The organism is Pseudomonas sp. E102 (assembly GCF_052660185.1).
The window spans coordinates 1,430,344-1,487,396 of record NZ_CP084025.1 but is presented as its reverse complement, the minus strand read 5'-3'; the positions used below and the strand labels follow the sequence as shown (position 1 = coordinate 1,487,396).

Below are 57,053 nucleotides of genomic sequence, written 5' to 3'. Positions count from 1 at the left end.
TCAAGCTGGCCGGAGCCCACCGCGATCTTGCTGATGATCGTCTTCACCTTCATCGGCGCCGCCGCCAGCTACCGCTCCGGGTCGCACATGGCTGTGGACATGGTCACCAGCCGCCTGCCCCAGCACTGGCAAAACGTGGCTTCGGTGTTCACCCAGTTGATGATGGCAGCGGTGTGCATTTTCATGACCATCTGGGGTGCCAAGCTGTGCATGACCACTTGGAACCAGTTCATGAGCGCCATCCCTACCCTGCGAGTCGGCATCACTTACATGCCGATCCCGATCGGTGGGTTCCTGACCCTGATTTTTGTCCTGGAAAAACTCTTGCTGGGTGATCAAAGCCAGCGTCGGGTCGTGCAGTTCGACCTGGTAGAAGAAAACGAAGGTGCCGCTTAATGGACGCTCTGATTCTGCTGGGCAGTTTTTTGGTATTGATCCTGATCGGCATGCCGGTCGCCTACGCGCTGGGCGCCGCCGCCCTGATCGGGGCATGGTGGATCGACATTCCGTTCCAGGCCATGATGATTCAGATCACGGGCGGCGTGAACAAATTCTCGCTGCTGGCCATTCCGTTCTTCGTCCTGGCCGGCGCGATCATGGCCGAGGGCGGCATGTCTCGCCGGCTGGTGGCCTTCGCCAGCGTGCTCGTAGGTTTCGTCCGTGGTGGCCTGTCCCTGGTCAACCTCGTGGCCTCGAGTTTCTTTGGCGCGATCTCCGGTTCCTCGGTGGCTGACACCGCCTCGGTCGGTTCGGTACTGATCCCGGAAATGACACGCAGGGGCTATCCGCGTGATTACGCCACCGCCGTCACCGTCAGTGGTTCGGTACAAGCGCTGCTGACACCGCCAAGCCACAACGCAGTGCTGTACTCTCTCGCCGCTGGCGGCACCGTCTCCATTGGTTCGCTGTTCATGGCCGGCATCGTCCCCGGCATCATGATGAACCTCTGCCTGATGGCGCTGTGCCTGGTCTTCGCGAAAAAGCGCAATTACCCCAAGGGCGAGGTTATTCCGCTCAAAGAAGCGCTGAAGATTTGCAAGGAAGCCATGTGGGGCATGATGACGTTGTTCATCATCCTGGGCGGCATTCTCTCGGGTGTGTTCACTGCCACTGAATCGGCCGCCATCGCCGTGGTGTGGGCGTTCTTCGTGACCATGTGCATCTATCGCGACTACAAGTGGAGCGAGTTGCCGAAACTGATGCACCGTACGGTGCGCACCATTTCCATTGTGATGATCCTGATCGGCTTCGCCGCCAGCTTCGGCTACATCATGACGCTGATGGAAATCCCGGCGAAGATCACCACCGCGTTCCTGACGCTGTCGGATAACCGCTACGTGATCCTGATGTGCATCAACGTGATGTTGCTGCTGTTGGGCACCGTGATGGACATGGCACCGCTGATCCTGATCCTCACGCCAATCCTGATGCCAGTCATCGTCGGCATCGGCGTGGACCCGGTGCAGTTCGGCATGATCATGCTGGTGAACCTGGGTATCGGCCTGATCACGCCGCCGGTGGGCGCGGTGCTGTTCGTCGGCTCCGCCATCGGCAAGGTCAGCATCGAAAGCACCGTCAAGGCCCTGCTGCCGTTCTACGGCATGCTGTTCCTGGTTCTGCTGCTGGTGACGTACGTGCCCGCCATTTCGCTGTGGTTGCCACATTTGGTGTTGTAACAGAAAACAATAGGTCCCCTTGTGGCGAGGGGATTTATCCCCGCTGGGCTGCGCAGCGGCCCCAAAACCAGCCATCTCGATTTGTCTGATACACCGAGATTGAAGCCTTTAGGGCTGCTTCGCAGCCCAGCGGGGATAAATCCCCTCGCCACACTTGGGCGTATTCCCCTCCAGCTTTGCCAACCCATCAGACGCCGCCATGACACCACCACTCCTCCACCTCGAAGACGAACTGACCCGCCTCACCCTGGCCCCACACCTGGGCGCCAGCCTCGTTGAATGGACCTTGCGCAGCACCGGCGCTCCCCTCCTACGCCCACCCGCGCCACAAGCGCTGGAAAATGGCCTGCCAGGCAAGCTCGGCTGCTTCCCGTTGATCCCGTGGTCGAACCGAATCGCCCATGGCGGTTTCGATTGCCCCGGCGGCTGGCTCGCCCTGGAAGCCAACAGCCCCAACGATCCATTTCCGATCCATGGCAGTGCCTGGCAGCAACCTTGGCAAGTCGCCGAACAGAGTGCCGGGGAAGTTTTGTTGCAACTCGACTGCCAAACCCCGTTTGCCTATTGCGCCAGCTTGCGGATCCGCCTCAGTGGCGGCCAATTGCAGATGGCGCTGCACGTCACACACATGGCCGAACAGGCCGCCTGGCACGGGTTGGGTTTGCATCCGTATTTCCCGCGCACAGCCGATACCCGCCTGCAAACCCGCGCCAGCGAAGTCTGGATGTGCGACACCACGAAACTGCCAACGGAACTGAAGGATGTTCCCTCGGAGTGGGATTTCCAACACGCACGGTTACTGCCGGATACCCTCGTCGACAACGGCTTCGGTGGTTGGGATGGCCAGTGCCTGATCCAGCAACCAGACCTGGGTTATGAACTGGAATGCCGCGCCAGCGGCAGCGATTACTTCCTGCTGTACTGCCCCGTGGGGCTGGATTTTTTCTGCATCGAACCGGTAAGTCACCCGGTCAATGCCCATCACCTGCCAGGACGGCCGGGGCTGCGTCTGCTGGAGCAAGGGCAATCGGTGGCGTTGGGGTTTTCGATGCAGTGCCGAGAGTTGTAAGGCGCGCCGATCCCCGTGGCGAGGGAGCTTGCTCCCGCTCGGCTGCGAAGCAGACGCCCTGGCTCAAGACCGTATGGGCCTGCTGCGCCCGAGACGTCGGACCGGTCCAGCGGGAGCAAGCTCCCTCGCCACAAAAGCCCCCCTGACCAGATCGCTACGCCCGCACCAGCATGAACACTGCCACCCCCAGGCAAACCCCGGCAAACCCCACCTGCAACGCCCGCGCCGGTACCTTCGCGCAGAACCGTCGCCCCAGGATCATCCCGACGATACTCGCCGCAATGAACGCCGCCCCAACCCGGTCGATGCTCACCCCGGCATGAAACGCGCCGACCACGCCAATCAACGAAACCAGGCTGATGACCATCAAGGATGTGGCGACGATGCCGCGCATCTGCACGTCGGTAAGTTGCTTGAATGCCGGCACGATCAAGAAACCGCCGCCCACGCCCAGCAAACCTGAGACCATTCCCGTGACCGCGCCCAATGCCGACAGCGTGGCGGTGCAGCGCGGTGTCCAGGCCAGCCGCCCGGTCTGGCGATCGAGCATGCAATTCTTTTGGCCCCAGCTGGCCGCGCCGTGATCGCTGGGGCCCGGCTGCGAGGTTTCCCGGCGCAGCATGCGCGCCGCCACCAGCACCATCAGCAGGCTGAACAGGACCATCAGGATTTTTTCCGAAAGCTGGTGGGCGAAGTAAATGCCCACTGGCGAGAACACAGCGCCCAGCAAGGCGATTAACAGCGCCGCGCGGTAACGCACCAGGCCATGGCGCAAGCCATCGATGGCGCCCACCGCCGCCGCGCTGCCCACCGCGAACAGTGCCACCGGCGCGGCCTGGGTCATGCTCCAGCCCAGGCCCAACACCAGGGCCGGGACGGCCAGGATACCTCCGCCCGCCCCCGTCAGGCCAAGAACCAGGCCCATCACCACACCGAAAAAACTTGCCAGTAACATAGGGGTCTCTCAAGCCGCGCACGTCTGTTGTCAGGCGTGATCGCATTTGCAGGACGCGGTGGCCCTCACTTAAGCTGCGGACCATATGTCGTAAATCTTGCGCATTGCAACCGCTTCTTCTTGCACAGGTCCGCTGCCATGCCCGCGCAGATCCAAAGCTTCCTCGATCCCGCTTCAAAGACCTACACCTACGTGGTTTACGAACACGACGGCGGGCAATGCGCGGTGGTCGACCCGGTGCTCGACTACGATCCGGCATCGGGCCGCAGCGGTACCGCACAGGCTGATCGAGTGATCGCTTATGTGCGCGAACATCAATTGACGGTGCAATGGCTGTTGGAAACCCATGCCCATGCTGATCACCTGTCCGCCGCGCCTTATCTGCGCCGGGAACTGGGCGGCAAGATTGCCATCGGCGAATCCATCGGCCAGGTGCAGGACGTGTTCAAGGCCCTGTTCAACCTGGAACCACACTTCGCCGTCGACGGTTCGCAGTTCGACCACCTGTTCGCGGCCGACGAGTCCTTCCTGATCGGCAATCTCAAGGCCACCGCCCTGCACGTGCCTGGCCACACCCCGGCGGACATGGCCTACCTGATCGATGGCGACGTGATCCTGGTGGGCGACACGCTGTTCATGCCCGACGTGGGCACCGCCCGTTGCGACTTCCCGGGCGGCAATGCCCGTCAGCTTTACGCCTCGATCCGCAAGCTGTTGGCCTTCCCGGCGGGCGTGCGGCTGTATGTGTGTCATGACTATCCACCGGAGGAACGCGAGCCCCAGTGCGTAAGTACCGTGGGTGAACAACGCCAGCACAATATTCATGTCCGCGATGGGATTGATGAAGCCGCGTTCGTGGCCATGCGTACCCAGCGCGACAAGACATTAGGCATGCCAACGTTGCTGTTGCCGGCGATCCAGGTGAATGTGCGAGCCGGCCACCTGCCGCCGGCCGAGGGCAATGGCGTGACCTACCTGAAGATTCCGATCAACCAGCTCTAAGGTCGCCACCTATCCAATGTGGGAGCGAGCCTGCTCGCGATAGCGGTGGGTCTGCTTACATCAGAGCTGAATATGCCGACGCCATCGCGAGCAGGCTCGCTCCCACAGGGTTCAGCGGTGATCGCAGAACTCGACCAACAGTACAATCCGATGTGGGAGCGAGCTTGCTCGCGATGGCGGTGGGTCAGGCAACAATGAGCCGTCAGAAACCCACAACTCCCCTGTAGGAGCTGCCGAAGACTGCGATCCTTTGATTTTCAGGTACCCAAGGTCAACCCATTGGCCGGCAACGGCAACGCAGTCTTGTAGCGCACCTGCTTGAGCGCAAAGCTCGAGCGGATGTTCGCCACGCCCGGGACCTTGGTCAAAAAGTCCATCATGAACCGCTCCAGCGACTGAATGGTCGGCACCAACACACGGATCAGGTAATCAGGATCGCCGGCCATCAGGTAGCACTCCATGACCTCCGGCCGGTCGGAGATCGCTTCCTCGAAGTGCTGCAACGCCTCTTCCACCTGCTTCTCCAGGCTGACATGGATAAACACGTTGACGTGCAACCCCAGCAAGTCGGCGTCCAGCAGCGTGACCTGCTCGCGGATCACCCCCAGCTCTTCCATGGCTCGGACGCGGTTGAAGCATGGCGTCGGTGACAGATTGACCGAGCGAGCGAGATCGGCGTTGGTGATCCGGGCGTTGTCCTGAAGGCTGTTCAGAATGCCGATATCGGTGCGATCCAATTTGCGCATGAGGCAAAATTTCCTGTTTTTTATCGTTGTGCAGATTTTTTATCTGCAAATGATCTCAACAGCAAGGCAACAGAGAAAAATATTCTTCTTCGTCGAGCCTATGATTGTTGTAGGACAATTTCCCACCTACCCAGGGAAATTCGTCAGCTAGCGCGCCCACTACAAGAAATTCACAAGATCGAGCGTAGAAAGCCATGAACCCAGCGTACGAACCGCTACGCCTGCACGTCCCAGAACCCTCGGGCCGTCCCGGCTGCAAGACCGACTTTTCCTATCTGCATCTGTCCGATGCCGGCACGGTGCGCAAACCTCCCATCGACGTCGAACCCGCCGACACCGCTGACCTGGCCCGCAGCCTGATCCGCGTGCTCGATGACCAGGGCAATGCCTTGGGCGAGTGGGCTGCGGACATCCCCGTCGAGATCCTGCGCAAGGGCATGCGGGCCATGCTCAAGACGCGCATCTACGACAACCGCATGGTCGTCGCCCAGCGCCAGAAAAAAATGTCGTTCTACATGCAAAGCCTTGGCGAAGAAGCCATCGGCAGCGCCCAGGCCTTGGCATTGAACATTGACGACATGTGCTTCCCCACCTACCGCCAGCAAAGCATCCTGATGGCCCGGGAAGTGCCGCTGGTGGACCTGATCTGCCAACTGCTGTCCAACGAGCGCGACCCGCTCAAAGGCCGGCAATTGCCGATCATGTATTCGGTCAAGGACGCCGGCTTCTTCACCATTTCCGGTAACCTCGCCACGCAATTCATCCAGGGCGTGGGCTGGGGCATGGCTTCGGCGATCAAGGGCGATACCAAGATCGCCTCGGCCTGGATCGGTGACGGCGCCACCGCCGAATCGGACTTCCACACCGCCCTGACCTTCGCCCACGTCTACCGCGCCCCGGTGATTCTCAACGTGGTCAACAACCAGTGGGCGATTTCCACCTTCCAGGCCATTGCCGGCGGTGAAGCCACCACCTTCGCCGGGCGCGGCGTCGGCTGCGGCATCGCCTCCCTTCGCGTCGATGGCAACGATTTCATGGCGGTCTACGCCGCTTCGCGCTGGGCCGCCGAACGCGCCCGCCGCAACCTCGGCCCGGCGCTGATCGAATGGGTCACCTACCGCGCCGGCCCGCACTCCACTTCCGACGATCCTTCCAAATACCGCCCCGCCGATGACTGGAGCCATTTCCCGCTGGGCGATCCAATCGCCCGCCTCAAGCAGCACATGGTGAAGATCGGCCAGTGGTCCGAAGAAGAGCACGCGGCGGTCACCGCCGAACTCGAAGCCGAGGTGATCGCCGCGCAGAAAGAAGCCGAGCAGTACGGCACCCTCGCCGGCGGGCAGATTCCAAGCGCCGCGACCATGTTCGAAGACGTCTACAAAGAGATGCCGGAGCACTTGAAGCGCCAGCGTCAGCAGTTGGGGATCTGACATGAACGATCACAACAACAATATTGCGTTGGACACCGCCATGACCACTACCACCATGACCATGATCCAGGCTCTGCGCTCGGCCATGGACGTGATGCTCGAACGCGACGACAACGTCGTGGTGTTCGGCCAGGACGTGGGCTACTTCGGCGGCGTGTTCCGCTGCACCGAAGGCCTGCAGAACAAGTACGGCACTTCACGGGTGTTCGACGCACCGATTTCCGAAAGCGGCATCGTCGGCGTGGCGGTGGGCATGGGCGCCTATGGGCTGCGGCCGGTGGCCGAGATCCAGTTCGCCGACTACGTCTACCCGGCGTCGGACCAGATCATTTCCGAAGCGGCGCGCCTGCGCTATCGCTCGGCCGGCGAGTTCACCGCGCCGATGACCCTGCGCATGCCCTGCGGCGGCGGGATCTATGGCGGCCAGACCCACAGCCAGAGCATCGAGGCGATGTTCACCCAGGTCTGTGGCCTGCGCACCGTCATGCCGTCCAACCCCTACGACGCCAAGGGTCTGCTGATCGCCTCCATCGAGAACGATGACCCGGTGATCTTCCTCGAACCCAAGCGCCTGTATAACGGCCCGTTCGACGGCCACCATGACCGCCCTGTAACGCCATGGTCCAAGCATCCGCAGGCGCAAGTGCCGGACGGTTACTACACCGTGCCACTGGACGTCGCCGCCATCACCCGTCCGGGCAAGGACGTCACGGTGCTCACCTACGGCACCACGGTCTATGTCTCCCAAGTGGCGGCCGAAGAGACCGGCATCGACGCGGAAGTCATCGACCTGCGCAGCCTCTGGCCGCTGGACCTGGACACCATTGTCAAATCGGTGAAGAAAACCGGCCGTTGCGTGGTTGTCCACGAAGCCACCCGCACCTGCGGTTTCGGCGCCGAGCTGGTCTCGCTGGTGCAGGAACACTGCTTCCACCACCTGGAAGCGCCCATCGAGCGTGTCACCGGTTGGGACACCCCCTACCCGCATGCGCAGGAGTGGGCGTATTTCCCTGGGCCGTCCCGTGTGGGCGCGGCGTTGAAACGGGTCATGGAGGTCTGAATGGGCACGCACGTTATCAAGATGCCGGACATCGGCGAAGGCATCGCGGAAGTTGAGTTGTCGGTGTGGCACGTCAAGGTGGGCGACATGGTCGTCGAGGACCAGGTACTGGCCGACGTCATGACCGACAAAGCGATGGTGGATATCCCCTCGCCAGTGCATGGCCGGGTCATCGCCCTGGGTGGCGAGCCGGGTGAAGTCATGGCGGTGGGCAGCGAGCTGATCCGCATTGAAGTGGAAGGTGCGGGCAACCTGAAGGAGTCCTCGCAACCGGCTCCGGCTCCGGTTGCGGCTGCTGCTGCGCAAGCACCGAAGCCAGCGCCAGTGGCAACGCCTGAACCGGTGATGGCAAAAACCGCCGCACCCCGCTGCATCCCGCAAGCCCCCGTGGCACGTGACCCCGACGAGCGTCCACTGGCCTCGCCGGCCGTGCGCAAGCACGCATTGGACCTCGGTATCCAGCTGCGCCTGGTCCAGGGCAGCGGCCCTGCCGGGCGTATTTTGCATGAAGACCTGGAAGCCTATCTGGCCCAGGGGCCGTCGACCCAGGCCAAGGGCGGTTCGGGTTACGCCGAACGCCATGACGAGCAGCAGATCCCGGTGATCGGCATGCGCCGCAAGATTGCCCAGCGCATGCAGGAAGCAACTCAACGCGCCGCCCATTTCAGCTACGTCGAGGAAATCGACGTCACCGCGCTGGAAGAGCTGCGGGTTCACCTGAACGAAAAACACGGCGCCAGTCGCGGCAAGCTGACCTTGCTCCCCTTCCTCGTTCGCGCGTTGGTCGTGGCCCTGCGAGACTTCCCGCAGATGAACGCCCGTTATGACGACGAAGCCCAGGTCATCCATCGCTGCGGCGCAGTGCATGTCGGCGTTGCGACCCAGAGCGATGTCGGCCTGATGGTGCCCGTGGTGCGTCACGCCGAAGCCCGCAGCCTGTGGGACAGCGCGGCGGAGATCTCGCGCCTGGCCACGGCCGCCCGCAATGGCAAGGCCGGTCGCGATGAGCTGTCCGGCTCGACCATCACCCTGACCAGCCTCGGCGCGCTCGGCGGCATCGTCAGCACACCGGTGCTGAACCTGCCGGAAGTGGCGATCGTCGGCGTGAACAAGATCGTCGAGCGGCCTGTGGTGATCAAGGGGCAGATCGTGGTCCGCAAGATGATGAACCTCTCCAGTTCCTTCGATCACCGGGTGGTCGACGGCATGGACGCGGCGCAATTCATCCAGGCCCTGCGCGGCTTGCTCGAACAACCTGCCACCCTGTTTGTGGAGTAGGCGATGCAGACTTTGAACACCAAGCTATTGATCATCGGCGGCGGTCCCGGCGGCTACGTGGCGGCGATTCGCGCCGGCCAGCTGGGCATTGAAACGATCCTGGTGGAAGGCCAGGCGTTGGGCGGTACCTGCCTGAACATCGGCTGTATCCCGTCCAAGGCATTGATCCATGTGGCCGAGCAGTTTCACCAGACTCACCACCACAGCCAGGGCTCGGCCTTGGGTATCACAGTGTCGGCGCCAACCCTTGACATCGGCAAGAGCGTGGAATGGAAGGACGGCATTGTCGACCGCCTGACCACTGGTGTCGCCGCGTTGCTGAAGAAGAACAAGGTCCAGGTCATCCACGGCTGGGCCAGGGTCATCGACGGCAAGACCGTTGAGGTCGGCGACACGCGCATCCAGTGCGAGCACCTGCTGCTGGCTACCGGCTCGAAAAGCGTAGAACTGCCCATGCTGCCGATTGGAGGGCCGATCATCTCGTCCACTGAAGCCCTCGCCCCCACCTCGGTGCCCAAGCACCTGGTAGTGGTCGGCGGTGGTTATATCGGCCTGGAGCTGGGCATCGCCTATCGCAAGCTCGGCGCGCAAGTCAGCGTGGTCGAGGCCCAGGAGCGGATCCTGCCGGCCTACGACGGCGAACTGACCCAACCGGTACACGAGGCGCTCAAGCAGTTGGGCGTGAAGCTGTACCTCAAGCACAGCGTCGAAGGTTTCGATGCCCAGGGCAGCACTTTGCAGGTGCGTGATCCCAACGGCGACACGTTAAACCTGGACACTGACCGGGTGCTGGTGGCGGTTGGACGCAAACCCAACACCCAAGGCTGGAACCTTGAAGCCCTGGACCTGGCGATGAACGGCTCGGCGGTGAAGATCGACAACCATTGCCAGACCAGCATGCGCAACGTCTGGGCCATCGGCGACCTGAGCGGCGAACCGATGCTCGCCCACCGGGCCATGGCTCAGGGCGAGATGGTCGCCGAGCTGATCGCCGGTGAGCATCGCGAGTTCAACCCGACCGCCATCGCGGCGGTGTGCTTCACCGATCCGGAAGTGGTCGTAGTAGGCAAGACGCCGGACGAGGCCAAGGCTGCCGGGCTCGATTGCATCGTGTCGAGCTTCCCCTTTGCCGCCAACGGCCGGGCGATGACCTTGGAATCGAAAAGCGGTTTCGTGCGCGTCGTGGCGCGCCGGGACAATCACTTGATCGTCGGCTGGCAAGCGGTTGGCGTGGGGGTGTCGGAGCTGTCCACCGCGTTCGGCCAGTCCCTGGAAATGGGCGCGCGCCTGGAAGATATCGCCGGCACTATCCACGCCCATCCGACGCTGGGCGAAGCGGTGCAGGAAGCGGCGTTGCGGGCGTTGGGGCATGCGTTGCATTGTTAACGGCAGTTATCCCGTGGCGAGGGAGCTTGCTCCCGCTGGGCCGCGAAGCGGCCCTGAATCTGGCGACGGGTTTATTCAGTCACACCGCGTCTAACGGGTTACGACTGCTTCGCAGCCGAGCGGGAGCAAGCTCCCTCGCCACGGGGGAGTCGGCTGGAAATATCTCCTGCTCCTCATCGAGCAAGCTGCGAAACACCCCCGGAATGAAGTATTGTTGTCCCCATTCAAAACGTCAGAAGCCTTGAACCGTTTCGACGGTTGTCAGGAAATAGAGGGTGTCATGGGTAACGAGAGCATCAATTGGGACAAACTGGGCTTTGAATACATCAAGACCGACAAGCGCTACCTGTCGCATTGGCGCGATGGCGCCTGGGACGCGGGCACCCTGACCGAAGACAACGTACTGCACATCAGCGAGGGCTCCACCGCCCTGCACTACGGTCAGCAATGCTTCGAAGGCTTGAAGGCCTATCGCTGCAAGGACGGTTCGATCAACCTGTTCCGTCCGGACCAGAACGCCGCCCGCATGCAGCGCAGCTGCGCCCGCCTGCTGATGCCGCATGTCGACACCGAGCAGTTCGTAGAAGCCTGCAAGCAAGTGGTCCGCGCCAACGAGCGCTTCATCCCGCCGTACGGCACTGGCGGCGCGCTGTACCTGCGCCCGTTCGTGATCGGCGTGGGTGACAACATCGGCGTGCGCACCGCGCCCGAGTTCATCTTCTCGATCTTCTGCATCCCGGTCGGCGCCTACTTCAAGGGCGGCCTGACCCCGCACAACTTCCTGATCTCCAGCTTCGACCGTGCAGCCCCACAGGGCACCGGCGCGGCCAAGGTCGGCGGCAACTACGCCGCGAGCCTGATGCCCGGTTCCCAGGCCAAGAAGGCCAGCTTCGCCGACTGCATCTATCTGGATCCGCTGACCCATTCGAAAATCGAAGAAGTCGGCTCGGCCAACTTTTTTGGCATTACCCACGACAACAAATTCATCACCCCCAACTCCCCTTCGGTCCTGCCGGGCATCACCCGCCTGTCGCTGATCGAACTGGCGAAATCGCGCCTGGGCCTGGAAGTGATCGAAGGCGACGTGTTCATCGACAAGCTCTCGGATTTCAAGGAAGCCGGCGCCTGCGGTACCGCTGCGGTGATCACGCCGATTGGCGGCATCAGCTACAAGGACAAGCTGCACGTGTTCCACAGCGAAACCGAAGTCGGCCCGATCACTCAGAAGCTCTACAAAGAGCTGACCGGCGTGCAGACCGGCGACGTGGAAGCGCCCGCGGGTTGGATCGTCAAGGTTTGATCCAAGCCCCTCTGGTCAGCTGAATTTTTTCAGTAAAAAAGCCCACCCCTGTCATAGCAAGGGTGGGCTTTTATGCATCTGCGTTCAGTTACTCTTGCCGCAATACCGGCGATCGCCCCCAACGCTGGCGAAACCAACCGTAACCGCTTACCAGCAAGATCCCACTCAAAACCAGCGCAGCGCCAACGATAAAATTCGGCTCCAGCGGCTCATCCAGCAACCAGACGCCAAACCCGATGCCGAACAGAGGCGTCATGAACGACAGCACCCCCAATTGCGACGCCAGATACCGGCGTAGCAGGGAAAACCAGATCAGGAAGCTGGCGAAGGACACCAGCAACACCTGGAACGCCATGCTCGCAATAAGAGATGGCGTGGGGTTGATTGTCGTTTGCCCCAGCGCTGCCGACATGCCGATCAGCAGCACCCCGGCGCCCACCAACTGGTACAGCAGCGTCTGGCTGGCCGGCAGGTCCGTCAGCCGCGAACAGCGTACCGTCACGGTGGTCGCGCCCCACAGCGCGCCGGCCAGCAAGCCCATGCCATCGCCGAGCAACGAACTGCCGTTCGCCGCGCCCGAACCGCCGCTGAAGGCGACCACAATGCCGCCGAAGGCAACGGTGATGCCTAGCCATTGCGCCGGTTTGAGACGCTCGCTTGGCAACTTCCAGTGCAAACCGAGGGCGGCGAACATCGGTGCGGTGTAGAGGAAAATCACCATGTGCGAAGCCGTCGTGTGGCGCAGGCCCTCACCCACCATCACGAACTCCAGGGCGAACAACAACCCCACCAACAGGCCCGGGCGCCAACTGCCGTCGGTCAGGGACAGGCGTTTACCGCGCGCCAGCACCAACAGCCAGACCAGTACCGCGGCGATGGCCGAGCGCACCCCCAGTTGCAACATCGGCGCCATATCGGCGGCGCCGGCCTTGATCGCGACTTGCTGGAAACCCCAGATGGCACAGAGGCCGGTCATCAGGGCGATGACCTGACCATCCAGGGCACGGCGGGTGGTCATGGAAAGGTCCTCGGGCAAAAAAGAGATGAAAGGATTGTCGGCCTGACAGCTTTGCTGGATATAGTGATTACCCGACAAGCCATCCCGGTAATCCGCCATTGCGGTCGATATGCAGCCTCCAGCCCAACACTTGAAGATTCCTCCGTTCGACGCGGCGCTACCCTCGGCGATTTTCTTCCGCAGCGCCTGCATGCCGGCCCACGCCACGTATCCCCGGCACCGGCATGCCTGGGGAGAGTTCGTCTATTCCTACAGCGGTGTGATGGAAATCGAGATCGCCCAGCACCATTACCTGGCGCCCCCGCAATACGGCATCTGGCTGCCGCCGGACATGGAACACGTGGGCTTCAATCGGCATGAAGCCTGCCATTGCTCGTTGTACCTGGCGGCCGAGCTGTGCGGTGCGCTGCCAGCCGTCCCCTGCGCGCTGACCCTGAGCCCGCTGATCCGCGCGTTGCTGGAAGAACTGCGCAGCGACCCGCCGAGCCAGCCACAGACGCCCGAACAGCAGCGCTTGTTGCAAGTGCTGGTGGACAAGCTGACGCAGGCGCCCCACGTCGGCAGTTACCTGCCCTCTTCGGATGATCCGCTGCTGGGTCCGGTGTTGCGGGCCTTGGAGGCCAATCCCAGCGACCCGCGCTCCTTGCCGCAACTGGCTCGCGCCGCCAACACCACCGAGCGCACACTGATGCGCCGGGCCCAGCGGGACCTGGGCATGTCCTTGGTGGAATGGCGCCAGCGCCTGAAAGTCATCGAGGCCCTGGCCCTGCTCGAACGTGGTCAGAGCGTGGAAACCATTGGCCTGGACCTGGGCTACAGCAGCGCCTCGGCGTTCATCAGCATGTTCCGCAAAATGATGGGCACCACGCCGGATGAATATCGGCGCCGCCATATGACTGCATGAATGAGCGGCCGCCTTCGCGAGCAGGCTCGCTCCCACAGGAAATCTCGGATGGTCTTGAGTGTTGTGTTCAACGCAAGTCCATCGTGGGAGCGAGCCTGCTCGCGATGGCGGTGGGTCAGCTTGCACAAGGATTGAATGTGACGCCGTCATCGCGGGCGAGCCCGCTCCCACAGTTGATCTCGGGTGGTCTTGAGTGTTGTGTTCAGCGCAAATCCACTGTGGGAGCGAGCTTGCTCGCGATGGCGGTGGGTCAGCTTGCACAAGGATTGAATGTGACGCCGTCATCGCGGGCGAGCCCGCTCCCACAGTTGATCTCGGGTGGTCTTGAGTGTTGTGCTCAGCGCAAATCCATTGTGGGAGCGAGCCTGCTCGCGATGGCGCCAGTCGATATGGCATCGAATTCCGCATCGATCCCAAACCGCCCTGCCATTTCCTTGCGACCGCTGGCCGTCAACCCCAGCGCCCGGCTGTCCAGGTCCTGGACCAGCCATTTGCGCTTGATCGCCAGTTGCAGCAACGCCGCCCCCAAGGCACCGCCCAGGTGCGGCCGGCGCATGCTCCAGTCCAGGCATGGGCAGGCGAAACGGCGTCGTTGGGCCGTCAATGCCTGCACATCGATACCCAAGCCTTCGAACAGCGCCTCACCCGTTTCACTCAGCCGATACCCTTGGCCGTCCACCTCGACCAGCCATCCGGCTTCGAGCAAGCGGTCGTGCAGCCGCACCGCTAGGGTGCCCGCCATATGGTCGTAACAGGTGCGAGCAAACTGCAGGCGATCCGGCGTACGTGGGGTGAAGGTCGGCGCGGCGTCCTGGCCGATCACCATCAACGCCTCGAGGGCAGCGGCCACGCGTTTGTCGGCGAGGCTGTAATAACGATGACGGCCCTGCACATGCAAGCGCACCAGCGCCGACTCCTTGAGCTTCGCCAGGTGGGCGCTGGCGGTGGAGGCACTGACATCGGCGATGCTTGCCAACTCCGTGCTGGTGCGGGCGTGGCCGTCCATCAGCGCGCAGAGCATTCGAGTGCGGGCCGGTTCGGCAATGGCCGCGGCCACCTGGGACACGCCCACATCGTGTTGCTCTGCGTTCATATTTCGCTCCCGGACGAATCAAGCCATGCGTCGACTGGAGATAGTAGCAGCACTCTCCCCGCACGAACGAGGCAACCATCATGGACCCGATCACCGCCGCGACACACGCCGATCCCTACCCATATTATTCGACCCTTCGCGCCAACGGCGGGCTGGACTTCGACCCACACTTGAATATCTGGGTCGCTAGCAGCGCCGAAGCGGTGTGCGCGGTCTTGCATCATCCCGACTGCCACGTGCGCCCCGCCCACGAGCCGGTGCCGAAGGCGATTGCCGAGGGGCCTGCCGGCCGAGTGTTCGGGCGCCTGATGCGGATGAACGAAGGTGAACGACAACGCTGCCCGAGGGCGGCCATCGCGCCGAGGTTGCAGGACATCGATCCCCGCCAGGTCGAGGCGCCGGTGAAGGCGCGCTTGCTCAGACATGGCGCCGAAGGCGTGCGCCAGGCGCAGTTCAGCGGCCCGGTCAGCGTGGTGGCGCAACTGCTGGGTTTCAATCCGACGGACAGTCACCTGATCAGCGAGCTGACGGGTGATTTCGTCGCCTGCCTGTCGCCCCTGAGCCAAGCTCCACAACTGGAGGTCGCCCACCGGGCCAGCGAGCAACTGGCAAGGCTTTTCCAGGAGCGGATCGTCGCGCGAGACAGTCAGTTATTGAACGGCATCTGCCAGGGCTTCGAAGACGCCGACCCAGACAGCCGGACCGCCAACCTGATCGGCTTGCTTTCGCAAACCCATGAGGCCACCGCAGGCCTGATCGGTAACGCATTGTTGGCGTTGATCCGTGATCCCGCGCTACATCAAGTGCTCCGGGACGACCCCACGCAGATCAACTCATTATTGGCCGAAGTCCAACGTTTCGACCCAGCCGTGCAGAACACCCGACGTTTCATCGCCGCGCCCTGCGAGATCCTTGGCGCTGCGCTGTCCCAGGGAGACGCAGTCCTGGTGCTGCTAGCCGCGGCCAACCGCGACCCGCAGCTCAACCCAGCGCCCGACACCCTGCTGTTGGATCGCCCGAATCGGCGCAGTTTCAGCTTCGGCAGCGGCCGCCACGAATGTCCAGGCCAGGCCCTGGCGATGGACATCGCCCGCGCATCCCTGGAGGCAATCCTGGAACGCACGCCGTGCCTGGATCAACTGGCCTGGCACTACCGCCCCTCGACCAACGGACGGATCCCGCTGTTCAGCGACCGGTCATGAACGAAGGCGTCTCAATCGTCCCGCGTCAGGACTTCCAGCAACTCGATTTCAAAGCTGAGATTGGCGTTGGGCTTGATGTGGGCGCCCACGGACCGTTCACCGTAGGCCAGGTGCGCCGGTACCCAGAGTTTGCGCTTGCCGCCGACCTTCATGCCCATCAATCCGATATCCCAGCCCTTGATGACCCGGCCAGTGCCGATCACGCATTGGAAGGGTTTGCCGCGACTGTGGGATGAATCGAACTCTGTACCGTCTTCGAGGGTGCCGCGATATTGGGTGGTAATCAGCGCGCCTTTGACTACGCTTTTGCCGTCGCCCTCTCTTAAGTCGATGATTTGCAACTCGTCATTCATGGCGTTATTCCCGTGTGATCCAGGCGCGGGGTTTTCGCAGATATCTGCGCGACAGGCAACCTTTTGCGGCAAAGGGAACCGCAACAACCACTGTGGTTCACATGGGTATCGACCCTGCCTTTCAGATAAGGATTTTCTGATGATCGACTCACGCCCGCTCCACGGCTTCATTCCGCCTTACATCCTCAACCGCATTATCGCCCATGGCTCCGAGCAGCAGCGTTCCAGCGCCCTCGGCACCCTGACTCATGTCAAGAACCTGCGCCACAACCCAGGCCCTCCCAGCAACCCACCCGCGTCCGCCAAGCTGCCCAAGCCCGGCAAGGCCGGCCAACCACAGCGCAGCATCCACGACGCCCAGAACGGCATGGAACTGCCAGGCCAACCGGTGCGCCTGGAGGGTCAATCGCCCAGTGGCGACCCGGCGGTGGACGAAGCGTACGACGCCCTCGGCGCGACCTATGACTTTTTCTGGAGGGTGCTGGAGCGTGACTCCATCGATAACAAGGGGTTTGCCCTGGTCGGCAGCGTGCATTACGGCCAGGACTACGAAAACGCCTTTTGGAACGGCGCGCAGATGGTGTTCGGCGACGGCGATGGCGAGATCTTCCAGCGCTTCACCCGCTCCCTCGACGTCGTGGCCCACGAGTTGGCCCACGGCGTCACCGAAAGCGAAGCGGGCTTGATCTATGCCAACCAGTCCGGCGCATTGAACGAATCGATTTCCGATGTGTTCGGGGTACTGGTCAAGCAATTCGTACTGGGCCAGACCGCCGAGCAGGCCGACTGGTTGATCGGCGCGGACCTGCTCACCGACAAGATCAACGGTGATGGTTTGCGCAGCATGTCCAACCCCGGCACCGCTTACGATGACCCGCTGCTGGGCAAGGATCCCCAGCCGGCGCACATGCGCGAGTTCGTCATCACCCGCGAGGACAACGGCGGCGTGCACATCAACTCCGGCATTCCCAACCGGGCCTTTTATCTGGTGGCGACGGCGCTGGGCGGATTCGCTTGGGAAAAGGCCGGGAAAATCTGGTATGACACCTTGTGCGACAGGCAACTGGCCAACGACGCGTCCTTCAGCGCGTTTGCTCGCCTGACCATTGAGCACGCCCGCCAGCGTTTCGGCGAACGGGAAGTCAAAGCCGTCCAGGACGGCTGGGCACAGGTGGGTGTCGACCTGAACGAGGAGAACGGATGAAAACCCTGCCAGACCTTGATGACAAAGCGGTCGTAAAGCTGTCGCGCCAGGGCGGCGTGGCAGCCATCCATGCCCTGACCCGGCCCCGGGAAATCGAGTTCGCCCAATGCGACATCGACCAACGCACGCGCATCTGCTCGGTGCTGGAGGGGTGCCTGCCGCTCACCTCTTCCACCCCTGGCCGCGGCGACCAGCGTTATTTCCAGATCGAGGTGCGTTACCGGGCCAACGACCAGGACGACGAAATGGTGCTGCAAGTGCCCGAGGACCGGGCACCTGGCGAGTTGGTTCATCTGTGGGATAAAGGCGAAGTGCTTTAGTGCTTTAGCGTGTCGCCGGGACGATCTTGACGATTGCGCCGGACACGGTTTCGATCAGCAGGTACTTATCGTCGATATGCACCCATTGCTGCTCTTCTGTCGGCTGCTCGAGCTTTTTCTGCTTCCAGTCTTTCATGGCCCTGTCCGAGCGCTGGTAGTCCGCCGGGACCCGGTCGTTTTCCACCAGCCGGCGGCCATTGCTTGGCGAATGCTCCAGGGCGTCTCCGGTTTTCTCGACGGCTTGCGCGACAGGCCCAAAGGCTCCGAGGCCGGCGATCAAGACGAGGCTGGCGATGAGGGTGGGTTTGCGCATAGAAGAACTCCAATTAATTCAAGGTACTGAATCTGGGACTTCGGCGACGGCGAATCATTCCTTTTACTGTTGCTTCTGAAGGCCCCATTCCCATGTGCCGGCTATGGCATAGTGGCGAGCCTTGGCCCAACACCCACCGGACGGACCCAACATGAGCACCACCACCTCTTCTCCAGCCCTCAAGGAAATCTTCAACAACGCCCGCCTGGAACACATCGCCACCGAAATGCGCGCGGTGTACCCGGCGTTCGATGCCAAGGCGTTCCTGGACATGGCCAACGATGGGCTGGCGCAGTTGTCGGTGATGCAGCGCATGGCGCGGGTCAGCGAGTGTCTGCATACGGTCTTGCCGCTGGATTACGAATCATCGCTCGAAGTACTGCGTGCCCTGGCGCCGCGTTTGAACAGCATGTTCGTGAGCATGTTCCTGCCGCACTACGTGGCGTCGTACGGTCGGCATGCCTTCGAGGCGTCCATGGACGCGCTCAAGTATTTCACCCGGTTCGGCTCCGCGGAATTCGCCGTGCGGCATTTCCTGCGCGATGACCTGGCAGGTACTTTAGAAGTGATGCATGAATGGGCACTGGACGCCAACGAGCACGTGCGCCGCCTCGCCAGCGAAGGCAGCCGCCCGCGCCTGCCCTGGTCATTCCATCTGGAGCCGATCCAGGCCAACCCGGAACTCGCCGCCGCCATCCTCGATGCGCTCAAGGCCGACGACAGCCTGTACGTGCGCAAATCCGTCGCCAACCACCTGAACGATGTGACCAAGCAGCATCCCGACTGGGTCCTTGACCGCATCGAAGGCTGGCCGCTCCAGGAGCGCCACACCGCCTGGATCGCCCGGCATGCCCTGCGCAGCTTGATCAAGCAAGGTAACCCCCGGGCGCTGGCGGTCATCGGAGCGGGAGGTAAGGCGCAGGTCGAGGTCTCGGATCTGCAAGTGCTGCCGGCGGTGATTCGCCTGGGCGAGCAGGTCACGTTGTCGTTCAAGGTGCAATCGACTTGTCCCGAGAACCAACGCTTGGTGATCGATTATGCGATCGATTACGTAAAAGCCTCGGGCGGTACGTCGGCCAAGGTGTTTAAACTCAGGACCTTCGACCTGCCCGCCCTGGCGTGCGCCAACCTCAGCCGCTCCCAGCACATCCGCGAGCTGACCACGCGCCGACACTATGAGGGCCGGCATGCGGTACATGTGCTGATCAATGGCGAGCGGCTGGGCAGCACCGCGTTCGACATCGTCCCCTGAGCAATCGCCTCAGGCGATCGCCACGCGCGGGAATTGGCGGATGTTCTTGAGGAAATGCTCGGCCGGTTGCGGATGCCCCAGCAGATATCCTTGCAGTGAATCGCAGCCCAACTGCGTCAGGAAGTCCTGTTGTACATCGGTCTCCACCCCTTCGGCGACGATCCGCAGCCCCAGGGCCTGGCCGAGGGCGACGATGGCCGAGACGATGGCCGCGTCATCGCTGTCGTGCTCCAGGTCGCGCACGAAACCGCGATCGATCTTCAACTCGTTGGCCGGCAGGCGCTTGAGGTACATCAGGCTCGAATAGCCGGTGCCGAAGTCGTCGATGGACAGGTCCACGCCCATGTCCGACAGCTGTTGCAGCACCGTCATGCTCGCGTCCGCGTCGCTCATGGCAGTGGTCTCGGTGATTTCCAGCGTCAGGCTGTTGGCCGGCAAATGATGAGTTTCCAGCGCCTTGGCCACGCTCTGCACCAGGCCCGCATGGCAGAACTGCAAGGCCGAGAGATTCACCGCGATGCGCCAGTCGGTGTAGCCCAGCACGTACCATTCGCGCATCTGCCGGCAGGCTTCGTTGAGCACCCATTCGCCGATCGGAATGATCAACCCGGTCTTCTCCGCCAGGTCGATGAAGGTGTCGGGCATCAGCAGGCCCTGGGTTGGATGAGTCCAGCGCAGCAGCGCTTCGGCACCTACCGGACGGCCCTTCGCGGCGTCGAACTTGGGCTGGTAATGCAGGCTGAACTGCCGCTGCTCGACGGCGATGCGCAAGTCTTGCAGCAGTTGCAATTGCTTGCGGGCGTTGCTGTTCATCGAGGCGTCGAAGAAGCTGTAGCCGTTCTTGCCGGCGCCCTTGGCGTGATACATCGCCGCGTCCGCGTTCATCAACAGTTCATCGGCGCTCTGGCCGTTGCCCGGATAAAGCGAGATGCCGACACTGGCGGAGATCTGCAGGTCATGGTCGGCGACCCGGAACGTGCCGCCGATCAGTGCAACCTGCCGAGCGGCCAGGCGCAGGGCGTCGTCCGGCTCGGCCAGTTGCACCAGCAGGACGAACTCGTCGCCACCGATCCGTGCGAGGGTGTCCTGGTTGCGCAGATCCTCGCGCAGGCGCAGGGCCACGTCCCGCAGCAACAGGTCGCCCATGTGATGGCCAAACGCGTCGTTCACCGGTTTGAAGCCATCCAGGTCAATGAACATCAAGGCGAAACACCCGCCCTGTTCCTGCACGCGGTGCATGGCTTGGCCAATGCGATCGGCCAGCAAAACACGGTTGGGCAGTCCGGTCAGGGGGTCGTGCAATGCCAGTTGAGTCAGCTCCCGGTTGGCCTGGGTCAGCGACCTGGCCAACTCCGCCGTACGCGCTTCAAGGCGTGCGTCGAGGATGGAAGTCAGCAAGGTAATCGCCAGGATTGCCAGGGTGGTAATCAGCACCACATTGTCCAGCCCCTTGCCGCTCAAGCCATCCAGGGCCCCGCAGAAACTGCCTTCGCGGAATTGCGCCGCGGCCATGCCGGTGTAGTGCATGCCGACGATGGCGACGCCCATCACCACGGCGGCGCCGGCACGAGCCAGGCGTACGTGAGGCGTATTCTGGCGAAGATGAAAGGCGATCCATAACGCCGCCGCGCACGCTACGACGGCAATCAACAACGAAGCCCCGAACAGCGTCGGGTCGTAATCGATGCCCGGTTGCATCCGCAACGCGGCCATGCCGGTGTAATGCATGGCACTGATGCCAGTACCCATCACCAACGCGCCGAACGCCAAATGCCAGGCGCGCAGTTGTGGCTGGCTGACCAACCACAGCGCAAAGCCGCTGGAAAGGACGGCAATCAGCAAAGACAGCGCAGTGATCGCCAAATCGTAGCCAAGCTCCACCGGCAAGGTGAAAGCGAGCATGCCGATGAAATGCATGGACCAGATGCCCACCCCCATCGCCAACGCACCACCGGCCATCCAGAAGTGAACGGCGCGCCCCTGAGCGGTGGCGATACGCCCGGCCAGATCCAGCGCGGTGTAGGACGCCAGGATTGCAACAAACAGGGAAAACGAAACGAGAGCGGGTGAATAGCTGCCGATGAGCATGGGTTTTTTCTCGTGACCTTAAGGCCGTACTGCTTCCATGCCCGGTTGAAAGTTGGCGATTCTACACAGTCGCTACAGAAGTGCATCAAAAAGCCATCATACAAAAAATATTTGCGACGAAAGACACTGGGCTCCCCTGTAGCGGCCCTTATCCGCAGGGCGTCGTCCACCGGCCCATGTGGAATCAAGCTTGCTCGCGATGCGGTGCCCGGCACAAACAACCACCTGAGCCGGAACCGATTCGGCTAAGCTCTTCAGTTCCCCCCAGGAGCAGCCGGCATGACCCTAACGGATACCAAAGCCACAACCACCGCTTTGCTCGTGATCGACATCCAGAACGACTTCATCCCTGGCGGCCAACTGGCCGTGCCGGGTGGCGACGAAATCGTACCGCTGGTCAACCGACTCGGCCGTTCGTTCCTGAACGTCGTCTGCGCCCAGGACTGGCACCCCGCCGGGCACGCCTCGTTCGCCTCCAGCCATGAAGACAAGCAACCCTTCGACCTCATCCAGCTCCCCTACGGCGAACAAAAGCTCTGGCCCGATCACTGTGTCCAGGATACCCCGGGCGCCGCGCTGCACCCTGACCTCGACTTGCCTCATGCCCAATTGGTCATTCGCAAGGGGTGCAACCCGGCCATCGACAGTTACTCGGCCTTCATGGAAGCCGACCGCCAGACCCCGACCGGCCTGACCGGCTACTTCAAGGAACGCGGCATCGACACGGTGTACATGGTCGGATTGGCCCTGGACTTCTGCGTGATGTACTCGGCGCTGGACGCACGAATGGCTGGCTTCAACGCGATCGTCGTTCTGGACGCTTGCCGGGGCATCGATATCGACGGTTCGATGGACGCGGCCATGCGGCGCATGCAGGAGGCCGGCGTGCGGCTGATTCAATCCAGCGACATCGCCAGCCCGGCGTTTGCCGGATGACTGTTACTACCCGTATTCCCTTGTCACAGTGAGTTCCCATGCCCCGCCTCACCCGCACTCACCCGCGCCTTTCCTGGGCCACGATCATTGGCCTGGCCGCGGGTTTGTCGATTCCCGCTGACTCGGTCATCGGCAAGATCCTGATCGGCTGGAACGTCGAGGTCTGGACTTATCTGCTGTTGATGTTCTGGCTCACGGTGCGAGCCAAGGCACCGGACGTGAAGCGCATCGCCGAAATGGAAGACGAAAACGCCGGGCTCGTGTTGTTGATGGTTTGCATCGCAGCCTTGGCCAGCCTGGCGACCATCACCTTTGAACTGGCCGGCAGCCGCGACCTGCAAATGGCCGGCAAATGGCTGCACTATGGCGCGACCGCGTTGACCGTGATCGGCTCATGGTTGCTGATCGGAGTGATCTTCAGCGTTCACTACGCCCGGCTGTATTACACCTGGAACGGCAAGGAACCGGCGCTGCGTTTTGCCGAAGGCCTGGCCGCACCCAATTACTGGGATTTCCTGTACTTCTCGTTCACCATCGGCGTGGCGGTGCAGACCTCGGACGTGGGGGTTGCCACGCGGCAGTTGCGCAAGATCGTGTTGGCGCAGTCGTTGATCGGTTTTGTGTTCAATACGGCGATATTGGGGTTTTCGATCAATATTGCGGCGGGGTTGTTTGGATGATTTGAGCAGCTCCGCAGCCCAGCGGGGATAGATCCCATAAGTGCATCAACTGAATTGACCTGACAATCACGTCCATAAATCCGGTAATTGTCAGATCAGATCTGAACTTCTAATCCACCCATTGCCTTAGGGAGAATTCGCCTTTTACACTCACCCCTTCATTAAGCTCAACGTCGAAGTTTCCCTTGGCCAGCTTCCCCTCGTCATATTCATCAAACCGAATCGTTCCGCTCACCGCGGGACGTGTGTATTCATCCATACTGAAATCCATATAAACCTGTTCCGATGATGGGCCAACGTCATACGTGCCTGCACCGTTCACCACCCCCGGGGAGGGATTAATCCACATACTCTGGGGATTATTGAATCCCGACAATCCAGGTGGGTTGGTAAACGAAACTGATTCCGCTTTAAAATTAAACGTCGCAGCCATAGCGGTCATAAAACCTTGTGCTTCGGTTTTTTTTTCTGGGCTTCTTTTGTTCATGTCTGACTCCGCGAGATAGCTAATAAGTAAACACACGTCAGCAAACTAAAGCGATCTGCATGCCCGTACACCTGTCAACAATTACAGTACCGACAAACGGTTCGTCGGAATCTCTAACAGCAACATCACCCAGATGAGCGGTGGAACGAAGAATTGGGTTGGCGCCAATGGCATAAATCCCCTAGCCACAGGGACTGCATCAGGCTTCAAGGCGGCGTTGGCAGCCACAGCCTGAAGCGTGCCCCGTCCAGCGGCGAAGCCCCGACCGTCAGGGTGCCGCCTTGGGCTTGCAGGGCACGGCGGCTGATCGCCAGGCCGAGGCCGAAGCCGCCCGTGGCGCGGTCGCGGCTGCGGTCCAGGCGGTAGAACGGCTCGAAGACGCGCTCGCGCTCGCTGTCGGGAATGCCAATGCCATCGTCGTCGACCCAGATCTCACAGCCTTGATCACCCACCAGCACACCGACCTGGATGCGCTTTTCGCAATAACGCATGGCATTGCGCAACAGGTTCTGCAACGCCCGGGCGGTCAGGCGCGGGTCCAGCACGAAACGCTCCAGTGCGCCGTGCAGCAGCACGTCGATCACCACCTCCGGCGCGGCCAGGTCTTCGTCGAGGCTGCCCAGGATACTGTCGATGAACTCGTCCAGCGGCACTTCGACCCGCTCCGGCACCCGCTCCGGATTTTGCAAGCGGCTGTAGGACAGCAGTTCCAGCACCAACTCGTCCAGTTCGCGAATGTGCGCCACCAACCCTTGCAGACGCTCGCGACTGGCCGTCGGCATCTCCTCCGACAACGCCAGAGCGAGGCCAAAATCGAGCCGGGTCAAGGGCGTGCGCAGTTCATGGGACACGGCGTTTAGCAGGTCCCTCTGCTGGTTGAGCAGATTCTCGATGTCCCCGGCCATGGTGTCGAATACGTGGGCCAGGCTGCCAATGTTCGAGCGCGGCGCAATGTGCGTGCGCTCGCTCAAATGCCCCTTGCCGAAACGCTCGGCGGTGCGCTTCAGACGCTCCAGATCGCGCCAGTGCGGCCGCAACCAGAGCAGCAGGCAGCCCAGCATCGTCGCGCCGATCAGCACGTTGATGCTCCAATACAGCCAACTGACATCCGCCGGGTCGGGCGGCACGATCATCTTCACCGCCGTGCGCTCGTCCAGCGGCGCTGCCGCCAGGGTTCGCCAGCCCCAGTCACCGACGCGCACCACGTTCTCGCCACGTTTGAGACGCGCCTGTTCGGTTGCGGTGAAACCGGCGTCCTCGGTGGTCGCCAACTCGATGCGCAACGGCTCGAACTCCTTGTCCATCTGCGCCGCCAGCGCCGGCCATTGCTCGCTGGGCACGGCGCGGAACTGCTTGACCATCAACGTTTGCAGGCCACGGGAATAGTCGAGGTTGTAGGCCTGGAAACGCTCGTGGAACAGGCGGATCACCAGTTCCGGCATCAAATAGATTGCCGCGCTGTAGGAAACGATGGTGACCAGATAAAGGCGAATCAGCAGCTTCCACATCGATCAGCATTCCCACTCGGAACGGCTGAACAGATAACCCTTGCCCCACACGGTCTTGATCTTGCGCGCCTCGCCGGCGTTGTCGTCGAACTTGCGCCGCAGCTTGGAAATGGCCACATCCACCGAACGATCGGTGCCGTTGAACTCAATGCCGCGCAGCCGTTGCAGGATCTGGTCGCGGCTCAGTACTTCGCCGGAATGCCGGGCCAGCACCACCAGCAGGTTGTATTCGCCGCTGGACAGCTCGACCGCTTGGCCGCGCCAGGTCACGGTGCGTTCGGACAGGTCGATGCACAGGTTGCCCATGACGATGCGATCATTGACCGTCTGCGGCTCGGTCAGGCTACTGCGCCGCAACAACGTCCGCACTCGGGCGAGCAACACCCGTGGCTCGCAGGGTTTGGTGACATAGTCGTCGGCGCCCATCTCCAGGCCCAACACCTGGTCGTGGCTGTCGTCCCGGGCGGTGAGCATCAGGATTGGTAGAGTCGCCGAATCGGCCCGCAGCAAGCGGCAGACTTGCAAGCCGTCCAGCCCCGGCAGCATCAGATCGAGGATCACCAGGTCCGGCGGATTGACCCGCGCCCGCTCACGCACATGGTCGCCACGGTTGAGCACGCTGACGTGATAGCCGTTGCGTTCCAGGTAGCTGGCGATGAGTTCGCAGAGGGCGGCGTCGTCTTCGACGAGGAGGATGTTGGGCATGGTGTATCCAAAGGTACGAGGCGCTCAGAATCTCAAGCTGCGAAGGATATACGCCCTCATCCGCCGCTGAGCAAAACCCTTACATAATTTCACAACCATGTTCCCCACCACAAAACCCCAGCCTGGACACCTGTAATACTTGACAGTATACAAAAGTGCAGTACGGGCTCTATATAAGGAAACCAGACGCATGGCACAGCGTGCCGACTGGAGTATTCTCATTAACCTATGGAGTTCACCTATGAACAGCGCAGCCAGTAAATCTGCCTTACGTGCAACGGACGTTGACTTCACCGCCACTCTTGAGGACGGCTCCCCCTTTCGTGCCTCCGTAACCGAACTTAAAAGCTCCGTTACGCCAGGCCGCGGCGATATATGGATGGTGGTTGCCACCGAATGGGCAAACGGTCGTCCCAGAACGTTCACCATTACGTTCTCCAAAGATAGGAAAGACGCAACCAATGAACCGGTGACGGACCACGACCAACATGCAACTGTGCATTTCAATAATTATGAGGATCCGCAAAACCCGACGCTACAAAAAGCCAGGTCAGGAACGATCACTTACCATTTAAATCGCACAAGTTTAAATTTCTCAGGGTCTTTTCAAGTGAACATGGACAAAGCTGACGGCACGGGCCGCTTTCTATGCTCGGGGACATATGACACAGAGCTTAGTTAATAGAAATAGCCCCGGCGTCAAGCCGGGGCTACACATTCTACAAACTATAAAAATCTAGGTCCTGACCAACACAGGCTTACCATTTAAATTGCAGGCCTACCGTTCCCCCCACTGGCATTTCAATACCTTTACCATTCATGTACTCCACCTCCGCGTGAACTTGCCAGCGTTGCGACAAATTGATGGCCACGCCGGCCCCTAACTCGGCACGGGATCCAGAAAGATCATTATTGAATACGTTGTTGTTGACCTTGACTTCGTTATTCTTGGCAAATTCGTGCACCAACGCCGCACGAACGTAGGGTTGCACCATCGCTCCGTTGCGTAGCTGGATATCGCGCCCAGCTGTCATACCTGCCTTGCCGAGCAATGAGTAAGTAGTGTCGCCCTCAGCACGCAGGCCGTTGTTCAGTCGATAATCCTTGCCACCTATCGCCACCGCAGACCAGTGGGTAAAGGGCTCGATAAAATAGCCATCGTCAAGCTTGATATTGCGTCCAATCTCTACCGAACCGCCCAAGCCGGTGTTGTCGTAATCACCCTTGACCCGCTTGCCATCGCTCATACCAACCTTGGCATCGTTCTGGAAGCGGTTGAGCTTGAGAACGCTGTCCACGTAATAACCACTGGCCTCATCCATCCACGTCAGGTAAGTACCTAAGTAGTAGCTTTTGATCGTACCGGAAGTTCCACGATGCAAATCAAGGTCTGAAGTACTGTGACCCGCCATTACCCCCACCAGCCACTGCCCATCTCCCATTGGCAAAGGCGCATCGGCGCCGAGCGAGAAACCTTGCTGGGCCTGCCGGTATCCAGCCCCATAGCTATCCGACACGTTGTATTTATTGCCATACGCCCGCATCCAGGCACCGGACTTCTGTGGATTGAAGCGCAATTCCCCCATGCGACTGCGCAACGAGGTCAGCTCGCCATACCACACCGTCGGTGCGGTATTGAACAGTGCCATGACTGCCCGAGTGGAAGGGCTGACCCCACGAGCCGTAGGATCCAGGAACCAATCGTTACCGGAGGCACTTTGCTTCAATCCATAAGTAAATGCGCCCAGATCGACTTCACCACCGGCATTCGCCAGGGTAAAGGTCGCGTCCCCACTGGCAGTATGTACGACCTGGACCGGTTGGCCACTGGCGGGGTCGATGCCGCTACTGGCGATCATAAGCTGATGGTTGCCGGTGGCGGACCCGGTGACATTGAGTACATCGGTCTGGTTTGTCGCAAAATCGGTGCCGATCATGAACAGACCGTTACCGGACAGGTTTTCTACATTCAGTTGATAAAAAGCATTATCGGCACCGAATCTCACCGTACCGCCGTTTAAAGACAAATCGCCGACCTGACTGTTGCCCGTCATGGTCCAACTCGATTGAGCATCAATACCGACCGTCGCAACATTAGTCATGACGCCGGTCAATTGCGAGCCTTGCTGCAACGCTACTGCTGCCGTGCTGCCTCTATCAGCTGTTATGTCACCGGTCAACGACCCCTGGGTAAAAGTCAGCGCCGCGACACTGTTGTCGGAAACTTGAATGTTACCCGTCAAGTCGCTCAGTCCTACATTCATGGCTACGTCAGCGGCGCCCTTTGCTTCCAGGATCGTTGCGTTGCTCCCGGTCAGCGTCGAACCGTTGAGCACGTCAATCCGCGTGACCGGTGCCGAGCTACCCGCGTAATCCACAACAATGGCAGAACCGTTCTTCCCCTCGATGCTCGAACGATCAAGCTCTAGGCGATTGCCAACCGATACACCGCTTTCGAGCCCCAACGTGACGCCATTCTGACCGCCGATAATGCGTGTTCCGTTGCTTGCAAACGCCGAGGCGCCCAGCAGCGAAAGACCAAAACTCGTTGCTCCTGTGCCCTCAATGGTCGATTTCGAAAAAGTCAGGGTGCTATAGGCCGACGCACGAGCGCCACCTGTGGTGCCGGTAATGGTACTGTCGGTTGCCGTTACCGTTGAACCGGTTGTCGAAGTGACGGCACGCGCGGCTGATAATCCCAATCTATCCCCGGTGATGGTACTGCCATTGATCGTCGCGGTACTGTTGTCAAGTCGCAACGCAGAGGGCGCATTCCCACCAGCGACGGTAGTGTCAGATAAGTTGATGGTAGAACCATTACTTCCTGTAATCCTTCCAGTGGTAGCTCCGCTGGCATTCAACGTAGATTCAGAGGCCGAAATATCGAGCGTGTCTGCGCCATTGACGTTCAACGTTGACGTCTGCGCAAGCGTCCAGGCTTCCACCGGAGAACCGTTTGTGAGTGTCTGCTCCTGGCCGACTAACGTCCCGGCAAGCGACGGCTCAGCCAGGAACAATAAACATAATAATAACGAACTACCCACCTGGCCTGACATTCCAAGTGATCCTCTGTCGAATTTAACCAATTGCATATCGCTACCCGCGTTTCGTCATTTCGAATAAAAATGACAAGGCTAATTTTTATGAGCATCCCCTCTCACAGACGGCCGATAATCTACACCTCAGTTTCGCAATTTTATGTAGGATAAATCCCAATAAACAGCAGGATTTTTCTTTGCACTCTGTTATAGCGACGACGTCGGGGTACAACGTAGCATCCCCCGATTCCCGCCCCCACCTATTGAGTCGGTGTTCCTTCACAATAATTAAAGCTGTTATTCAGCAGTGAAACCTCGTTTAGAAACTCAAGCGACGATGTAAGCACCCCACCGATATCCACCTCATACCAAATTTTTATATAACCATTAGGCAAGCCGGAAGCGTGTGTCGGCTGGATAGGTTTGAGCTTTGTCAAGTAGGGCTCGATATTCTTGACAAACTGCCCACCCGTCGCCGCTCCGGTAATTTGGTAAGTTCCGAGATAGTCCGTGCCAGGGATTTCATCAAGTCCCAACGCATCGGTGGTTCCAACGGATTTAAGCGTAACAACCGTGCCGGGAGGCATATGCGTTGCATCTATGTCGACCGTAACGGGCAACGCGTATGTGCTCCTGTCCAAATATCGGCATGAAACAAGACCGTTAAACAACCGAACCGTTGGAGCTGGCAGTACAACCCGAACCGCATCGACCTGAACCTCGGTGGGGTACGATCGCATTACATTCCGACCGCCATCTTCCTCAATCGTCCAATAGGCAATTTTCTTTCCAACCCCGGCGCCATCGATGTCAGCGGCTGACATGTTAAAGGTCAATGGTGTCAAGGTCCCGGCCGTTAGGTTTTCGCTATACACTTCCACGCCGTTGAACCACAACCGGGCGACCTCATCGCCAATCGGCACCCACGCGCTTGCTGCATCGACGAGGGGCGTGCTGATAGTCGCCTCCTTTCCACGATCCTCTGGCGTTATATGGTTTGGAGTGCCAGAGCCACCAACGGCCACCACCGTGACCTTCACCATATTCGGATTTTCCAACGAGGGAAAAATCGGATTCACGGGGCCACGATAGCTAAAATCAAGAGCGGACTCTGCTGGAACGGATGGAACTGGGTTTTCTGTTGTTCGGGAAAATTGATATTCAGTAAATACAGCCGCTTGCGCGGTAGAGCTTCCCCAAAGCGCAATCAGCCTGTTCGTGGCCACCGGAAATTGGAGTACTTTATTAGGTGCCTCCTGGCCTAACTGCTGACTGCCTAAAGCAAACTCTGTACTACCGTTACCGTTAATAATCTTCGGAATGATCCGGTCCGTGTCTTGGCCATTAGTGGTATAGGGTACTTCTACATACACTGGGCTGGTCAGGTCCTCCAAGTCGACAACGTCCGGCAAGATGCCTTTCGGAATATAAGAGTCATGCAGTTGAGGCCGTGGCCGGCGACGGACATAGTAGCCACTCGCCAACGCGTCCTCGCTGATATTTCCAACCACATCTTCTAATACGTACCAGACGTAATATTGCCCGTCCAATTGCGGAATAGCTGCCGTTGGTACCGACACCTCCCCAGATGACGTTAGATCTTGGGTATGTACAGGCGTCCCGACACCGTAACTGTCCCCCGCATAGACGTGAATGACATCGTCATCACGATGAAAGTCATAGCTAACATTGATGGCCAGCTCCAGCGTGCTGTTATTGGCGAGCCAATCATCATCAATTTCTTGACCCGGAGCCAAATTTACAAATATGGCGGCCTCCGGCTTCAGCCTCATATTCGACTGTTTGTCATGCTCAGGTGCATACCGGTCAATTTCTGCTGGGAACCATGGCGACATGTCCGCGTTGCCGTCCGCGCCTTTGTAGTGGACAAATTGATATTCGTAAGTCGTTGACGCTTTCGATGCGTCATCATCCGCGAGCGCAATAGTGGATACCGGAATATTGAGTTCCGTCGGGCGACCTGTTACAGGGCCAAACTGGCCGTCAGCGACCATGGTACCGTCCCCCGTATCTGGCGCCTTCCGCTCATACAACTCCCACTCGTCACTGTCATGCGGGCTTGCAATATCACCGGTATGGAATCGAACCGTCATCGTCCCGGTGTCCAGCACCGATTTGGGGATCAGGTCGTCTATGATCTGTCCGACAATTTCGGGGGGATTCAGCAGAACGCCGGAGTCAGAATTTTTCGTGCGTAAGGCTGTCCGCGAGCGCTCAGCAATCTGCTTCAGCGTTAATACTTCACCGTTGGGACTTGTACTTGTACTGGTCATTTTTATTTCTCCATAAACTATAAACTGAACTGAACTGAACGAGACATCTTCAAATCTCAAAGAGATTCAATCGTCACCACGCCACCGAATCGAATGCAGCGCAAATCCTTAACGTCTGCCGAGACTATAAAAGAAAGCACCGCTCTCGAAGTTCCGTCTACCTCATACCTCATGCACCTTTGCTATCTTAGACAAATCCGCCACAAGGCTCCGTCTCGCCCGGAATGACTCGATCGATCTTGACCAAACCTTTCTTCGACCGACCTTTAGGAATTCCATTTCGATAAATCGTGTACTGAGCAATGCCGGAATCGCTATCCACCATAGGCTTTACATAGGGTACGAAAGGGATTTCCATGACAAATCCATAGGCCGCTTCGCTGTCACTTATCGTTTTGCGAAACTCGTAGATGGGCGTCAGTGCCGGAGGGCTGCCATTCAAAGTGCTAAATCCCTGCCACTCAAGAACACATTCGTCCTGCCCATTGAAAATCGATTCAGGCGCTATCGCCACCCTGACCTTTTCCCAGATTGGCACGGGCGAAGTGCAATTGAGATAACCCCATAAGTTGCTGTCCGGAAAGGTCGGCTCCGCCAAGGTTGGTACAAGCACCGGTGTATGATCGATCGTCAGTTTGCGAATCGGTGAAGGATCGAAATTTCCGTTAACACTATGCTCTAACAGATAGCGAATTTCGGCAGTACCGTCGACGCTCATCATTTGAGGCGTTATTGGAAATGTAAACTCCGGTCGATCATCTACCTGATAGTATCTGTTGTTAAAAATTACCGTTTCTGTTGGTGGATTTATTGGCTGCTTCCAATAAACCGTAAGCTCCGTATATATTCCGGGCTGCCCCGGAAAATCGGTCCAGCGCGTTATTCTTCCGGTCGTTCCGTTAGTCAGTTGTTCTAACGGAATACGGCCTTCCGGGTCCAGTTCACTCACGCCATCTATGCGCAAAGGTACAGCTGTGATTTGACCGTTCGGCTGTGCCATTTGTATCGTGCTCCGGATAAGTGCGCTGCGGGCGCACATTGCCTAACGAAGTCCACGATTCAATTAAGCGCCGGGTATATATGTTTGCCTACTGTCATATCTGACAGGTCAACCTACCGTTCATTGGGCCGGCGTCTCGGCGGGTACGCCTTGGGCTTCTCTAAGTTGTTCCACAGCACAGTGGGCAATTCGCTGGCACGCCTTCGCCAGTTCCATCCGACCTATCACTAACCCAATCCGAATATGCCCCGCCGCACTCGGCCCAAACGCCTCCCCCGCCAACACCGACACGCCATACCCGTCCAGCAGCCGCTCGGCAAACGTTTGGGCATCCAGCCCCGTCTCACGCACATCGACCATTACGAACATGCCGCCATCGGGTCGTACAGGTTTGAGCCCTGGACAGCCCTCAAGCGCCGCGCATACCAAGTCCCGACGTTGGCGATACTCCGCGCGCATCTGCGCCACTTCCGGCAGATCCCGTTCAAGGGCAACCAGGGCACCGCACTGGACGAAATCCGGCAAACCAAACAGCATGCACAGCGACAGATTGGAAAGGTGTTCAGCGAGAGGTTCGGGGCCAATGGCCCAGCCGATGCGCCAACCGGTCATGGCATGGGATTTGGACAGGCTGTTGATGGTGACGGTGCGCTCGGCCATGCCCGGCAGGCCGGCCGGGCTGATGTGCTCGCCTTCGTAGAGCAGGTCGCTGTAGACCTCATCGCTGATCAGCCACAGATCGTGTTCGATGCACAGTTGCGCCAGGGCTTGCCAGGTGCACAGCGGCAGGCTGGCGCCGGAGGGGTTGTTGGGGCTGTTGATCAGCATCGCACGGGTGCGCGGGGTGATCAGCCGGGCGACGTCGGCCGGCTGGACTCGGAAGCCGTTCTCCGGCGTCACCGCCACCGGCACCACTTTCGCTGCGCAGGCACCGAATGCCGCTTCGTAGGTGACGTACATCGGTTCGGGCGACGATCACTTCATCGCCAGGGTCGAGCAGGCATTGCGCGACGGCATAGACGCCGCATTGCGCGCCGGGCAGCACCGTAACGTGGCCCGCGCCCACTGGTTGGCCGCAGCGTTGTTGGTGCCGCCGGGCGATGCTGGCGCGCAGGCTGTACAAGCCGCTGGTGTCCGAATAGTGGGTATCGCCGGCACGCAGGCTGGCGACGGCGGCCTCGACAATGGCGGGCGGGGTGTCGAAATCCGGATCGCCCACCGAGAGCAACAGCACGTCCCTGCCCTCCCCGCGCATCGCCAGCGCCCGGTCATGAATGGCCCAGGCGGCAGCGCCGTCGCCAGTGATGCGTTGGGTCAGGGCTGAAAAGCGCATGTCATTTCCTTGTGAGTTGCGGTATTGAGCTCAACCCTATCTCAAATCCCGAAGCGCGCCACCGTTTGGATGGCCTTGCGCATTGACGCCCGGCCCTCGCCCATGGTCTGCTGTACGCCAGTTTGGGTGCCCTTCACAGGGTGAAACGGGAAACCGGTGAATCGTGTGCTTTACTTCAAGGCCACGTCAGTCCGGTGCTGCCCCCGCAACGGTAAGCGAGTGAAGCGTCGAAACCACTGTGCATGCGCATGGGAAGGGGACGCTTTCAGGCAAGGCTCAGGCCCTGCCCCTCGTGAGCCCGGAGACCGGCCCATGACTTCTTTTCAACAAACCCGCGGTGGGCGGGCGCTGTTCGAATCCCGGCGAGTCTTCGCCTGGGTTTTCACTGCGCTTGGTCCGCCCGCTGACACCAGAGGGAAGCGCCATGTCGACCATCAGCAGCACCGCCCGCACGACCAGTAGCACCGTCACCCTGAGCCAGCGCTTGAGCGCCGCGGTCCTTGCCTCGATTCTCGGCGCGGGCCTGGTGTATTTCGCCGGTTTCTCCCACATCGAAGCGGTGCACAACGCAGCCCACGACACACGGCACAGCGCCGCGTTCCCGTGCCATTGAGCGCCGACACCATGATCAAGCGTATCGCGCAAACCGCCGGTTTCAGTGGATTGTTGGCCGCCCTGCTGCTGACTCTTCTACAAAGTTTTTGGGTATCGCCGCTGATCCAGCAAGCCGAGACCTACGAAAAGGCCCCGGCCGCCGAGGTCCATGAACACGCCGCTGGGGTTGCACACAGCCATGACGCGCAAGCCTGGGAGCCCGAGGACGGCTGGCAACGCGTGCTCTCCACCACCGGCGGCAACCTGGTGGTCGCGGTGGGTTTTGCGCTGATGCTCGCGGGCCTGTACACCTTGCGTGAACCGACGCGCACATCCCAGGGTTTGCTCTGGGGCCTGGCCGGCCATGCCACCTTCGTCCTGGCGCCGACGCTGGGCTTGCCCCCGGAACTGCCGGGCACTGCTGCGGCGGATCTGGCCCAACGGCAGATGTGGTGGATCGGCACCGCTGCGTGCACGGCGGTGGGCATCGCCCTGATTGCGTTCGGTCGGCATTGGCTGTTGAAAGTGTTGGGCCTTGCGACCTTGCTGATTCCTCACGTCATTGGCGCCCCGCAGCCGGACGTGCATTCCATGCTCGCGCCCGAGGCGCTGGAAAGTGAGTTCAAGCTCGCTTCGCAATTGACCAATGTTGCGTTTTGGCTGGCCTTGGGCCTGATCAGCGCCTGGCTGTTCCGCCGTGGTGCACAGGCTCACGACCAAGCATGAGTGGCGGGTCGATCCTGGTGGTCGGCCTCGGCTGCCAGCGCGGTTGCCCGGCCAGCACGTTGCGGGCATTGCTTGAGCAGACGCTGCTGGCCCACGGTATCGCGCTCGACGAAATAAGGGCATTGGCGAGCATTGACCGCAAGCGTGACGAGCCGGGGCTGCTGGAGTTGGCAGCGCAATTATCGCTGCCGCTGACGTGTTTCAGCGCTGAACAACTGGCGGGTTATCAAGCACAGCTCAGCCATCGCTCAGCCATCGCTTTCGAGCATATGGGTTGCCATGGCGTCGCCGAAAGCGCCGCCCTCGCCCTGGCCGATCAACTGGGTGTTTCGCCCGCAAGATTGCGAGTTACCCGCCAGAAAGGCCCGCAGGCGACATTGGCATTGGCGATGGCTTTGTAACACTCGATAATCGCTCGCCGAATCATGAGCATTGCTCATGCACGCCCTCATCTTTGCATAGGAACCGGTCATGACCGTTTACTTCATCGGCGCCGGCCCTGGCGATCCGGAGCTGATCACCGTCAAGGGCCAGCGGCTGATTCGCAACTGCGCCGTGATCATCTACGCCGGCTCCCTGGTGCCAACGGCTGTGCTGGAAGGCCACCGCGCCGAACAAGTGGTCAACAGCGCCGAGCTGCACCTGGAACAGATCATCGATCTGATAAAGTCGGCACACCTCAACGGTCAGGATGTAGCGCGAGTGCACTCCGGCGACCCAAGCCTTTACGGCGCGATCGGCGAGCAGATCCGCTACCTGCGGGAGCTGGACATTCCTTTCGAAATCATCCCGGGCGTGACCGCCACTTCAGCCTGCGCCGCTCTGCTCGGTGCCGAGTTGACACTGCCGGACATATCCCAAAGCGTGATCCTGACCCGCTATGCCGACAAAACCGCCATGCCCACTGGAGAAGAGTTGGTCAGCCTGGCGCAACACGGCGCCACCATGGCGATTCACTTGGGCGTCAACCATCTGGAAAAAATCGTCGATGAGCTGCTACCCCACTACGGCGGCGATTGTCCGATTGCGGTAGTTCACCGGGCGACGTGGCCCGATCAGGATTGGGTGGTGGGGACGCTGGAGGATATTGCCGAAAAGGTACGGGCCAAGGGCTATCGGCGTACGGCGTTGATTCTGGTGGGACGGGTGTTGGGCAATGATGTATTCAGCGAATCATCGCTGTACCGCGCTGGACATGCGCATCTCTATCGGCCCTGACTTGTCGGCGCACCCGGATCCCTTGTGGGAGCGAGCCTGCTCGCGAAAGCGGTGGGTAAGCCACTGTGATGTTGGATTTGCTGGCCTCATCGCGAGCAAGCTCGCTCCCACTGGCACCGGCGGCGGTCCTAGGATGGCATGCTGGTCGCAAGCGCTTTTGTGGCGAGGGGATTTATCCCCGCTGGGCTGCGCAGCAGCCCTATCTCCCTAGATTTCGCGGCTTGATAAGGGGGCGCTACGCGCCCCAACGGGGATAAATCCCCTCGCCACAATCAGTAGTAGGCGTTTTCTTTCTGCGTATGGTCGGTCACGTCGCGTACGCCCTTGAGTTCCGGGATGCGCTCGAGCAAGGTGCGCTCGATGCCTTCCTTCAAGGTGACGTCGGCCTGGCCGCAGCCCTGGCAGCCGCCGCCGAACTGGAGTACGGCGATGCCGTCTTCCACCACGTCGATCAACGATACCTGGCCGCCGTGGCTGGCCAGCCCCGGGTTGATTTCGGTTTGCAGGTAGTAATTGATGCGCTCGTTGACCGGGCTGTCGGCGTTGACCATCGGCACCTTCGCGTTCGGTGCCTTGATGGTCAGCTGGCCGCCCATTCGGTCAGTGGCGTAGTCGACCACCGCATCGTCCAGGAAAGCTTCGCTGAACGAATCGATGTACGCGGTGAAGCTTTTGAGCCCCAGCGCGGTGTCTTCAGGTTTTTCTTCTCCCGGCTTGCAGTAGGCAATGCACGTCTCTGCGTACTGGGTGCCGGGCTGGGTGATGAAGATGCGGATCCCGATACCCGGGGTGTTCTGCTTGGACAGCAGGTCGGCCAGGTAATCGTGGGCGGCATCGGTAATGGTAATGGCGGTCATGGAAACTCCTCGCAGGCTTGCCGGCAGTTTACGCCAATCATCGCGCCGGACAAAGTCCTAGTATTTTTGTCAGGAAAGAACCCGACGATGTGAAGGCGCATCGCCAAGCGCCTCGATCAGAGTTTCTGGTAGCGATTCATGTCCAGCACCCCTGCTTCCGTGGGGTCGGTTTCCTGAATGTATCGGCTCAGGTCGTGGAAGTACTGCCAGAACCGCGGATGGCTGCGACGAATCCCCCAGCGCTCGACAACCCGCTCGAACGCCGCCGCATCCGGCGCGCGTTCCATGGCGTCGACAAATGCCGGCACCTACCCGGCGGGGATGTTGAAGATGAAATTCGGATAGCTGCTGAGCACGCCCGGATCACTGCCCAGGTTCAACTGGCAGGCAGAGTCATAGCAGGCGTGGCAGGCCACGCATTTTTCGGTGAAGATCGGCTAGATGTCGTGGGTATAGGAAATCGCGGGAGCGGGACTTCCGGCGGCTGCGGTAAAGGACAACAGCAGCAACAGACTGCCGGATAACAAGCGGTACGGCATATCTCGATCCCTAAGAATTCTCCGGCGATTCTACCGGGCCGGCATCACCTTGCAAACATGAGCGATATTCATGCAAAAGCCCGGCATGATCAAATACCGCACAGGTTTGCTATGATTTCGGCTTTCGTAATGGTCTTTTTTTCCAGGTAGTCCTATGTCCGATCGCAGCGCTCGCCTCCATCTTCTCCAGCAAGCCCTCAAGGAACGCATCCTGATCCTCGATGGCGGCATGGGCACGATGATCCAGAGCTACAAACTGGAAGAACAGGACTACCGGGGCAAGCGTTTCGCCGACTGGCCAAGCGACGTCAAGGGCAACAACGACTTGCTCGTACTGACCCGCCCCGACGTGATCGGCTCGATTGAAAAAGCCTACCTGGATGCCGGCGCCGACATCCTCGAAACCAACACCTTCAACGCCACCCAGGTGTCCCAGGCGGACTATGGCATGCAGGGCCTGGCCTATGAATTGAACCTGGAAGGCGCGCGCCTGGCCCGCCAGGTCGCCGACGCCAAGACCCTGGAAACCCCGGACAAGCCGCGCTTCGTCGCCGGCGTGCTCGGCCCGACCAGCCGTACCTGCTCGCTGTCGCCGGACGTGAACAACCCCGGCTACCGCAACGTGACCTTCGACGAACTGGTGGAGAACTACACCGAAGCCACCAAGGGCCTGATCGAAGGCGGCGCCGACCTGATCCTGATCGAAACCATTTTTGACACGCTAAACGCCAAGGCCGCGATTTTTGCCGTGCAAGGTGTCTACGAAGAACTGGGCGTCGAACTGCCGATCATGATCTCCGGCACCATCACCGACGCCTCCGGCCGCACCCTCTCCGGCCAGACCACCGAAGCCTTCTGGAACTCGGTAGCCCACGCCAAGCCGATCTCGGTCGGCCTGAACTGCGCCCTCGGCGCCAGCGAATTGCGTCCCTACCTGGAAGAGCTGTCGAACAAGGCCAGCACCCACGTATCGGCCCACCCGAACGCCGGCCTGCCCAACGAATTCGGCGAATACGATGAACTGCCGGTGGACACCGCCAAAGTCATCGAAGAGTTTGCCCAGAGTGGCTTCCTTAACATCGTCGGCGGCTGCTGCGGCACTACTCCGGCGCACATCGAAGCGATCGCCAAGGCCGTGGCCGGTTATGCGCCGCGGCAGATTCCGGAGATTCCCCGGGCGTGCCGCCTGTCGGGGCTGGAACCGTTCACCATCGATCGCAGCTCCTTGTTCGTCAACGTCGGCGAGCGGACCAACATCACCGGTTCCGCCAAGTTCGCCCGGCTGATCCGCGAGGACAACTACACCGAAGCGTTGGAAGTAGCCTTGCAACAAGTCGAGGCCGGCGCCCAGGTGATCGACATCAACATGGACGAGGGCATGCTCGATTCGAAGAAGGCCATGGTGACCTTCCTCAATCTGATCGCTGGCGAACCGGACATTTCCCGGGTGCCGATCATGATCGACTCCTCCAAGTGGGAAGTGATCGAGGCCGGCCTCAAGTGCATCCAGGGCAAGGGCATCGTCAACTCCATCAGCATGAAGGAAGGCGTCGAGCAGTTCATCCACCACGCCAAGCTGTGCAAGCGCTACGGCGCCGCCGTGGTGGTGATGGCCTTCGACGAAGCCGGCCAGGCCGACACCGAGGCGCGCAAGAAGGAAATCTGCAAGCGCTCCTACGACATCCTGGTCAATGAAGTCGGCTTTCCCCCAGAAGACATCATCTTCGACCCGAACATCTTCGCCGTCGCCACCGGCATCGAAGAGCACAACAACTATGCCGTGGACTTCATCAACGCCTGTGCCTACATCCGCGACGAACTGCCTTACGCGCTGACCTCCGGCGGCGTGTCCAACGTGTCGTTCTCGTTCCGCGGCAACAACCCGGTGCGCGAGGCGATCCACTCGGTGTTCCTGTTGCATGCGATCCGTGCGGGCCTGACCATGGGCATCGTCAACGCCGGCCAATTGGAGATCTACGACCAGATCCCGGTGGAACTGCGCGACGCCGTGGAAGACGTGATCCTCAACCGCACCCCCGAGGGCACCGATGCCCTGCTCGCCATCGCCGACAAGTACAAGGGCGACGGCAGCGTCAAGGAAGCGGAAACCGAGGAATGGCGCGGCTGGGAAGTGAACAAGCGCCTGGAGCATGCGCTGGTCAAAGGCATCACCACCCATATCGTTGAAGACACCGAGGAGTCGCGGCTGTCGTTCGCCCGGCCGATCGAAGTGATCGAAGGCCCGCTGATGGCCGGCATGAACATCGTTGGCGACCTGTTTGGCGCCGGCAAGATGTTCCTGCCCCAGGTGGTCAAATCCGCCCGCGTGATGAAGCAGGCGGTGGCGCACCTGATCCCGTTCATCGAGGCGGAAAAAGGCGACAAGCCGGAAGCCAAGGGCAAGATCCTCATGGCGACGGTCAAGGGCGACGTGCATGACATCGGCAAGAACATCGTCGGCGTCGTGCTCGGGTGCAACGGCTACGACATCGTCGACTTGGGGGTGATGGTGCCGGCGGAGAAGATCCTTCAGGTGGCCAAGGACGAGAAGTGCGACATCATCGGCCTGTCCGGCCTGATCACCCCGTCCCTGGACGAGATGGTGCACGTGGCTCGCGAGATGCAGCGCCAGGATTTCCACCTGCCGCTGATGATCGGCGGCGCCACCACCTCCAAGGCCCACACGGCGGTGAAGATCGAGCCCAAGTACAGCAACGACGCGGTGATCTACGTCACCGACGCCTCCCGCGCCGTGGGCGTGGCGACCCAGTTACTGTCCAAGGAGCTGAAGCCGGCGTTCGTCGAGAAAACCCGCCAGGACTACATCAACGTGCGCGAGCGTACCTCCAATCGCAGCGCCCGTACTGAGCGCCTGAGCTACCCGGCGGCCGTGGCGAAGAAGCCGCAGTTCGACTGGAGCAGTTACCAGCCGGTCAAGCCCACCTTCACTGGCGCACGGGTGCTGGACGACATCGACTTGAACGTCCTGGCCGAATATATCGACTGGACGCCGTTCTTCATTTCCTGGGACCTGGCCGGCAAATACCCACGCATCCTCACCGACGAAGTGGTCGGCGAAGCGGCCACGGCGTTGTACGCCGATGCCCGGGCGATGCTGCGCAAGCTGATCGACGAAAAACTCATCAGCGCCCGCGCCGTGTTCGGCTTCTGGCCGGCCAACCAGGTGCATGACGATGACCTGGAAGTCTATGGCGACGACGGCAAGCCACTGGCGCGCCTGCATCACCTGCGCCAGCAGATCATCAAGACCGACGGCAAGCCGAACTTTTCCCTGGCCGACTTCGTCGCGCCGAAGGACAGCGGCGTCACCGATTACGTCGGCGGCTTCATCACCACCGCCGGCATCGGCGCCGAAGAAGTCGCCAAGGCGTATCAGGAAGCCGGCGACGACTACAACTCGATCATGGTCAAGGCCCTGGCCGACCGTTTGGCCGAAGCCTGCGCCGAGTGGCTGCACCAACAGGTGCGCAAGGAACACTGGGGTTACGCCAAGGACGAAAGCCTGGACAACGAGGCGCTGATCAAGGAGCAATACACCGGCATCCGCCCTGCCCCCGGCTACCCGGCCTGCCCGGATCACACCGAGAAGGCCACTCTGTTCCGCCTGCTCGACCCAGAAGCCAGCGAACTGAAAGCCGGACGCAGCGGCGTGTTCCTCACCGAACACTACGCCATGTTCCCGGCGGCGGCGGTCAGCGGCTGGTACTTCGCCCACCCCCAGGCGCAATACTTCGCCGTGGGCAAGATCGACAAGGATCAGGTCCAGAGCTACACCGCGCGCAAGGGGCAGGACTTGAGCGTGACTGAACGCTGGCTGGCGCCTAACTTGGGTTACGACAACTAAGCGAAAGAATGCCGACCGTTCGACGGCGCAAGCCTCGTCCGGTCGGCATTTTTATTGCCAAATGCCGCGAATCAGTGGCGGCGAGAGGGTCCGGGTTGAGGTGACTGGCGGTCGGATAGCTGCGTTTCAGCGGCGGTGCCCTGCAAGTCGTTCACGGTTGTTCGCGTCAGCTCGACCAGTTTCTGCTTTCGCATGGCATCGAATTTTCTGCCCAGGGCGATGACTTCCTGATCGTACTGCTGCCCGTCGACGTCGCCATTGTTTCTGCGATCTTCCAGCTCGTTGAAAAGCTCATCGCGCCCATTGGCAACAGCCTCGTCGATATCGCTCATCTGTTCCGGATACCGCGCCTGTAGGTATGTCGTCCAGTATTCCCGCGACACCATGTCTATGAGCAGCTCATCGGTCCGTTCTGCCTCAAGGATCGAGGCGCGCGCCTGCTCCAGCTGAGCATCAGTGATCGCGACGCCATAAGCCATATGTGCAGGCTGCCCCGGCAAATCGATTCCATCCCCCCATCCTCTCGTCAGGCCAATGCGATAGCGCAGGCGCACCTCTGCCCGATCCATGCCTTGCCCGTTCGCTTCGGCCAACGTATCGAGCCGGTCCAGCCGAAACAACTGCCGCGACAAGCGCAACAGGGCCTGACCCCTGGGCGTCAGACGGTCCGGTGAAAGGTTGCGCAAGGCTTGATGGACAAACACGCGGACTTCCAGCTCGCTGAACGTCAAGATTCGCACGTCGATGCAGGTACCGTGGGTTTCGGCGTTCTGAAAGAGCAACTGACGCAACTCCCTATTTTCACTGGCGGCTTCCAGGACGTTCCATACCCGCTGCGTCAGTCCTGTTCGGCCGCGCCTGAAATCGATGGTGGTGCGCAGCCGATCAAGCAACTGGAAAAACCGCTCGTGATCGTTCTCTTGGGCCAACTGCGCCCAGATCGTTCGACGGGCCATCGCCTGTTCATCGCTTGAATCGGCCAGCCAGGGTTCAAGCGCATCGGTCGACGTATCGTGCGACGGGTCAAGGAGAGGTTCGACCGGGGCCACACCGGCGTGGGGATCGTGATGGGCACCCGCTCCTGCGCCTGCGCCGCCATCGGGGTCGTCATCAAAATTCGCCATGTCATCCTGCGGCGCCTCCAACGCCGCAATCCAGCTATCGATTTCGTCTTCGGAAAACCCCAGGACCTCGTCGTCGCCGGCCCGCTCAAAATAATCCCTGATTGCATAGAACGCGGGGAGCGACAGGTATTCGTTTTCGCTCAGGTCCATCCCGCCCACCAGCGTGTCGTGACTGCCATCGAGCAACCCCGCCGGTAGATCCGAGAACTCGTTACCGCTCACGTTCAATATATGCAAAGCCTGCGCATCCAATAGACGGCCAGGCCAGACTTGTATCTCGTTGTAGCTGAGTTCCAGCGATTCGATCTGGCCGAAATCCGGAGGATCGAATGTGGTCAGCCCGTTGGTGGAAAGGTTAAGCGAACGCAGGCGGCCATTGGTCAACAGCGGATAAGCCGACGCGGACGGCAGGTTGTTATAACCCAACCCCAAGTGCTCCAACCGATCCATCTGCAGGACCGCATCAGGTACCGCGCGCAAATCATTGCTGCCCAGGTCCAAGCGGTTCAAACGGGGGAAGGCGCCGAGAAAGGCGTTCGAACCTTGCTCGGTCAACAAGACCCCGGAAAGATCCAGCGTCCTTACGCCAGGGAACTGCTCAACCAGCTCAGGCAAGTCGCCCACTTGCAGGTCCCGCAAACTGAGCCCCAGCCCTCGCCCCTCGACGCGCATCAGCCCCTCTTGCCACACGCCACGGATGCGCGCTGCCGCGAGCGCACGGCTTCGCGCAGGCATGATACCCCTGGCTGTGTTGACTTCCCTCACAAAGAGCCAGCCATTGAGGCGACGAATCAGCGAGATCGTCGCCTGATGCCATTGGGTGATCCGGGCGTCCATCTGCAGGCCGGTCATGCCCTCGTTACGCCATCGCTCAAGCCTGGAGGCGGCCTGTTCCTGGGTCAGTAGCGGATCAAGACGCTGCAGGCGAAGCTGACGCCCGGCGTCTCCCTCGGGCACTGCCGATTGCTCGGGAAGCGATAACAGGCGTTGGGCTGTGGACCAGCCCGTTTCCGGCGGCGGGAATTGAGACGGTACGGTTTCGCCGGCAAATCGAGCCAATGCCCCATGGGGAAGCCCTCTCGCATTCTCGACCCGCTGCTGTGCCGCCACCAGGGCGGCCTCGCCCTCGGGGCTCAAGGGGTTCCCGGTCAGATTGACGCTGAGCAGCACCTCGTCGTTGGCAAGAGCTGATGGAGGGAGCGAGCGCAGCAGGCTGTCCCGCAAGTCGAGCCATGTCAGGTGCGGCAGGCTCTCGGCACCGGTTGGCCAAGCCTGTAACCGGGTCGCCCTGAGGTTCAATGTCCTGAGCTGGCCCAAGGCGCTGACATCGAGGTTGTCGAGCGGGTTGTTCTCCAGGTTCAGTTGCTCCAATGTTTGCAGACCATTGAACTGTGCCTGGACATCGGGCGTGACGATCAGGCTGTTGTCGCGCATATCGAGTTGCGTCAAGGCCGGCAGGTCTTCGGCAATGAAGGGCAATGCAGTGAAGCCGTTGCCGCTGATGTCCAGGGCCCGTGTGCCGCTGAGTGCCTGGAAAAAGCCGCGTGCCTGGGCGGCAGGGACATTCAACGATCCCAGGCGCAAGGTGCGTACATGGGCAAAACTGCCGGCCGGCAATACTGGGAGACTTTCCATGACGCCGTTGGCAAGGCTCGATCCCGACGGGGACACCTCAAAAGTGGAGACCTCAGCCGTCGGCAAGCCAAGACGCTGGCGAACAGCGCCACGCCAGCTGTCTCGCAAGGCTCGAAACACAGGTCCTGCGCCGTCCCACCAGCGTCGCGAAAGCGTGGCGTATGGCAACTGACCCGGTTCGCCGGGCTCGTAAAATTGGGCGAAGATTGCGTCGTGCTGCGCCCTGATCGCTTCCATCGCATCAAAGCGCTCCTGGTGATTATGGAAAGCACTGTCGAGCGGTTCGGGCAGACGCCCAAGAACTCGGCCTCCCCAACCAGTCGCCGCAACTGCCCGCGACAGTATCCGTCCACCATTTGGTCCAGATCCACCAGATGCCCCCATTCACCTGTGTACCGGCTGACATATCCATAGGCACGCCCGAACGCTTCGGGGGTCAGGTCTGACCAGTTGAGCGACAACCCTGACCACAGCATTTCGTGGCCTTGGAATATCGCCTCAGGCACTGTGTGTATCGATGTGCGCCCCAGGTCCAGGCGCCGGAGGAATGGAAGATCCTGAACGTACGCGGGCCATCGTGACAAAGCCTGAGGCGCGTCGATGCTCAATGTCCGCAACAGGTGCAACGGTGTCAGGTCAAGCTCATGCAGGCTGGCAGAATCGAAACCCGAGTAGTGGATGTGCAGCTCCTCCAGAGAAGTCAGCGCGCTGAGCCTTGTCGGGAAATCCGCGGCCAGCGATTGGGCGGCGGAGGAGAACCGCAGATAGGTGAGCCCTCGCATTTGGCCCACTGCTTGCGGCAAGGTAGTCAAGTGCTGCGCGGGCTCAAAGATAGAACCGAGAAATTCGCGCCCTCGGCTGCCGATCGACAATCTCGTGACCCCAGGGAAACGTGCCAGGAACCCATCCGCATTGGCATCTGTAAGGCCGTTGCCAACGATTGTCAGATCCCGCACGTGTGGAAAATCAGCGGCAATCTCGGGCAGCGGCGCCTCAGAGAAAAGCGACAGCGGCATGGCCCCGCCCGATTCTTGCGCCACCGGAAGGTCACGCCAGGCATCCCTGAGCGCCTGCGCAAATTGATTTCTGTGGAAACCGTCCGTGCTGTGCGCCGCAGCGCCGTGCCATTGATCGAGGGTGTCACTGAGCGCCTGCCATTCCCGCTGGCGCGTTTGCAGTACCGAATATATCTGCTGGTCCGTGTTGCCCCGTTGCTGCCTCAAAAACGCCGCCGCTTGCTGCGCGTCCGGATAAAGCGCCTGTACCCGCGCTTCAATGGAGGGATTGAGCCCCGCGCCGCGCCCGCTCGCGTAATAGCCCTTGAGTGTCGCGCTCACTCGCACCGGCGGTTTGAAGCGTCTGGCGTGGGGTTCAAGCTGCGATGTCATTTCCTTGGGATGCCGATCAGCGTATTCGATGAGCTTGCGTTGCAGCAGGGTGCCTTGATCGGCACCCGACAGCCCCATGGCGCAAAGCAGCTCCTCTGGCAACGCACGCATAATCGAGCTGTAGAAGTTGCCGTCCGGATCAGGAACCCGCCCCTGCTGCTCATCGAAAGCCCGATAACGGGGTCCGTTTTTGATCAAGTATTTTTTCTGCGGCGCAGTCTCGGCGCCGATGCTGTCGAGCAATGCCCCGCCGACGCCTCCCTCGCGCACTTCCAGGCGCAGCACACCCGGCCATCCCGGTAGTTTTTCCAGGGCCCGCAATGCCAGACGCTGGCTGTCGGCCGAAGCGATATTCTCGCTGCGCAACCCCGCATACGCTCGAACCTGACGCCCCTGCCGTGCATACCAGCGCGCCTCTTCAAGCATGCTCAACGGCGTACGTCGCGTTGCATCGATACGGGCAAGATCAGCACTGCTGCCATGGGCGATCACCTCCTGAGCGGCGGCCTCGCTAAGGCCGGGACACTCACGCTGCAGAATCCTGACTCGACCGTCCACGGGGTCCGGGCCCTTGTAGCGGTGCTCGAAAATCTGCGGTCGACTCATTTGGGCATAATCCCCCAGCGCCCCGGTGGACAGCCCCGATGTAGCAGCCTCTTGTAACAGCCCCATCCGGCCGGCCTCGGCATCCGCCTTGTACAGGCGCATTGCGTCCTTCAGTTCAGGAGGCGGCGGCGTCAGGTCCATGTGCATCTTGCGTAGCCTGTCGTCGCTGACGCCGCTGACGTCCGCGAGCCTGAGCAGCTCCTCATCGGTAAACGCAGCGGTTTGATGGCCCATGCGCCTGAGCAGCGTCAGGCGGTCCCACGTCATCGGTCGCTCCAGCGAATGGCGCCAGGCGCCGGTGCCGTTATGCATGAGGATAGGTTGATACGCTGCATCGTCCGTTGGATGCTTGATCCGCCATTTGCGAATCGACGCATCGAAAAATTGCTCATAGACCTTGTCGCCGTTACGAATGTAGGTTTTCGCGTCGATTTCGTATTGGCCCAACGTGTTCGGAACGTGCGAATCGTCCAGCGTCACGTCGCTTTCGTAGCTGCCCAAGTCCGGCTTCCACAGACGCGTTTCGCCATTGGGCAACGTCACCGGTTCAAGGCGCTCGATCACCGGTTCAGCCTTGATAGCGGCCAGCTTGCGCATTCCCGCGCCCGCGCCGGCCATCACACCAAGCATCGCCAGGTTTTGCGCGACATCGATCAAGTGGGCCTTCGCGGCACGTTTATCGCCCTCGCCCCATTCCACGGCGCCTTCAAGGGTTTCGTACAACAGCTGTTCGGCCATGACGACCATCATCACCTCGCCCAGCACCGGAACGAACATGGACACGATGTTCACGGCAAACAGTCCCAGCTCCAGCAGATGGGCCAGCTTTGCTTCCCTGGCCTTGGCGTCTACATCGTTTGTGGGAACCGCGTGACTGCGGGCATCGGCCAGAACCTTTTCGCGATGCTGGTTGAACAGGTATTCCCAGGGATCCAGGTTATCGGCCCACAACACGCGGCCTTTCTGGCCCACCGTGGAAGGCGCCAGATAGGGATCAGGTTCGCGCTCCGTTCCTGAACGCCTGGGGGGGAATTCGTCGATGCGCGTCAGGCTCAGGAAAACCTTGCCGGAGCCCAGGAGGATCGCCCACGGCGACTCGTGGACGGCTTGGTCGAGGGTCCGTAATGAATCGATCGGAGAGTCGGCCGCCTCTCTGACGAACTGGCTGAAGAAATAGGGTCGCTTTTCGTACGGTACGAACTGACTGAAAAAGCGCTGATAAGGCGTGGGACCGGTGCCTGGCGGATGCCCGGTTTCGGGCGTGGTGAGCAACTGCTTGAAACGTGTCTTCAACTCGTCGCCGCGGTAACGCTTTAACGGATGGTGAGGGTCGTTGGGAACATAGAGAATGACTTCGTCGCTATAGCGATGCATTTCGCAGATCGAGAACGCGACACAGCCCACCAGCCTCTGCCTCATCAGCGTCATGTCCTCGAACCAGACCGGTTTTTTGCCCAACCACGGGTTGTTTTCACCCTCGATGACCGAGAGGATCATCGCGTGATCCCCGGGCTCGATGTCCCTGGTCAACAGCGCTTGCTCGGCTGCGGCCCGCATCGCGGTTTTCTGACTGGCAATGAAATGCTGGCGAAGCGTGTCTTCGGTCGCCCCGTCAGCCGGATAGAAAAAGGACTTGAGGTAGACCTGATATTGGGCGCCAATATCCAGGGTACGGCACAGGCTTAGGAACTGGCCGACCGACAGTTTCAACGCCACGGGCGCGTGAGTACCGGGTGTTGCTGTTTCCACGAAGAACCCCGAGCTTTCGTGATAGGCGCCGGTGTCACACTCCCAGCTTTCGAAGTTGTGCAGCGCAAGCTGAAGCAGGGGCAACACCAGCAGATCGAACGTGGACAGTTCTACCTTGGAGACGCCCATGTGCATCGCTCGCCTGATGCATAACCAGGTTTTGTCGACATCCACCTCTATCTCGAACTGATCCTTTAATGCCTGCACCAGCAGCGGCCTGGCAAACGTGTCGATGTCCTGGTACGAGGACATGGTTTTATCCAGTTGGATCTGTGCTGCAACGCTTGCCTTGAAACAGGCATGCAAAGCCTTGCGCTGCTCTGGCGAAGCGTTTGCGTACCAGGCCGGCGTTTGCGTTGCGGCTTTCTTGAGGGCCTGCCGGCGTTGTGGCGAAGCCTCGATCAGCCATGCAGGCATGGCGGTTTCCAGGAAATCCGCGTGCAGGCTCTCCGTAGCCCGTGGTTTAGGCTGGATGGTTTTTTGGGGGTGGTGCGTGGAATTCACTGGCATGCGTCGCTCCTTTGAATGAGGCGACAGCAGACCAGCTCGGCCAACCGCATCTGCGGTACATAGTTATAGGCCGACGGAAAACGGCGGATTGAATGGCAATCCAAGAGCGCACAGTTTGACTATGCTGGGTGGGAACCGATTTTCAGCGAGGGATTTATGGACGATCCAGTCGACAACAAGCCGCCCACCCTGTTGCAGATGATGCACAGCGTGCTCGCCGCGGCTTTTGGTGTGCAGAGCGGCAAGAATCGCGCCCGGGATTTCACCCACGGCAAACCAAGCCACTTCGTGATACTGGGGATCGCTTTCACGGTGATCTTCGCCTTGACGTTGTTTGGCATCGTCAAGCTGGTGGTGCATCTGGCGGGGTTGTAGCTCCCTTCAACACCATACATGACCCTGTGGGAGCGAGCCTGCTCGCGATAGCGATTGTTCAGTCAAGCATGAAGCGACTGACACACCGCTATCGCGAGCAGGCTCGCTCCCACATTGCGTTGCGCGTTGAGTTGAAAATTATTGATGACTGACCCAGAACACCGCCGTGCCCACCACCAGGATAATCAGGAACAGAATGGCCCAGGCATCAACGGTACTGTCGCTTTTCCTTGCTTTGGTCGAATTGCTCATTGCATCGCCTCTTGTCGGTTTTGTAGGTGATTGCATAGGGACTCGACCACAGTTAAGACGATGATTGCCCGCACGACAAATGTGGATTAGCCGATAACTTATCTCATTAGTCGATTTCGTTCTTTACATATACTCAAACATCACTTTTGCGCATAACTCAAAACAGGTATCTTGCACCGGCTCCTCTAGGAGTGCGCGGCCGTGCGCGCAGAATTGCCGAGGCAGAACCCGATTCCAGCGAGCCAAGACGCAGCTGTTTCTGATCGGCCCAAGCCTGAGACCGAGACTTATATGTACGTATATGACGAGTACGATCAGCGGATCATTGAGGACCGCGTCAAGCAGTTCCGTGATCAGACCCGACGCTATCTGGCAGGCGAGCTGAGCGAAGAAGAATTCCGCCCTCTGCGCTTGCAGAATGGCCTGTATATCCAGCGCTTCGCCCCGATGCTGCGCGTGGCCGTGCCTTATGGCCAACTGACCTCGCGCCAGGTGCGCAAGTTGGCGCAGATTGCCCGCGACTACGACAAGGGCTACGCCCACATCAGTACCCGGCAGAACGTCCAGTACAACTGGCCGGCGCTGGAAGACGTGCCTGAGATCCTCGCCGAACTGGCCACCGTGCAGATGCACGCGATCCAGACGAGCGGCAACTGCCTGCGCAACGTCACCACCGACCAGTTTGCCGGCGTCGCGGCCGATGAGCTGATCGACCCACGTCCATGGTGCGAAATCGTCCGTCAATGGACCACGTTCCACCCGGAATTCGCCTACCTGCCGCGCAAGTTCAAGATCGCCATCAACGGCTCGAGCTCGGACCGCGCGGCCATCGAAGTCCATGACATCGGCCTGGAAACGGTCTACAACGCCGCCGGCGAGCTGGGCTTCCGTGTACTGGTGGGTGGTGGCCTGGGCCGTACGCCGGTGGTCGGTGCGTTCATCAACGAGTTCCTGCCATGGCAGGACCTGCTGAGCTACCTCGACGCCATCCTGCGGGTATACAACCGCTACGGCCGTCGCGACAACAAGTACAAGGCGCGGATCAAGATCCTGGTCAAGGCCCTGACGCCTGAAGTGTTCGCCGAAAAGGTCGAGGCCGAAATGGTCCACCTGCGCGGCGGCCAGACCACCCTGACCGAAGCCGAAGTCCACCGTGTGGCCAAGCACTTCGTCGACCCGGACTACAAGGCCCTGGGCAACCAGGATACGGAACTCGCCGCCCTCGACAAGGAGCATCCAGGTTTCGCCCGCTGGCGTACCCGTAACACGCTGGCTCACAAGAAGCCCGGCTATGTCGCGGTGACCCTGTCGCTGAAACCGACCGGCGTGGCGCCAGGCGATATCACCGACAAGCAACTGGACGCCGTCGCCGACCTGGCCGATCGCTACAGTTTCGGCCAACTGCGCACCTCCCACGAGCAGAACATCATCCTGGCCGATGTTGAACAGAGCCAGTTGTTCACCCTATGGGGCGAGCTGCGCGAACAAGGTTTCGCCACCCCGAACATCGGCCTGCTGACCGACATGATCTGCTGCCCGGGCGGTGATTTCTGCTCCCTGGCAAACGCCAAGTCGATCCCGATCGCCGAATCGATCCAGCGCCGCTTCGACGACCTGGACTACCTGTTCGATATCGGTGAGCTGGACCTGAACATTTCCGGTTGCATGAACGCCTGTGGTCACCACCACGTTGGCCACATCGGCATCCTGGGCGTGGACAAGAAAGGCGAAGAGTTCTACCAGGTCTCCCTCGGTGGCAGCGGCAGCCGCGATGCCAGCCTGGGCAAGATCCTCGGGCCATCGTTTGCCCAGGACGACATGCCGGATGTGATCGAGAAACTGATCGACGTGTACATTGAACAACGTACCGAAGACGAGCGTTTCATCGACACTTATCAACGTATCGGCATCGACCTCTTCAAGGAACGCGTCTATGCAGCGAATCATTAAGAACAACGAAGTCATCGACGAGACCTGGCACCTGCTGCCCAAGGACGCGACCCTCGATGGCATTTCCAATTGCGACGACCTGATCGTGCCCCTGGCCCTGTGGCGCGATCACGCCCACGCCCTCAAGGCCCGCGATGGCGGCCTGGGTGTGTGGCTGGACGCCGACGAGGAAGCCGAGGAAATCGGAGATGACGCCAATCAGCTCCAGGTCATCGCCCTGAACTTCCCGGCCTTCACCGACGGGCGCAGCTACTCCAACGCCCGTCTGTTGCGTGAACGCTACGGCTTCAAGGGTGAACTGCGGGCCATTGGCGACGTGTTGCGCGACCAGTTGTTCTACATGCGCCGCTGCGGTTTCGACGCCTTTGCCCTTCGCGCCGATAAAGATCCGTACGAAGCCCTCGAAAGCCTCAAGGACTTCTCGGTGACTTATCAGGCGGCCAGTGACGAACCGCTGCCGCTGTTTCGTCGTCGCTGATACCTGATACACAAAAAAGCCCTGGACGGGGTGACCGGTTCAGGGCTTTTTTTGTTGATGGATATTGAGAGCAGAACCTAATCTTCAGCCCGCCTTGGCCCCATGTGGGAGCGAGCTTGCTAGCGGTTTGCCTGGGCAGGTGATGTTGAATGTACCGCCGCCATCGCGAGCAAGCTCGCTCCCACAGGGTTTAGTGGTGGCCACCCGCCTCGAATTACCAAAACCGCTGCTGGGTCAGGCGGCTCCACCAACTGAGCAGCACACGATCCACCGAACCGCTTGCCGCCATGCCGATGCGTTCCTGCAGGCTTTTGCGTTCGGCATAGTGCAGGTGGTACAGCTCGGCACCCTTGGCCCTTTCGGCCAGGTACTCGTCGCTGGTTTTCAGCTCGTCCACCAAGCGCTTTTCCAGCGCCGCGACACCCAACCACACTTCACCTGTGGCAACGTCATCGATCGCCAGCTGCGGGCGGTACGTGGCGACAAAGTTCTTGAACAGCGCATGGGTAATGTCCAGGTCTTCCTGGAATTTTTCCCGGCCCTTTTCCGTGTTCTCGCCAAACACCGTCAACGTTCGCTTGTATTCGCCGGCGGTCAGCACCTCGAAATCGATGTCGTGTTTCTTCAGCAGGCGATTGACGTTGGGCAACTGCGCCACGACGCCGATGGAACCGAGAATCGCAAACGGGGCGCTGATGATCTTCTCGCCGATGCACGCCATCATGTAACCGCCGCTGGCCGCCACCTTGTCGATGCACACCGTCAACGGTACGCCCGCCTGGCGGATCCGCGCCAGCTGCGACGAGGCCAGGCCGTAGCTGTGGACCATGCCGCCGCCGCTTTCCAGGCGCAGCACGACCTCGTCCTTGGGCGTCGCCAGGGTCAGGAGGGCGGTGATTTCATGGCGCAGGCTTTCGGTGGCGGAGGCCTTGATGTCACCGTCGAAATCCAGCACGAAGACCCGAGGCTTGGCAGCCGGTTTGTCCTTCTGCTTTTTTTCGGCCTTTTCAGCCTTGCCTTCGCTCTTGCGCAGGGCCTTGAGCTGCTCCTTGTCCAGCAGCGTCTGCTCCAGGCGCTCGCGCAACCCTTTGTAGAAATCGTTGAGCTTGCTGACCTGCAGCTGCCCCACCGACTTGCGCCGCCCCTTGCTGCGCAGCGCAGCGAAACTGGCCATGACCACCAGGATGGCGATGACCAGTGTGACCGTCTTGGCCAGGAAACCGGCGTATTCGACGAAAAACTCCACAGCGACTCCTTAAATGCAATGCGCCATTTGAACGCAGGCGCGTAACGCTGCCAGCATACCCATGCGCTTGCCCTGCTACCAGCCATGAAATCTGGTTACGTTAGCTCGGACGAGCCTGGATAACGCTGTAACGGCCATTTCAAACAAGCGTATGTTTTTTCATTGACACGCCATCGCCATCCTCATAACCTCGCCAAACCTTCAACGTACCGGGATGACGCGGACGTGGGCAGCATTTATCTGATTCGACATGGCCAGGCCTCCTTTGGTGCGGACGACTACGATGTCCTCTCGCCCAACGGCATACGCCAGGCACAAGTGCTGGGCAGCCACCTGGCGCAGCTCGGTGTCGTGTTCGATCGCTGCCTCTCGGGCGACCTGCGTCGCCAACAGGACACCGCCACTGGCGCGCTGGGCCAGATGAGCGCAGCCGGCCTGCCGGTTCCGGAACTGGAAATCGACGCCGCCTTCAACGAATTCGATGCCGACGCGGTCATTCGCGCCCTGCTCCCGGACATGCTCTCCCAGGAGCCCGAGGCCCTCGACATTTTGCGCAACGCCGCGCAGAACCGCGCCGAGTTCCAGCGCATCTTCGCCTTGATCGTCGAGCGCTGGCTCAGCGGCCGCTACGACCCGCCGGGACTGGAGAGCTGGCTGGGTTTCGTCGAACGGGTCCAGGCTGGCCTGCACCGCATCCTCGACAACGCCGACAAGACGCACAAGATCGCCGTGTTCACCTCCGGCGGGACCATCACCGCCCTGCTCCACCTGATTACCCAGATGCCCGCCAGGCAGGCCTTCGAGTTGAACTGGCAGATCGTCAACACCTCGCTCAACCAACTGAAATTCAGGGGCCGCGAGGTGGCCCTGGCTTCCTTCAACAGTCATGCGCACCTGCAACTGCTGAAGATCCCGGACCTCATCACCTTCCGCTGAGTCCGGTTTGCTGTAGACCCCTGCTGTATTACCCCGAATAAGGATCGAAACCATGACCTCCGTAGCCGACGCCGTAAAAGCCATGCAAGCCAAGTTCAACCCAGCCGCCGCTGCCGGCCTGGACCTGGTATTCGGTTTCAACATCACCGACGAAGACAAGCAGTACGCCCTGATCGTGAAGGACGGCACCTGCGACATCCAGGAAGGCGAGAATCCAGACGCCAACTGCACGCTGGTCCTGGACAGTCAGACCCTCAAGGACATCGTCAGCGGCGAAACCGACGGCATGCAAGCATTCATGGGCGGCAAGCTGCGCGTTGAAGGCGACATGATGCTGTCGATGAAACTGTCCGAGCTGTTCCCGTCCTGAGATCAGGTCGCCCTGGCTGTACCCAAATCCCGCCCTTGTGGCGGGATTTTTTGTTTCTCGCCGCAAACCTTACAATGCCCGTTCACCCCGCCTCGGCCTGAACATGGACATCGACCTCGCTCGCACTTTCCTGGAAATCGTCCGCCACGGCAGCCTCGCCGCCGCGGCAGAGAAACTGCACGTCACCCAGACGGCGATCACCGCCCGGGTCCAGAAGCTTGAAAGCCAACTTGGCTGCGGGTTGTTCGTGCGCAATCGGGCCGGCGCGCGACTGACCAGTGATGGCGAAGCCTTCGTGGTCTATGCCAACCAGCTCGTGCAGACGTGGGAGGCCGCCCGCCGTGACCTGCCGCTGCCAGAGGGCTATCGCAACGTCTTGCACCTGGGCGGCGAAGTCAGCCTGTGCAACCCCTTGATGCTTGCCTGGGCCGGGGAGCTGCGACAGAAGATTTCCGGCCATGCCCTGCGCATGGACATCCGCGACGGCGAAAACCTGCTGCAGCAACTGGAGCTGGGCCTGCTGGACGCGGCGGTGGTGTATCAGCCCGAGTACTGGCCGCGGCTCCAGGTTGAGCAGTTGCTGGAAGAAAAACTGATCCTGGTGCGCCTGGCCGCTCGTCCCGAACCTTACGTGTACATCGACTGGAGTGCCGATTTCCGTCGCCAGCACGACACGGCGCTGCCGGACAAGGCCAAGGCCGCGGTGACCTTCAATCTCGGGCCCCTGGCGTTGCAGTACATCCTGGAAAACGGCGGCAGCGGTTATTTCCGCACTCGGGTCGTGCAGAGCTACCTGGACAGCGGCATTCTGGAGCGAGTGCCCAAGGCGCCGGAATTCAATTACCCGACCTACCTGGTGTATTCAAGGGACCGGGATTCGGCCGCGTTGCAGCAGGCGTTCGACGTGCTGCGGGACATCGTCAAGACTGGCAGCGACTGGTCTCAGCGCTGGGATCCGCTGGGATAATGGATTGGGTGGGCCGCTTCGCGGCCCAGCGGGAGCAAGCTCCCTCGCCACAAAAAGCGCTCAGGGGATAACCGTCATCGCTACTTTTGCATCAGCGCGGCGATGTCGTCCTTGATCCGCAACCGTTCTTTCTTGAGCTTATCCAGGTCGTCGTCGGTCACTACGGCGGTGGGTTTTTCAGCCTTCACGACTTTTGTATCGATTTTCGAATATCGAGTGATCAGCGCGTCGAGATCCTTGTCCTTTTCGCGTTTTTTCTGAATGTCGTCTTCTGTGCACTTCAGATCCTGGCAGAGATCATGGGACACCGGCATGGAGCACCTCCTTCGTGAGTTCGGTGACAAGTGCTTTTCTGGGCACTGCCTGTCAGCAGCATGGCCTTGCCGATCGGGTTCTGTCGACCGCCAATCCGACCAGCGGTGACCGTTCGTCGTGCCACGACGCGTTCCGATAAAACCTTCCCCCGAGCTTTTCCCTCCATTGATCAGTACCCAGAGAATCACCTGTACAACCTGTGTGGAGACTGACCTATGGACAGATTTACCCTGCGTCAACTCGGCCTGGCTGTTGCCCTGAGTAGCAGCATGGGCATGGCATGGGCCGCGACTTCCAGCGACTTTGTCGACAACGCGGCGGCCGGCGGCATTGCGGAGATCGAAACCGGCAAACTGGCGCTGCAAAAAAGCCAATCGGCGGACATCAAGGAGTTCGCCAACAAAATGATTGCCGACCACACCAAAGCCAACGAAGAGCTGAAGGCGCTGGCGAAAAAACATGACATCGAAGTACCAGACGACACCACGTTGATGAAAAAGGCCAAGGCCAAGATTCTTGACGTGCGCGATGAGTCCTTCGATCCGGCCTATGCAAATAACCAAGTGATGGCTCACGAAGAGACCGTCGCCCTGTTCAAGAAAGAGGCTGAGACCGTCACTGACGATAAGAAGCCTGGCAGTACCGAACTGAAGGCATTTGCCCAGAAAATGCTGCCGGACCTGCAGCATCACCTGGAAATGGCGAAGAAGCTTCAAGCGGCCCACCCTAGTAAATAACGCCATCGTGAATAAAAAAGCCCGACTCTCGAGTCGGGCTTTTTTATTGATCAGCTGTCGGCTGTGTCGATATCAGCGTCAGTCTTGTCACCGGGTCCAGGCCGATCCGGTTCCGGCTTGAAACCGGGGCTGTAGGTGTTGTCGTTGTCCTGATGATTTTTCTTCTGATCGACCTCACGGGCAGCACTGTGAGCCTCGTGTGTTTCAGCCGGATTGGCAGGCTGGTTATCCGTCACTTGAGGATCGATTGCCGGATCGTTACGCGAGGCCGGGGTTTGCGTCTGGCCTTGTTGCTGAGTATTTGCAGAGTCGCTCATTAGACACCTCGTTCATGACCAGGCCGAATAGTGATCGGCCCTGCTTATTCGAAGGCAAAACGGCGGCTTGGGTTCCATTCTTTTACCGCGTTGGGCTCACTCGTCCAGTGCCGAACTGACCATCCGCGCCAATGCATCCGGGTTGTAGGGTTTGCTCAGCAGGTGGGTATCGGGGCTCAGTTGGTGATTGCGAGAGATGATGTCCCGGGTGTGTCCCGACGTGAACAGGACCGGCACCGGCGGGGTCTGTACCTTCGCCCAGGCCGCCAGGTCGGAGCTCTTGATCAGGCCGGGCATGACCACATCGGTGAAGATCAGGTCCACCGAGACGCCATCGAGCAACAATTTCATGGCCTCGTCGCCGTTGGCGGCGGTCAGGGTCCGATAGCCGAGCTGCTCCAACAACTCCACCGAGGCGCCGCGTACGTCGTCGTTGTCCTCGACCACCAGGATGGTTTCCTCCAGGCCGGATCGAAGCTCGCGGGGAGGTGCCTGTTCCGGGGACTCGGGCTTGTGGCTACGGGGAAAATACATATGCACCTGAGTGCCTTCGCCCGGGTGGCTGGCAATTTCGATGTTCCCGCCGCTCTGCTTGACGAACCCGAACACCATGCTCAATCCAAGCCCCGTGCCTTGGCCGTCGGTCTTGGTGGTGAAAAACGGCTCGAA

The 57,053-nt window shown here is 60.4% G+C and carries 49 protein-coding genes, 2 pseudogenes and 1 riboswitch (2 of these 52 only partly in view); of the genes and pseudogenes, 29 read left to right on the top strand and 22 right to left on the bottom strand.

Translation table 11 applies throughout. From position 1 onward, the window contains the following. The 3 genes from DOCECA_RS06900 to DOCECA_RS06890 all read left to right on the top strand — a co-directional run. On the top strand, positions 1-396 hold the 3' portion of the coding sequence (locus DOCECA_RS06900; RefSeq protein WP_420764463.1) for a TRAP transporter small permease. The gene continues 132 nt to the left of window position 1, outside the view; the window shows 396 of its 528 coding nt (coding positions 133-528); the start codon falls outside the window, past its left edge; it ends in the stop codon at positions 394-396. Continuing rightward, entirely contained in the window at positions 396-1,676 is a 1,281-nt protein-coding gene (locus DOCECA_RS06895; RefSeq protein ID WP_420764464.1) for a TRAP transporter large permease, read from the top strand. Before DOCECA_RS06900 ends, DOCECA_RS06895 begins: the two co-directional genes overlap by 1 nt. Before the next feature lie 199 nt (positions 1,677-1,875). After that, a complete protein-coding gene (locus tag DOCECA_RS06890; protein ID WP_434650719.1) occupies positions 1,876-2,745 on the top strand; it encodes an aldose 1-epimerase in 870 nt (289 codons plus the stop codon). Positions 2,746-2,899: 154 nt separating this feature from the next. On the opposite strand, the gene DOCECA_RS06885 is transcribed toward DOCECA_RS06890, so the two are convergent. Next, positions 2,900-3,700: a sulfite exporter TauE/SafE family protein gene (locus DOCECA_RS06885; protein WP_434563549.1), complete on the bottom strand. Its 801-nt coding sequence runs from the start codon at positions 3,698-3,700 to the stop codon at positions 2,900-2,902. A 138-nt stretch (positions 3,701-3,838) separates the two neighbouring features. Between DOCECA_RS06885 and DOCECA_RS06880 the strand changes: the two genes are divergently transcribed. Next, positions 3,839-4,702, top strand: a complete 864-nt coding sequence (locus DOCECA_RS06880; RefSeq protein WP_434650715.1) for an MBL fold metallo-hydrolase — start codon at positions 3,839-3,841, stop codon at positions 4,700-4,702. Positions 4,703-4,959: 257 nt separating this feature from the next. Here the strand turns inward: DOCECA_RS06880 and bkdR are convergent, their stop codons facing one another. Continuing rightward, positions 4,960-5,448, bottom strand: coding sequence for a Bkd operon transcriptional regulator BkdR (bkdR, locus tag DOCECA_RS06875; RefSeq protein ID WP_420764468.1), 489 nt, complete (start codon positions 5,446-5,448; stop codon positions 4,960-4,962). 194 nt (positions 5,449-5,642) lie between these two features. Between bkdR and DOCECA_RS06870 the strand changes: the two genes are divergently transcribed. The 5 genes from DOCECA_RS06870 (at position 5,643) to DOCECA_RS06850 (ending at position 11,902) form a co-directional block, all read left to right on the top strand. Beyond that, positions 5,643-6,878: a 3-methyl-2-oxobutanoate dehydrogenase (2-methylpropanoyl-transferring) subunit alpha gene (locus DOCECA_RS06870; RefSeq protein WP_434610886.1), complete on the top strand. Its 1,236-nt coding sequence runs from the start codon at positions 5,643-5,645 to the stop codon at positions 6,876-6,878. A 1-nt stretch (position 6,879) separates the two neighbouring features. After that, complete coding sequence (locus tag DOCECA_RS06865) at positions 6,880-7,938, top strand: alpha-ketoacid dehydrogenase subunit beta (protein WP_305500321.1); 1,059 nt, start codon at positions 6,880-6,882, stop codon at positions 7,936-7,938. After that, positions 7,939-9,216, top strand: coding sequence for a dihydrolipoamide acetyltransferase family protein (locus DOCECA_RS06860; RefSeq protein ID WP_434650711.1), 1,278 nt, complete (start codon positions 7,939-7,941; stop codon positions 9,214-9,216). It begins immediately after the preceding gene. A 3-nt stretch (positions 9,217-9,219) separates the two neighbouring features. Then, on the top strand, positions 9,220-10,602 hold the full coding sequence (gene lpdA, locus DOCECA_RS06855) for a dihydrolipoyl dehydrogenase (protein WP_434610882.1): 1,383 nt from the start codon (positions 9,220-9,222) through the stop codon (positions 10,600-10,602). Between the two features lie 280 nt (positions 10,603-10,882). Beyond that, positions 10,883-11,902, top strand: a complete 1,020-nt coding sequence (locus DOCECA_RS06850) for a branched-chain amino acid aminotransferase (protein ID WP_445571646.1) — start codon at positions 10,883-10,885, stop codon at positions 11,900-11,902. 88 nt (positions 11,903-11,990) lie between these two features. Here the strand turns inward: DOCECA_RS06850 and DOCECA_RS06845 are convergent, their stop codons facing one another. Beyond that, positions 11,991-12,920: a DMT family transporter gene (locus tag DOCECA_RS06845; protein WP_434650707.1), complete on the bottom strand. Its 930-nt coding sequence runs from the start codon at positions 12,918-12,920 to the stop codon at positions 11,991-11,993. Between the two features lie 109 nt (positions 12,921-13,029). Between DOCECA_RS06845 and DOCECA_RS06840 the strand changes: the two genes are divergently transcribed. Then, positions 13,030-13,824, top strand: a complete 795-nt coding sequence (locus DOCECA_RS06840) for an AraC family transcriptional regulator (protein ID WP_420764474.1) — start codon at positions 13,030-13,032, stop codon at positions 13,822-13,824. A gap of 337 nt (positions 13,825-14,161) precedes the next feature. On the opposite strand, the gene DOCECA_RS06835 is transcribed toward DOCECA_RS06840, so the two are convergent. Then, positions 14,162-14,917, bottom strand: coding sequence for an ArsR/SmtB family transcription factor (locus tag DOCECA_RS06835; protein ID WP_434650705.1), 756 nt, complete (start codon positions 14,915-14,917; stop codon positions 14,162-14,164). An 80-nt stretch (positions 14,918-14,997) separates the two neighbouring features. On the opposite strand from DOCECA_RS06835, the gene DOCECA_RS06830 reads away from it, so the two are divergent. Then, on the top strand, positions 14,998-16,119 hold the full coding sequence (locus DOCECA_RS06830) for a cytochrome P450 (RefSeq protein WP_445571645.1): 1,122 nt from the start codon (positions 14,998-15,000) through the stop codon (positions 16,117-16,119). Between the two features lie 11 nt (positions 16,120-16,130). Here the strand turns inward: DOCECA_RS06830 and DOCECA_RS06825 are convergent, their stop codons facing one another. Then, positions 16,131-16,472, bottom strand: coding sequence for an FKBP-type peptidyl-prolyl cis-trans isomerase (locus DOCECA_RS06825; protein ID WP_445571644.1), 342 nt, complete (start codon positions 16,470-16,472; stop codon positions 16,131-16,133). 139 nt (positions 16,473-16,611) lie between these two features. Here DOCECA_RS06825 and DOCECA_RS06820 point away from each other — a divergent pair, with 139 nt between their 5' ends. Next, the gene (locus tag DOCECA_RS06820; protein ID WP_420764478.1) at positions 16,612-17,676 is read left to right on the top strand and encodes a M4 family metallopeptidase; all 1,065 of its coding nucleotides are present in this window, start codon (positions 16,612-16,614) and stop codon (positions 17,674-17,676) included. Next, positions 17,673-17,996, top strand: a complete 324-nt coding sequence (locus DOCECA_RS06815) for a protealysin inhibitor emfourin (RefSeq protein ID WP_420764479.1) — start codon at positions 17,673-17,675, stop codon at positions 17,994-17,996. The genes DOCECA_RS06820 and DOCECA_RS06815 overlap by 4 nt, the downstream gene beginning before the upstream one ends. Before the next feature lie 4 nt (positions 17,997-18,000). On the opposite strand, the gene DOCECA_RS06810 is transcribed toward DOCECA_RS06815, so the two are convergent. Beyond that, on the bottom strand, positions 18,001-18,309 hold the full coding sequence (locus tag DOCECA_RS06810; protein WP_434563525.1) for an RcnB family protein: 309 nt from the start codon (positions 18,307-18,309) through the stop codon (positions 18,001-18,003). A 151-nt stretch (positions 18,310-18,460) separates the two neighbouring features. On the opposite strand from DOCECA_RS06810, the gene DOCECA_RS06805 reads away from it, so the two are divergent. Further along, positions 18,461-19,561: a DNA alkylation repair protein gene (locus DOCECA_RS06805; RefSeq protein WP_445571643.1), complete on the top strand. Its 1,101-nt coding sequence runs from the start codon at positions 18,461-18,463 to the stop codon at positions 19,559-19,561. Positions 19,562-19,570: 9 nt separating this feature from the next. Here DOCECA_RS06805 and DOCECA_RS06800 read toward each other — a convergent pair whose 3' ends face one another. Then, entirely contained in the window at positions 19,571-21,649 is a 2,079-nt protein-coding gene (locus tag DOCECA_RS06800; protein ID WP_434563521.1) for a putative bifunctional diguanylate cyclase/phosphodiesterase, read from the bottom strand. 279 nt (positions 21,650-21,928) lie between these two features. On the opposite strand from DOCECA_RS06800, the gene pncA reads away from it, so the two are divergent. Both pncA and DOCECA_RS06790 read left to right on the top strand, forming a co-directional pair. Then, complete coding sequence (pncA, locus tag DOCECA_RS06795; RefSeq protein WP_445571642.1) at positions 21,929-22,585, top strand: bifunctional nicotinamidase/pyrazinamidase; 657 nt, start codon at positions 21,929-21,931, stop codon at positions 22,583-22,585. A 38-nt stretch (positions 22,586-22,623) separates the two neighbouring features. After that, entirely contained in the window at positions 22,624-23,265 is a 642-nt protein-coding gene (locus tag DOCECA_RS06790; protein WP_445571641.1) for a DUF1345 domain-containing protein, read from the top strand. Between the two features lie 109 nt (positions 23,266-23,374). Here DOCECA_RS06790 and DOCECA_RS06785 read toward each other — a convergent pair whose 3' ends face one another. From DOCECA_RS06785 to DOCECA_RS06775, 3 genes are all read right to left on the bottom strand, one after another. Beyond that, on the bottom strand, positions 23,375-23,752 hold the full coding sequence (locus tag DOCECA_RS06785; protein WP_434610860.1) for a hypothetical protein: 378 nt from the start codon (positions 23,750-23,752) through the stop codon (positions 23,375-23,377). Between the two features lie 206 nt (positions 23,753-23,958). After that, a complete protein-coding gene (locus tag DOCECA_RS06780) occupies positions 23,959-25,260 on the bottom strand; it encodes an ATP-binding protein (protein WP_434610858.1) in 1,302 nt (433 codons plus the stop codon). Between the two features lie 3 nt (positions 25,261-25,263). Next, on the bottom strand, positions 25,264-25,965 hold the full coding sequence (locus DOCECA_RS06775) for a response regulator (RefSeq protein WP_434580680.1): 702 nt from the start codon (positions 25,963-25,965) through the stop codon (positions 25,264-25,266). 241 nt (positions 25,966-26,206) lie between these two features. Here DOCECA_RS06775 and DOCECA_RS06770 point away from each other — a divergent pair, with 241 nt between their 5' ends. Continuing rightward, complete coding sequence (locus DOCECA_RS06770; RefSeq protein ID WP_434700928.1) at positions 26,207-26,647, top strand: hypothetical protein; 441 nt, start codon at positions 26,207-26,209, stop codon at positions 26,645-26,647. Between the two features lie 76 nt (positions 26,648-26,723). On the opposite strand, the gene DOCECA_RS06765 is transcribed toward DOCECA_RS06770, so the two are convergent. The 4 genes and pseudogenes from DOCECA_RS06765 to DOCECA_RS06750 all read right to left on the bottom strand — a co-directional run bounded on the left by DOCECA_RS06765 (position 26,724) and on the right by DOCECA_RS06750 (position 33,630). Further along, positions 26,724-29,021: an autotransporter outer membrane beta-barrel domain-containing protein gene (locus tag DOCECA_RS06765; RefSeq protein ID WP_445571640.1), complete on the bottom strand. Its 2,298-nt coding sequence runs from the start codon at positions 29,019-29,021 to the stop codon at positions 26,724-26,726. Between the two features lie 242 nt (positions 29,022-29,263). Continuing rightward, the gene (locus DOCECA_RS06760) at positions 29,264-31,297 is read right to left on the bottom strand and encodes a hypothetical protein (protein ID WP_445571639.1); all 2,034 of its coding nucleotides are present in this window, start codon (positions 31,295-31,297) and stop codon (positions 29,264-29,266) included. A 187-nt stretch (positions 31,298-31,484) separates the two neighbouring features. Then, positions 31,485-32,297: a hypothetical protein gene (locus DOCECA_RS06755; RefSeq protein ID WP_434610847.1), complete on the bottom strand. Its 813-nt coding sequence runs from the start codon at positions 32,295-32,297 to the stop codon at positions 31,485-31,487. 120 nt (positions 32,298-32,417) lie between these two features. Beyond that, a pseudogene (locus DOCECA_RS06750) lies at positions 32,418-33,630 on the bottom strand (pyridoxal phosphate-dependent aminotransferase). Between the two features lie 107 nt (positions 33,631-33,737). Further along, positions 33,738-33,958: riboswitch (cobalamin riboswitch) on the top strand. 96 nt (positions 33,959-34,054) lie between these two features. Here DOCECA_RS06750 and DOCECA_RS06745 point away from each other — a divergent pair. The 4 genes from DOCECA_RS06745 (at position 34,055) to cobM (ending at position 36,168) form a co-directional block, all read left to right on the top strand. Beyond that, the gene (locus tag DOCECA_RS06745) at positions 34,055-34,243 is read left to right on the top strand and encodes a CbtB domain-containing protein (protein ID WP_420764493.1); all 189 of its coding nucleotides are present in this window, start codon (positions 34,055-34,057) and stop codon (positions 34,241-34,243) included. A gap of 11 nt (positions 34,244-34,254) precedes the next feature. Continuing rightward, positions 34,255-34,950, top strand: coding sequence for a CbtA family protein (locus DOCECA_RS06740; RefSeq protein WP_434650683.1), 696 nt, complete (start codon positions 34,255-34,257; stop codon positions 34,948-34,950). Next, positions 34,947-35,351, top strand: a complete 405-nt coding sequence (locus DOCECA_RS06735; protein ID WP_445571638.1) for a cobalamin biosynthesis protein — start codon at positions 34,947-34,949, stop codon at positions 35,349-35,351. Before DOCECA_RS06740 ends, DOCECA_RS06735 begins: the two co-directional genes overlap by 4 nt. Positions 35,352-35,421: 70 nt before the next feature. After that, complete coding sequence (cobM, locus tag DOCECA_RS06730) at positions 35,422-36,168, top strand: precorrin-4 C(11)-methyltransferase (protein WP_445571637.1); 747 nt, start codon at positions 35,422-35,424, stop codon at positions 36,166-36,168. Between the two features lie 272 nt (positions 36,169-36,440). Here the strand turns inward: cobM and nfuA are convergent, their stop codons facing one another. Together nfuA and DOCECA_RS06720 are read right to left on the bottom strand one after the other, a co-directional pair. Continuing rightward, positions 36,441-37,025 (bottom strand): Fe-S biogenesis protein NfuA, encoded by a 585-nt coding sequence (nfuA, locus tag DOCECA_RS06725; protein ID WP_003182850.1) that lies wholly within the window; start codon positions 37,023-37,025, stop codon positions 36,441-36,443. 116 nt (positions 37,026-37,141) lie between these two features. After that, positions 37,142-37,387: pseudogene (locus tag DOCECA_RS06720) on the bottom strand (fatty acid cis/trans isomerase); the annotation flags it as partial. 331 nt (positions 37,388-37,718) lie between these two features. Here DOCECA_RS06720 and metH point away from each other — a divergent pair. Continuing rightward, the gene (gene metH / locus DOCECA_RS06715) at positions 37,719-41,429 is read left to right on the top strand and encodes a methionine synthase (RefSeq protein WP_434650679.1); all 3,711 of its coding nucleotides are present in this window, start codon (positions 37,719-37,721) and stop codon (positions 41,427-41,429) included. Positions 41,430-41,500: 71 nt separating this feature from the next. Here the strand turns inward: metH and DOCECA_RS06710 are convergent, their stop codons facing one another. Both DOCECA_RS06710 and DOCECA_RS06705 read right to left on the bottom strand, forming a co-directional pair. Continuing rightward, positions 41,501-44,188: an NEL-type E3 ubiquitin ligase domain-containing protein gene (locus tag DOCECA_RS06710; protein WP_445571636.1), complete on the bottom strand. Its 2,688-nt coding sequence runs from the start codon at positions 44,186-44,188 to the stop codon at positions 41,501-41,503. Continuing rightward, positions 44,119-48,441 (bottom strand): dermonecrotic toxin domain-containing protein, encoded by a 4,323-nt coding sequence (locus DOCECA_RS06705; RefSeq protein ID WP_445571635.1) that lies wholly within the window; start codon positions 48,439-48,441, stop codon positions 44,119-44,121. The genes DOCECA_RS06710 and DOCECA_RS06705 overlap by 70 nt, the downstream gene beginning before the upstream one ends. A 156-nt stretch (positions 48,442-48,597) precedes the next feature. Between DOCECA_RS06705 and DOCECA_RS06700 the strand changes: the two genes are divergently transcribed. The 3 genes from DOCECA_RS06700 (at position 48,598) to DOCECA_RS06690 (ending at position 51,496) form a co-directional block, all read left to right on the top strand. After that, positions 48,598-48,816: a DUF2970 domain-containing protein gene (locus DOCECA_RS06700; protein ID WP_024781254.1), complete on the top strand. Its 219-nt coding sequence runs from the start codon at positions 48,598-48,600 to the stop codon at positions 48,814-48,816. A gap of 543 nt (positions 48,817-49,359) precedes the next feature. Then, the gene (locus DOCECA_RS06695; RefSeq protein ID WP_445571634.1) at positions 49,360-51,018 is read left to right on the top strand and encodes a nitrite/sulfite reductase; all 1,659 of its coding nucleotides are present in this window, start codon (positions 49,360-49,362) and stop codon (positions 51,016-51,018) included. Then, on the top strand, positions 51,002-51,496 hold the full coding sequence (locus DOCECA_RS06690) for a DUF934 domain-containing protein (protein WP_420764500.1): 495 nt from the start codon (positions 51,002-51,004) through the stop codon (positions 51,494-51,496). The genes DOCECA_RS06695 and DOCECA_RS06690 overlap by 17 nt, the downstream gene beginning before the upstream one ends. 214 nt (positions 51,497-51,710) lie before the next feature. Here DOCECA_RS06690 and sohB read toward each other — a convergent pair whose 3' ends face one another. Continuing rightward, positions 51,711-52,742, bottom strand: coding sequence for a protease SohB (gene sohB / locus DOCECA_RS06685; protein ID WP_420764501.1), 1,032 nt, complete (start codon positions 52,740-52,742; stop codon positions 51,711-51,713). 225 nt (positions 52,743-52,967) lie between these two features. On the opposite strand from sohB, the gene DOCECA_RS06680 reads away from it, so the two are divergent. The 3 genes from DOCECA_RS06680 (at position 52,968) to DOCECA_RS06670 (ending at position 55,015) form a co-directional block, all read left to right on the top strand. Continuing rightward, positions 52,968-53,678, top strand: a complete 711-nt coding sequence (locus DOCECA_RS06680) for a histidine phosphatase family protein (RefSeq protein ID WP_434610830.1) — start codon at positions 52,968-52,970, stop codon at positions 53,676-53,678. Positions 53,679-53,730: 52 nt separating this feature from the next. Then, positions 53,731-54,048, top strand: coding sequence for an SCP2 sterol-binding domain-containing protein (locus DOCECA_RS06675; protein WP_016774477.1), 318 nt, complete (start codon positions 53,731-53,733; stop codon positions 54,046-54,048). A 103-nt stretch (positions 54,049-54,151) separates the two neighbouring features. Then, the gene (locus DOCECA_RS06670; protein WP_434650670.1) at positions 54,152-55,015 is read left to right on the top strand and encodes a LysR family transcriptional regulator; all 864 of its coding nucleotides are present in this window, start codon (positions 54,152-54,154) and stop codon (positions 55,013-55,015) included. Positions 55,016-55,095: 80 nt separating this feature from the next. Here the strand turns inward: DOCECA_RS06670 and DOCECA_RS06665 are convergent, their stop codons facing one another. Further along, on the bottom strand, positions 55,096-55,329 hold the full coding sequence (locus tag DOCECA_RS06665) for a YdcH family protein (RefSeq protein ID WP_420764504.1): 234 nt from the start codon (positions 55,327-55,329) through the stop codon (positions 55,096-55,098). Positions 55,330-55,545: 216 nt separating this feature from the next. Here DOCECA_RS06665 and DOCECA_RS06660 point away from each other — a divergent pair, with 216 nt between their 5' ends. Next, positions 55,546-56,067 carry a DUF4142 domain-containing protein gene (locus DOCECA_RS06660; protein WP_420764505.1) on the top strand — a complete coding sequence of 174 codons (522 nt, stop codon included), beginning with the start codon at positions 55,546-55,548 and terminating at the stop codon, positions 56,065-56,067. 50 nt (positions 56,068-56,117) lie between these two features. On the opposite strand, the gene DOCECA_RS06655 is transcribed toward DOCECA_RS06660, so the two are convergent. Both DOCECA_RS06655 and DOCECA_RS06650 read right to left on the bottom strand, forming a co-directional pair. Then, positions 56,118-56,384: a hypothetical protein gene (locus DOCECA_RS06655; RefSeq protein ID WP_420764506.1), complete on the bottom strand. Its 267-nt coding sequence runs from the start codon at positions 56,382-56,384 to the stop codon at positions 56,118-56,120. A 96-nt stretch (positions 56,385-56,480) separates the two neighbouring features. Further along, positions 56,481-57,053, bottom strand: the 3' end of a protein-coding gene (locus tag DOCECA_RS06650) for an ATP-binding protein (protein WP_445571633.1). 1,539 nt of this gene lie beyond the right edge of the window; only the last 573 of its 2,112 coding nucleotides appear in the window; the start codon falls outside the window, past its right edge; it ends in the stop codon at positions 56,481-56,483.

Coding starts and splice junctions, on each gene's coding strand:
- DOCECA_RS06755 (WP_434610847.1), bottom strand. CDS start 32,297: ATGGCACAGCCGAACGGTCAAATCACAGCTGTACCTTTGCGCATAGAT.
- DOCECA_RS06740 (WP_434650683.1), top strand. CDS start 34,255: ATGATCAAGCGTATCGCGCAAACCGCCGGTTTCAGTGGATTGTTGGCC.
- DOCECA_RS06705 (WP_445571635.1), bottom strand. CDS start 48,441: ATGCCAGTGAATTCCACGCACCACCCCCAAAAAACCATCCAGCCTAAA.
- DOCECA_RS06835 (WP_434650705.1), bottom strand. CDS start 14,917: ATGAACGCAGAGCAACACGATGTGGGCGTGTCCCAGGTGGCCGCGGCC.
- DOCECA_RS06805 (WP_445571643.1), top strand. CDS start 18,461: ATGAGCACCACCACCTCTTCTCCAGCCCTCAAGGAAATCTTCAACAAC.
- DOCECA_RS06765 (WP_445571640.1), bottom strand. CDS start 29,021: ATGTCAGGCCAGGTGGGTAGTTCGTTATTATTATGTTTATTGTTCCTG.
- DOCECA_RS06860 (WP_434650711.1), top strand. CDS start 7,939: ATGGGCACGCACGTTATCAAGATGCCGGACATCGGCGAAGGCATCGCG.
- DOCECA_RS06760 (WP_445571639.1), bottom strand. CDS start 31,297: ATGACCAGTACAAGTACAAGTCCCAACGGTGAAGTATTAACGCTGAAG.
- DOCECA_RS06885 (WP_434563549.1), bottom strand. CDS start 3,700: ATGTTACTGGCAAGTTTTTTCGGTGTGGTGATGGGCCTGGTTCTTGGC.
- DOCECA_RS06695 (WP_445571634.1), top strand. CDS start 49,360: ATGTACGTATATGACGAGTACGATCAGCGGATCATTGAGGACCGCGTC.
- DOCECA_RS06700 (WP_024781254.1), top strand. CDS start 48,598: ATGGACGATCCAGTCGACAACAAGCCGCCCACCCTGTTGCAGATGATG.
- DOCECA_RS06675 (WP_016774477.1), top strand. CDS start 53,731: ATGACCTCCGTAGCCGACGCCGTAAAAGCCATGCAAGCCAAGTTCAAC.
- DOCECA_RS06895 (WP_420764464.1), top strand. CDS start 396: ATGGACGCTCTGATTCTGCTGGGCAGTTTTTTGGTATTGATCCTGATC.
- DOCECA_RS06670 (WP_434650670.1), top strand. CDS start 54,152: ATGGACATCGACCTCGCTCGCACTTTCCTGGAAATCGTCCGCCACGGC.
- DOCECA_RS06865 (WP_305500321.1), top strand. CDS start 6,880: ATGAACGATCACAACAACAATATTGCGTTGGACACCGCCATGACCACT.
- DOCECA_RS06785 (WP_434610860.1), bottom strand. CDS start 23,752: ATGAACAAAAGAAGCCCAGAAAAAAAAACCGAAGCACAAGGTTTTATG.
- DOCECA_RS06830 (WP_445571645.1), top strand. CDS start 14,998: ATGGACCCGATCACCGCCGCGACACACGCCGATCCCTACCCATATTAT.
- DOCECA_RS06870 (WP_434610886.1), top strand. CDS start 5,643: ATGAACCCAGCGTACGAACCGCTACGCCTGCACGTCCCAGAACCCTCG.
- DOCECA_RS06665 (WP_420764504.1), bottom strand. CDS start 55,329: ATGCCGGTGTCCCATGATCTCTGCCAGGATCTGAAGTGCACAGAAGAC.
- lpdA (WP_434610882.1), top strand. CDS start 9,220: ATGCAGACTTTGAACACCAAGCTATTGATCATCGGCGGCGGTCCCGGC.
- DOCECA_RS06745 (WP_420764493.1), top strand. CDS start 34,055: ATGTCGACCATCAGCAGCACCGCCCGCACGACCAGTAGCACCGTCACC.
- DOCECA_RS06735 (WP_445571638.1), top strand. CDS start 34,947: ATGAGTGGCGGGTCGATCCTGGTGGTCGGCCTCGGCTGCCAGCGCGGT.
- DOCECA_RS06825 (WP_445571644.1), bottom strand. CDS start 16,472: ATGAATGACGAGTTGCAAATCATCGACTTAAGAGAGGGCGACGGCAAA.
- pncA (WP_445571642.1), top strand. CDS start 21,929: ATGACCCTAACGGATACCAAAGCCACAACCACCGCTTTGCTCGTGATC.
- DOCECA_RS06690 (WP_420764500.1), top strand. CDS start 51,002: ATGCAGCGAATCATTAAGAACAACGAAGTCATCGACGAGACCTGGCAC.
- DOCECA_RS06820 (WP_420764478.1), top strand. CDS start 16,612: ATGATCGACTCACGCCCGCTCCACGGCTTCATTCCGCCTTACATCCTC.
- DOCECA_RS06890 (WP_434650719.1), top strand. CDS start 1,876: ATGACACCACCACTCCTCCACCTCGAAGACGAACTGACCCGCCTCACC.
- DOCECA_RS06800 (WP_434563521.1), bottom strand. CDS start 21,649: ATGCTCATCGGCAGCTATTCACCCGCTCTCGTTTCGTTTTCCCTGTTT.
- DOCECA_RS06840 (WP_420764474.1), top strand. CDS start 13,030: ATGCAGCCTCCAGCCCAACACTTGAAGATTCCTCCGTTCGACGCGGCG.
- DOCECA_RS06845 (WP_434650707.1), bottom strand. CDS start 12,920: ATGACCACCCGCCGTGCCCTGGATGGTCAGGTCATCGCCCTGATGACC.
- DOCECA_RS06710 (WP_445571636.1), bottom strand. CDS start 44,188: ATGGAAAGTCTCCCAGTATTGCCGGCCGGCAGTTTTGCCCATGTACGC.
- DOCECA_RS06775 (WP_434580680.1), bottom strand. CDS start 25,965: ATGCCCAACATCCTCCTCGTCGAAGACGACGCCGCCCTCTGCGAACTC.
- DOCECA_RS06790 (WP_445571641.1), top strand. CDS start 22,624: ATGCCCCGCCTCACCCGCACTCACCCGCGCCTTTCCTGGGCCACGATC.
- DOCECA_RS06660 (WP_420764505.1), top strand. CDS start 55,546: ATGGACAGATTTACCCTGCGTCAACTCGGCCTGGCTGTTGCCCTGAGT.
- DOCECA_RS06780 (WP_434610858.1), bottom strand. CDS start 25,260: ATGTGGAAGCTGCTGATTCGCCTTTATCTGGTCACCATCGTTTCCTAC.
- bkdR (WP_420764468.1), bottom strand. CDS start 5,448: ATGCGCAAATTGGATCGCACCGATATCGGCATTCTGAACAGCCTTCAG.
- metH (WP_434650679.1), top strand. CDS start 37,719: ATGTCCGATCGCAGCGCTCGCCTCCATCTTCTCCAGCAAGCCCTCAAG.
- cobM (WP_445571637.1), top strand. CDS start 35,422: ATGACCGTTTACTTCATCGGCGCCGGCCCTGGCGATCCGGAGCTGATC.
- DOCECA_RS06770 (WP_434700928.1), top strand. CDS start 26,207: ATGAACAGCGCAGCCAGTAAATCTGCCTTACGTGCAACGGACGTTGAC.
- DOCECA_RS06850 (WP_445571646.1), top strand. CDS start 10,883: ATGGGTAACGAGAGCATCAATTGGGACAAACTGGGCTTTGAATACATC.
- DOCECA_RS06655 (WP_420764506.1), bottom strand. CDS start 56,384: ATGAGCGACTCTGCAAATACTCAGCAACAAGGCCAGACGCAAACCCCG.
- nfuA (WP_003182850.1), bottom strand. CDS start 37,025: ATGACCGCCATTACCATTACCGATGCCGCCCACGATTACCTGGCCGAC.
- DOCECA_RS06815 (WP_420764479.1), top strand. CDS start 17,673: ATGAAAACCCTGCCAGACCTTGATGACAAAGCGGTCGTAAAGCTGTCG.
- DOCECA_RS06810 (WP_434563525.1), bottom strand. CDS start 18,309: ATGCGCAAACCCACCCTCATCGCCAGCCTCGTCTTGATCGCCGGCCTC.
- DOCECA_RS06880 (WP_434650715.1), top strand. CDS start 3,839: ATGCCCGCGCAGATCCAAAGCTTCCTCGATCCCGCTTCAAAGACCTAC.